Below are 57,671 nucleotides of genomic sequence, written 5' to 3' on the forward strand. Positions count from 1 at the left end.
ACAGAGATCAAATATGCAGGATTGGCTGGAAATCAAAATTTATAGATGAGGACCCAAAAATATTTCCAGATACAGAAGTACTTGTCATTGGAATGGGAAGTTTGGGTAGACCAGCCTATCGGTATTTTGAACAAACCAAAAAGATGAAAACCCTTGGCTTGGATTATAACCAGGAACAAGTAGAGACATTAAAACAACAAAATTACCAGATCTTCTATGGTGATGCGGCAAGCAGTGAATTATGGAGTAGCATTGATGCGAAATCCATTCAGTTGGTCCTTCTGGCCATGAGTGACTTTAGTGCCAATCTGATCTGCCTTCATGAAATTTTAAAATTAAAAAACAGAAAATTTAAAATTTGTGCCATTAGTCATTACGAAGATGAGACGAGTACTTTTAAGACACTTGGTGTAGATTATGTGTACCAATACAAGGAAAATATTGGTGCAGATTTTGCGGAGCAATCCATGCTTTCAATCTCTGTTTAATCAATCATTGTCAAATGGACTTCATTGCAAGTAAAAATGGTTTATTAACCAAGTCTTTCTTTAAATTTCGTACCAAATCAAAGTAAAAATCAGCTCTGTACAAATTTATTTCAAGGAGTTATGTCTTGTTTCTTCATATGACTCTCCATACGAATCATAAAGACAAATCAGGGTTTAAAGAAAATATTAAGAGATCAGATTAAAATGCGGAGAGTCAGGGATTCGAACCCTGGATACCCTTTTGGAGTATACACACTTTCCAGGCGTGCTCCTTCGACCACTCGGACAACTCTCCAACAATAAAGGTCTGATTTATAATACATTAAATAAATCTAACCTACGCCGGATCGCAAAGTTAAAGCTTTTTGGAAAATTCAGGATATGGTATTTAGATTAAAAGTAGTCCTTGCGTTTTGTGAAGTGATCTGACCAATTTCTTCTATAGGCATGGAAAGGATTTCTGAAATCTGCATCGCTACAAATTTTAAATAGGATGGTTCGTTGCGTTTGCCTCTAAAAGGGACAGGACTCAGATAAGGGGCATCTGTTTCTAAGACCAAATAATGAGGCCCAACAGATGAAATAATTTCTGGTAGTGTCGATTTTTTGTAAGTGACCACACCACCTATACCGAGTTTAAATCCTGCATGACAAACCCTTTTTGCTTGCTCAAGTGTACCACTAAAACAATGAAATACCCCCGATAGTGTCCCGTCTTGCAACTCTTCAATTAATTGCAGCGATTCTTCAGTAGCCTCTCTGGAATGTATGCTCACAGGTAGTCTCAATGCTTTACTCCATTCTAATTGAATCTTAAAACTATCCAATTGATCAGAAAATGAAGTTTTGTTCCAATATAAATCCAATCCAATTTCTCCGATACCAATCCAATTTCCTTGCGATAAATAATTGTAGATTGTGTCAAGTTCTGAACGAAAATTTTCTGAAACAGAACAAGGATGTAAGCCCATCATTGGAAAGCAATAATCCGGGTATGATGAGGCCAATGAAATCAAGTCATTTACGGAAGTTAAATCTATATTGGGCATCAGTAGAGCAGAAATATTTTCTTGCTTTGCCCTATGGATCATTTCAGATTGGTCTTCCTTAAAATCATCCAAATAGATGTGCGTGTGTGTATCAATTAAAACCATTGAATTAAAATTAAACCAATTACAAATGTCCGAGATATTCCTGTAAAATCAACACTGCACTTACACGATCCACCAAACTTTTATCTCTCCTTTTCATTTGAGGCAATCCACTTTGCCAGATCCTTTTTCTGGCTTCCACTGAGCTGAATGATTCGTCCTGAAAGTCAATATTCAATGATGGAAATTTATCTTTTATTCGGATGGCAAAATTTTTAATGACTTGGCTTAAAGCTGTATCCTGACCATCTGTATGAACAGGTAATCCAAATACAATCATTTCAACCTCTTCATTTAAAATATAGTTGCTTAGGTATTCGAAAAGTAGTTCTGTGGGTAAAGAAATTAAAGGATTCACGATGATTTGAAGAGGATCTGTCACTGCAAGACCACACCTCTTCTTTCCATAATCCACGCAGACAATTCGTGCCAAAACCTCTTCTAAATTTTACACAAAGCTACGATAAAATCAAAGCTAAAAAAAGAACCCCCTTGGATCATTATCCAAGAGGGGTCCCATCCCAAAAACAGTAAACTCTTTAGAACAAAACGAATTTAGCCTTATTGAATTACAACCATTCTCCGTGTAGCGGAATATCCATCTGCATCGAGTTGATAGAACAAGACGCCGGTAACTCCAAGCTGCGCGTGGTTGATCTGCATGCTGTTATAACCTTTAATAGCCTGCATACTGGTCTTCCAGATGATTTTGCTATTAAGATCATACACTGTCAATGTGGCATGACTTGCGCGAGGCATTTCAAAACCAATGACGGTCAGATCAGAGAATGGATTGGGTTGATTCTGATACAGGACGAAACCTGGTTGTTCTGTGACAACCGCTCCGTTTCTGAATCCCAATCTTATATTCATTTCCTCCAGGTTGAGTCCATATGCTTCAGCTGGAGTAATGGATGAATTAATTTGAATATGTGAGGACAATTTACCAGTCGAAAGAGCTCTGAATTTCACCGCAAACAAGTCTCCGGGATTTTCAATGGCCGTGCCCCGAATACTGTTTAAACTCATGGTTATAAATCCAGAGTTGGCTTTGTTGATACCAAAATTCTCTTTGCTCAAAAACTCAGAATAAGTAATGACATCACTGTATTCTAAAACAGTTGGATCAAACTGGATGGTAAACTGCATTCCCAAATATGGTTTGGCTGCAGCAAACTGAATGGGTACGGTCAGCTCATCTCCTGCAATAAATGACTTCTCGTTGGTGATGGCGCTCATACTTTCTCTAGTTCTTGATTTTGAAGCAACCCCATTGGCTACCACAGATCCATTCAGGTCTCCAATTTTGATGGCCTGAAAGTTGGCTGACATATCGCGATCAAAAGAATTGATTTCAAAATGCTTTGGATAATTTTCGTAAAGCACTGCATCTTCTTTCTCCTCAAAAGTATAGGACTTATCCACAAATACCCAAGAGGTATTTTTTGCAAACTGAGTCGTTTGACCAAGGATTAGTTTCCGAAGCTCAATGATGTCAGTAGTTGTAATGGTCTTGCTATCATTGACATCTGCAGCAATAATCAGATATGGATCCGAGAGATTCTCCAGTCCTAGAATATGCTTTTGAATTCTTACGATGTCCGCAGTGGAAATACCATTGCCATGATCGTCATTTTTGTAAGGTCTTACGGTGTATTTTGCCCCATTTAAATCCATGGACATAAAAGCGTAACGTCCGGATTCATTCGTTTTAATGGCAGATGCTGAGCTACCTTCCAGATTCACTTCCACAGATTTCACGGGTTCATGTCCATTGGAGGTTGTTGCAGCAATTAATCCGGTTACATTACCTGTCAAGTTTCTACGACAAGCACGGTTATTGTCCTGCACATCGATGAAAGTTCTGCAATAAGCTTGTTCTCCCGTGGTGACGTCGGTTACCCACATCAACACAGTTCTCTGTCCTATGCTGTCACAACCATAACATATAGATTTGTCTGTGGTGTCACTTGAGAAGGAGAAAGTCACGCGATTACCACATGGGTGATAGCTTCCTCTGTCAAGATCACTGGCCCAGACACAGATCATGGCAGTGTCTATTGCTCCATCACCATCCAGATCCATTGGCATCAAATCAATGGCAACTCCATTCAAACAATATGGTGTTGGCTGTTTACAGTTGACAATGCTAAAATCGCGGAATCTGGTCGTTTTATTACCACACTTGTCCTCAAAGACATATTTAATGGTGTGATGCCCTAATTTATATCGACCGGAGGCATTGATCTCAGATCCCACTCCATTATTCACGATATCATACTTCCCATTTCTGTCGAAATCGATGTGGTATTCCCAAAACAATTCACTTGGAGGGGTGCAATCATCATCACCCGTCACCACCAGAACCACAGGTCCATTCAAGCAGCTGTCAAACGTACAGAAGGTTGTGTCCGTAAAACTACCAAACATATCAGGAGCTTCCAAATTGTGGACCTTTATGACCTGTATGTACTCTTTCTGATCAAATTCGTATTGGTGTGTTGAAGAATTATAGTAAAACTGACACCAATCGATGGCTTTCCACTTTCTCAGTATTTTATAACAGGCATCTGCTCCGTTCACAATCCTAAAAACTTCATCTTTCATGCTAAATGCAACCAAGTCGCATTTATCTTCATAAATAGCCCTTGGTCTTCCGGTTACATCAGCAGATAAGGTATTTGGATCCAGGCAACCTGTCAAAGTGGTATCCGCTGGCCAAACAATGTGAGAATCTAATTTGAACGGACAGTAATTGTGGAAATAAATATATTGGCTGCAAGTATCTCTACCATTTCGATCACTTACCTCCCAATATCTCACGATATATCCAGTGTTGCATTGAGTGCGGTTGTCATCATGCCATGTTCTGATTGTTAAATCACAATTATCATGTGCAAATCCATCGTGTATTTTAAACACGGTATCTTGATTGTAGCAATTTTTGACATATCGAATCGTGCGTGTATTGTATAAATAAGCAGAATCTGTCTGTATAACACCAAATACGGTCAGGTCATTGATACTAAAATGATAGTCGCAGGCTACTGTCAGATCCACAGGAGGTCTGCAAATTGGTCTGAGTTTATCTTGCACTTCTACTTGAACCATGCAATCATTTGTATTGCCCCATTTGTCTTTTGCTCTGAAAACTACAGTAATGATTTGACCAACATCTTCACAACAGAACTCCACATAAGGTCTGAATGGATCCGGCAAGTTGTCGCCATCGCATGGCCCGTCATTCATTCTTCTGACAAGGAATGAATCAATGTGACAATCATCATAAGATCCATCGTCAAAAGTTTTGGCATACACATGTGCACGACCATCCAGAGAAAGTGCAACGACTGTTTCGCGATCACAAATAACAACCGGAGCTGTTTTATCTCTGACCGTAACATCCACAATACAAGAGTCAACATTGTAGCATTCATCATAAGCCCTATATACCACACGGTGATACCCAACTGGCAATTTTATGGAGCCGCCATTTTGATTGGTAAGAATACCTCCAGGATAAACTATATCTACTCTTACAGGTCCACCACAACTGTCAAATACGATGGCTGGTGGCATATAAACGGTGCCTTCACAGCGGTAATTGCCATCTGTTGTTGCCTCAATTGGATATGGACAATGAATATAAGGAGCTTCATCATCTACGATTTCAATAAGCTGAATACAAACTCTTGATATTTCGCGACTACACCACCACTCGCGGATGGTCCACATTCTCATGATTTTGGTTACACATCCTACTTTACCAAGATTGATGTCTTCATAAATGGTAGCAACATTGCAATAAATATCAGAGGGTGGCCACAATGGAACAGTTGCAAATGTCAAAGGACTTTTGGATATGGTGTCTCTGTACGTAGGTACACCTGTATAGGTAGGGCTGGGATGGCCTCTTTGATCCAATGGAATCCGGTTGTATCTGATATCCTTGCATTTGATTGGATTCAGATTTGCTTTGGTCCAGTCGGCAGGACAGGTTACTTTGGTGGTATCGAATCTTCTAAGCAAGGTAGTATCATTACAAATGCCAGATTCATTACCATACAAATCTCTTGCTTTGTAACGTCTGACCATCTGTTTGATATACAGAGGATCGCAAGGAAGTGGTGTAATGATTTCATCCACGAGAATCAATGTATCCCAACCACATGCATCATAATGCGCAGGCTTGAGCTGAGAAGCAAAAAAACATGGAATGGTATCCCTACCACAATGAATCACTGGTGCTAACTTGTCCTCCACCAGGATGTCACCCCAACACCGGTTGCGACTGATGTTGTCGTAAATTTCAACTTTCAGTTTTTGTCCAGCCTGGGCACCGGTAACAATGTCCCTGGGATTGAGTGGCTGATTGTGTTTGTTATAAATGGTGACGGTAAATTGCCCTCCCGGACAACTGGATAAGGTGTCGTTCAATATCATAGCCGGGGTAACCCTCGCCTGACAATATTGATCCAAAGACACTTGTGTAAGCCCATTGCATGCCAACGAACACTGCGCCGATAATTCTATAATAGAAGTGGCGAGTGTAAAAAAGATTAAAACTGCCAAAGATAAAAGCCGTTTACTTTGGAAGGATAAGCTTGAGTTGGAAATGGGAGATGTAAAAATCGTTTTCTCCATGAGATCCTCTATTTAATGATTAAAAAAAAATTATTTTAGTGCAGGGTATAAGACATCACTGTCAAATACTCTCCAGAATATTCAATTCAGAATATTTTTTTTCAAAGACGAAAAGTGAAAAACCTCAAAGGTCAATCGAAAAGACTTCTTTGAAAAAGCCCTAAAATCATTCGTTGGTTAAATGCTAAATTGCGCAGTTTGCGCTAAAGAGAGGATCTGTTATAAACTGGGTTGGGTTGTAATCACCACAAAGGTAATATACATATTTAAATTTCCTACTATTTATTTGCAATTTTTTTCCAATCACATATAAATAGCCGAAAACTTTAATACGTCACAAAGGTATATCATTTATGTCATACCCTTAAATACCCATAAATAAGTATTTTATTATATTAAATATATAATAAATGTGTATTTTATTAATTATTAATTATTTATATATTATTATTACCGATAAACTTATCGCAAACTCCAGTAAAATCCATATATATAAATAGCCATAATATATAATAACGTTGCAATCTCAATGTCTTTGAATAAGGAATTCCAATCAAAAATTACATCCTATTCCACCGTAACGCAACTCCAGTAAAACTTGAATTAGATCAAGATTTTCCGTAGCCGAAGATCCCAAAGGCCTCATTCAGAGGCCTATTTAGACCTGTCGAAATTCTTTCATCTATTTGCTTTTGCTTCTAATCAGCTTTCCTTGTTTCTGCAAATTGCCTGAACTAAATTTATAAATCAACATGCCCTGATGGTCACCCAAATGCTCCGAAGTTAGACACCAATAGTTCAAACCTTTCTCCAAGGTCTTCCAGCTTTGATGAATCAATTTTCCTTGAAGGTCCATCAATTCGAGTTTGCATTCCATTCCGATGTTTGATTCGCACTGGATACAAAATTGGTCCTGAAATGGATTGGGATTTACTTTCCAATTTTTCCAGAAAGGCTCTGCCATTTCTGATGGAGTGATTCGCAAATACAATGGATAAGCCATCGTATTTCCTCCATAAACTTCATTGGCTCTGTAATCGGTATTCCTGATCAATTCTTTCAATGAACCGTTCCTAAAAACCTCCCATATGATCCGAATCACTTTTTGATTCTCCTGAATTCGGATTGGAAAGAGCCCATTGTAACTTATACTCAATTCTCCGTCATGAATATGATATTGCTGGGGATCCATTTCTACGCCTTCCACTTTCTCCGTCATATCCAATACTTTTACCGGAAATCCAATTAACGGATCAAACTTCAAAGAAAACTGATATCCCTCAATGGTCATATCATCATTGACTACAAAATCCGAAATATTGCGCATTCCTGAAACCAGAATATGATCGCCTGTCCGAAACTCATGATGTCTGATACGACCCGTGGTTATTCTTTCCTGATAACCCGATGCTGAGCTGACATCTCCAGTTTTGATTGAAACAAAATCTATTAATTTACTTTCATCGATACGAGGAATATTAAGTAGTTCTTCAAAATTTTCAAACAAAGGAAAACGAGGATCTTCGAATTGATAATTTTTAGACAGAAATCTCCATGATGTATTTCCAGGAACTTCGTTTGCTGCACCAGTGATCAATTTTCTCAACCAGGTAATATCTCGAACGCTGACCTTGCCATCTCTATCCACATCAGCTGCAATCCATTGCAACGGATTCTCAAATTCCGAAATTCCAAGAATGTGTTTTTGAATATAAATAATATCCTGAGTAGAAATTCCGTCTACCCATTTCCCTGCCTCGTAAACGGGATATAGCTTAACTTCATCACCCAATTGGAAATGATTAAAATGAAATCTTCCATCTTTCTCAGTTTTAAAAATACTTTTTCCGTACAAATCCCTAAATTCGACATTCTCCATGGGAGATTCCTTTGAATCCTTCACGATTCCAGTAACATATATGGTTGAATCCCGCCGGAAGTTGGTGCAAAACATCATCGGATCATCTACATTCACCAAACCCAGACAACTTGCAGAGTTATCAGATTCATCCACCACAAAAACAGTGAACCTCCAGATAGAATCCGGAAATTGAGTGTGTTGACTACAACTAATGTACCTGATGGTATCAGCATAATTACCTGGGGTAAAAGTAATTCTGATGTCTTCATTTCGGGTACAATTATCTGAAAAGCTCAACAATAGATCTCGTGCTATTATAACCGCACTATCATTTATTTGAATATTCCGATCGATCAATCTGCAATTCACCTGCGGTGAAATTTTATCCACCAACTCAATAAATACAGTGTCTCTCGTCATATTTCCACAGTCATCTGTCGCTGTAAATATTACCCGAGTGACACCAAGTGGATAAGTGTCGCTTGCATTTGCTCCATTGTTGTTGTAATCATTTACGATGTCTACGTTTTCATGACAACTAAGAACAGACACAAGATCCAAAGATAAAAATGGGTTGCAGGTATCTGCTGTTGAACAATATAGAGTATCTCTGGGTCCCAATAAACGAATCGGCCCAAAATTGGTCAAGGTAAGAATTTGAGTATCTCTGGCAATCATTCCCAGACAAGAAGTAGCTGTCCACATCCGCAACATTCTTTGACATGAATCCGGAGGTGTGGTCAACATGCTATCCCTCCAACTGAATTGCACTGTTTGACAACTATCCAGAGGAATAAAAGGTCTGGATTGAATGCTGTCTGGATGATTGGGATGACAGGCACGCAAGCTGGTGTCCCTTGCCCAAATTATTCCTGCAGGATTAAAAACATAGTTATTTACGATAGTAAGCCTTTGTCTGCAACTTGAATCTACCGAACCATTCTGAAATTCAATTCTCCATTTGCGCAAAATAATTCCTGACTTACATGCCCCTAAAGTACCTGAATCAGAATAAGTAATTCCATTGGTAACGGTATCAATACAGGCACCTGAAAGAGAAGGTTCGCCAGCAATAGCCAGGTCAAATCGATCCTGTGTGCATGATAGGGTTATATCGGGTGGACAGACAATATTTACGACGTTCTTATTTTGAATTTCGATATTGATCATACAAAAATTGGCATTGCCAGCCTTATCTGTCACTTTGATCACAATAAATTCTTTCAAACCTGCATCTTCACAACAAAATCGGATAAATGGTCCAAAACTAGTATCGGCCGGGAATCCGCATCTGTTGGTCATGCGTCTGATAAATACGGAGTCAATTTCACAATTGTCATAAAAATATCCAATTGATCGAAAATAATCTGCACTCAATGTTGACTGGCCAGATCCATCCAATGCAATAATTAATCCCGGAGGGCAAATCAAAGTTGGCGCTATTTTATCCAAAACAGTCACGGTTGCAAAGCAAGTATCCGTTAATCCACAACCATCAATGGCAATATATCCTATATCATGAATACCTTCAGACAATTCGACAATATCCCCTGGCTTCCTCAAATAGGTATCATCAATCCTTACATAGTATCTCAAATCTGCCGGAGAACTGCAGGCGTCCGTTGCCAAAAAATTAGGTACTTTCCAATACCCAACACAATTAATTGTGCCCGCATACAAGGTAAGATTTGGTGGACAAACCACGATGGGTGCGGTAGTATCCGCAATGGTGATCAGTTGCGTGTCAATTCGGTTCATTCGGGTACACCAATCCATGGCTACCCATCTGCGATGGATTTTGAACATTCCTCCACAAACACGAGCGGTATCATCCAAGTAGGATGCAAACAAATCACAGAAAGAATTGATTGGTTGATTAAAAATAGTTGGTTCTCCCAAGATAGCTGGACCAAAATATGGACAATATACAATGGTATCATTGGGGAAAATAACATCAGACAAAGAAGCCTTTTGAAAATAAACTTGCTTTGAACAAGTGGTAGAATTCCCGGATTTGTCCACTACAGTGTAATTAACAGAACTTACTCCTGCAAACAATGGATCGCAAAACCATTTATTAAAAATAAAACCAACCTTAACCACTGCTCCGGTATCACAATTATCCAAAACGGAAATCAGGTTTTTATAATTCACCAAGTACGGATCCACGGTACATGGAAATGTATCATTTTGGCAATCGAGAACCGGAGCCAATTTATCCTCTATCCTCAATTCGGACCAACAGCTCATTCCGGTTGTTGTGTCGATCACTGTAGCAGTCCTGTATTTACCCAAGTCCAAACAACTAAGTGTGTTTAAACCAGTTTCGTTTACATAAACTTTGAACTGAGCATAACTCGGTAACTTTACCGTTAATAACATGCCCGGAGTCAGGACGGAATTACCTTGTTGATCCAGTGAAATTTGTACCCATCCATGACAACTCAGTGTCATTCCAGAACCATTGTTTTTGTCTTCCATTGGAAAATGATCCAGTTGGATTGAAGGCCAATCCATAGGGCTGGCCTTCAAGTGGAAAAAACACTGGAGCACCAATAATAACACCACTGCCAGTTTGGTACTGATGCACTTGCAGTTGATCCATTTTGGGATGGGATTCTTGGATATTGCTAAATTGATCATTGTTCAATATTTTATTAGAATAGAAAACTAAACTCTTATAATTTAATGGCTTTAACGGTTGCAGAATGGGTTCCGGATTTGAATTGCAAATAATAAATTCCACTTGTCTGCAATTTATCCATCTGGATCATCAAATATTGCATGATCTCTTGCTTCAGAAACTTTTGATAATGTACTTTTTTTCCTAGCATATCAAAAATTTCAACTTCAATGTCATTCTTTTCTTGTGATTGAATGTTTACATATATATGATTTACAAATGGGATTGGACCCCAATCAACAATTTTAAAATTTGATTCAGACAGATCAGGTTTGAAATCTTGATCATTTAATTGTATTTGACTTTGTAATCCATTTGCGAAATATACCTCGGAAACAAAATTGTCTACCAATTCAGGATATTCCTGACAAAATATTTTCAGTCCATTGGAACCTACTGTAAAAAGAAGATCTCCTCTCTTAATCATAATTGGCCGATTGAAATGAGCGGAAACACGCAATTCGGATTCGCTGTATTCCATAAAATGCTCCCGCCAATCATTTTCGAAAACGGATTGACCCATATCAAGTAATAAGTTACAACCAGAAGTAGAAACCAATCCCATTTGAAAGCCTTCAAGGAATCCTTCATCCATCGCTCTGAAATAAAAATCATTCCCTCTTCGGGTAACCATTACCCTAAATCTTTCAAAATTATTGTAGAGGTTATTTTGTCCAAAGGTTTGATTTACATCACCCAGTTTGATTGCCACCCAATCCAGTATTTCGTCTTTTGAAAGAGAAGGAATCTGATATTTGGAGTGATCTTTAAATTCTTTCCATGGATTTTTCGCATCAACGAATTGATAATGCAAGGGCAATCCGACAAATGAATTTTGATGAGGGAATTGCGAAATACTACCTAATATAAGCTTTCGAATCATCGAAATGTCTGCAGCAGAAATATGGCCATTCTGATCTACATCTGCCGCTATTAAATCATAAGGTGATTCTATTTTTTCAATTCCCAAAATGTGCTTTTGAATTTTAATAATATCAGAAGTACTAATACCCTCCAAAATATGGTCAGAAGACGATAGATTCAATTCAATCACACCGGATAATTGAATGTCTTTAAAAGCATATTCGCCTTTTGCATTGGTCATTGATACCATCAAGTGATTTCCTGAATTCAATTCCAATTTAACTTCTGCCGCATTAAATCCATAATGACTGGATGCCAAGCCAACAATAGAATGATTCTTAATTATGTTCTTAGGACAGAGTGAATCTTTGTCTGTGATAAGAAGATAAGTTTGCGCAAAGGCATAATTGCCACACTCATCCCACACATAAATGGGAAATTCGTTCAATTCTAAAGAATCACAGTTAAAAGTCCGAATGGTATCCTGCGGGTTCTCAGAATACGAAAATCTTAAATTGCCCGATGATGTACAGTTGTCCTCACTTTTGTTATTGAACGTATGGGCATGCACCATAATCATTGGGCCATTTGCCATTTGGATTAAATTTGAACTTACACCATACAACAGGTTTGGTGTTGGCGCCTTTCCATCCTTTACCTGTACTTTGACAGGTTTTTTGGAGATATTGTGACAAGAATCCTTTGCAATCAAATACAAAACATGTTGTCCCATGTCAAGAAAGAGCGATGGATCATTTCCCAGTCCACTTGAATCCAGCTTACCATCTGCTCCAAAATCCCAGCTAAATGACAATTCGATGGCAGAATTAGAACCACAATCCATGGCCCCAAATTGCGGAAGCTGGAAAAATGAACCGCTGCAAGCGATCGTATATGAATATAAAATGGTGTCGTTAAAATTTGAAATGACCGGTGGAATGGTATCCAATATTTTAATCACTTGAACTTTGCTATAATAGCCATTGGATGGAATATTTGGATTGGGTCGCAATGCAGGGTTGTAAATACACCAATTGATGACCTCCCATTTACGTAGAATTTTACCACAAACACCTCCCTGAGAAAAGCTAAAAAAATCATCTGACTTTCGGACTTGAATCTGATCGCACTCATTCTCAAAAATTCGGGGCTCACCAGAGTCAATGGAATCTTTGTTGATTCTGCATGTATAAATGGTGGTATCTACTGGCCATTTTAATTGTGAAGTATCTGTTCCGTCAAAATGTGAATTAATAAGCACTGTAATTACTTGCTTACAAGAATCCTTTAAGCCCATCTCATCAGTTGCAACAAAGGTCTTTACGATCGAACCAGCACCGCAACCATTCAACGATCTGAGGATGGAGGAATCCAAACGATGCATACCACAATTGTCTTCTATATAAGGTCGCTCTTTATTAAAAAGACTATCAACATCAAACCCACAGAGAACGGTCCGATTTGGAGGACAGACAATGGTAGGAGCCAATTTGTCACCCACCCAAATTCTCACCATACAATCTCCAAAATGGCCTTGATGAACACTGTCATGGACCACCCCATCTCCCGGATAGACATCGTAAACCCTCAAAATAGCCATGATCGTGTCTCCCAAATCCATGCAGCACATCTGAACTTGATCATCAAATTGGTAATTCGGATTGTCGGGTGTCGTACAACTATAACCGACCGGTGGATCCATTCTTTTAATTTTGAAAAAAACATGCCCGCAATCATCGTATGATCCTCCGTCTAAACTTCTGGCAGGAATAAATCCAAAACCTGTATTGTCCAGATGAATCACCATTTCCGGCCTGCAAATGACTTCTGGAGGGTTGGAATCAAAGACGGTCAATGTCATGGTATCACGATCCACGACCCTACAATTATCTGTCATTTCATAAATGATCTTGAATACGCCTGTGGGAAAACTCAATACTCCTCCATTTGACATGATTGTTCCCAATGGGGTAATTGTACGGACTGAAAACAAAGGCAAACAGTTTGTATTAAAATTGGCAGGTGCCAAATCCACCAAGGTATCGCAGATTCCATCGCGAATAATTTGGACGGTAAGATCTGGTGGAGCGGTGACTGTTATAGCCATAGATCCCTCTACAAAATGTGCACTGCAACCATTTGGGGAAGCTAAAATTGGGGAAGGAAGTAAAAAGAAAGCTCCCAAAATGGTTGCCAGGGATGAAAAGAAATAATTAGACCTAGGTCTGACTAAAGAGTTTATGGTGCACATATACCAATTTTTGCTAAATTCAATAATATGTTATAAGCTTGATTTACAAGCTATTGATAACTTTTTACAAAGCCTTTAGAAGCCATTTCCAGAAAAATGAAATGGATTTGGCATCTAAAATTGAAAATTAGCTGTTGGTGGGATGGGTTTCTCTAGTAAAATACTTTACTATTTCGTATCACAAAATTATGTAATATATATTATACTGCAAAACAATAATATAAAAATTATATTATATTTTTTTTTAATGTATATATATCATTTTTTTATGATCTGATTTTGAGCGAAATAACGGAGTGTTATCCAAGGTGTAATATTCAATAAAAAAAGCCCCTCCTGATCTGCATTGCTGCTTTTTCAAGAGAGGCCATCCCAAAAACCGATTTATCTCATCCGCAAGAATGCTCCTCCCATTTCTGAGAGGAGCGCCTTGCTTACTGATCGTTTCTTGTTTTAATTCCCGGTGTCCTTTCGATTACTCGATGATCACCATTCTTTTCGTTGCTGTGTGGTTGGCTGCATCCAACTGGTAGTACAATACGCCTGTTGCATTCAGATCGCCTTTGCTGATCTGGTAACTGTTCAGACCTTTCTGGCCTTTCAGGTTGTACACTCTGACTACCTTGCCGGTTACATCATATACGCTCAGAGTCACTGCGCCTGCTTCCGGTAAGCGGTAGCTTACGACAGTCTCTTTTGAGAATGGGTTTGGCTCGTTCTGATACAATTCGAAGATGCCGCTTTCAACAACTCCCTTCGTTGTACGTACGCCCATTCTCACTTCCTTGCTCTGATCCATTGCATCGTAGGCTGCTGCTTTGGTCACATCGCTGGTGATCGCAAACAAGCTGCTCACCTGTGCGCTTCTCACTGCTTTGAATACAAGGGTAAACAATTCTCCATCCTTTCCAACGGTCTCTCCTTTGTTGGAGTTCCAGCTGGTGGTGATGATGCCTTCATTTACTCTCATCGTTCCAAAGTTTGCCTCTGTTACATTCAATGCTCCAGCCTCGATTCCTTCGAATACAAGTGCATTTCTGTCATACTTCAAGGTGAACTGGTATCCTGCGATCTGATTGAAGTCGCTTGATTTGAAGCCTATTCTGTAGCTTTCTCCTGCTACAAGACTCTTTTCGTCCACTTCGATGTTCAACACTCCGTTGGTACGGCTGCTCACTGCGCTCGCATTGCTTGCTCTGGCATCTCCTGTCACATCTCCCATCTTAATGGCTACAAATGGTGCTGCCACTTCTTCTGGTGATGTTGTCTGTGTGAAGCTCACATTTGCTACCCTTGGCGCATCGTATGGTGTCAACGGGTTGTTGAATACATGCGTGCCAGGTACAAATGTCCAGGACTGTACTTTGCTGAACTCATTGATATTGCCAAGGATCAATTTGCGCAATTCAGAGATATCCGCTGTTGTGATGCTCTTGCTTGCATTTACGTCCGCTGCGATCAATTTGTATGGGCTGTTTATCGTCTGTTGACCCAAGATATGTTTCTGAATCGCTATGATATCCTGTGTAGTGATTCCATTGGCATGGTCATCATTTCTTACAGGGCTTACCATATACGTTTTGCTCAGATCCAATTCTCTGAATGCGTATGGGCTTCCTACGGTCTGCTTCATCATGTTGCCGTTGTTGTACAAGCTCATGTCCACTGGGTTGGCTTCCTCACCGCCTGCTGTCTTAAGCTCTCCGGTAATTCTTCCTACTGATCCGGTGTTTGGACATATGTCCTGATTGTCTTGTACGATTACCACTGTCTTGCAGTAGTCACGGTTGCCTTCCTCGTCTTCTACCCACATCTCAACTTCGATTCTCAATTCATCATTCGCTCCTGCATTCACAAAGTCATCGCAGCATACGGTGATGGATGTCGCGTTTACATCTCCATTGAAGTAGAACAACAGGTCTTCCTGTGCTGTACAGTTGTCAAAGCTTCCGTGATCAAGGTCTTTCGCCCAGATATCGATGCAGCCGCTGGCCGGCATCGGTACGGTGATGATTCCTGTCAAACAGTATGGTGTCGGTGCTTTGCAATCTTTGATTTCAAACAATGTCTCGCAGGTTCCTACATTGCCGCAGCCATCTTCTACAAACCAGTTGATTCTGTGGATACCGATTGGATAGGTACCACTCGCATCAAACGGATTGCGTGGATTGTCTGCAAATGGATTGTGGCTATACTCCACGGTATCTCCTGCATTGAACTGTCTTTCTGTAAGTGTTCCTACGCGGAAATCCCATCCTGCATGTACTCCTACTCTGTCATTGTATGCATCGATTTTGTATTCCCAGAACAACCAGTCTTCTGGTGTACAGTTGTCGGTGGCATCTGCGGTAAGGCTGATGTGACCTACACATACGCCTAAGGTTGGGTGGATGCTCGCTGGCTCACATGGGCCTACATTGCAGGTTACCACTGGCTTGTCCTGATCTCTTACTTTGATCACTTGCAATCTCTCCCATCTTCCGAATTCTGTGCTGATGAATGGATCGTACTGACACCAGTCGATGATGGTCCAGGTACGCAATACTTTCATACATGCATCCGGCTCTATGGTAAATACATCGTCATCGTATTCGATGGAGATCAATGCGCAATTGTCATCGGCGTTGTTGATCACTTGTGGACGGCCCAATTGTGGATTGTCCGGACTCAGGTCTGCTCCACATCCGTTGATGGTCACTGGTGTCTGCGTACATACGCCGTTTGGCCAGATCACATCGCTAAAGCGTGGATCGTTGCAAGTCAGATCATCAATGTAGAATGGATCGCAGTCTACTACCCAGATCGTCTGGATGGCTGTTACGTTGATGTTGTTTGGTCCGGTTGCACTCACGATTCTCTGAATGATTCCCTGACCGCATTCTCTCAAGTCATTGACTGTGATGTTTGGATTCGCTCCACAGGAACTCAATACGTATCCGTCAAAGCCCCAGGTCAATTCATACTTGTTGTCCCAATGTGCTGTATCGAAATACTGCCAGTAGTACTCGCATGCCTGATTTGGTGCTGGTTTTGGTACCTGATTGGAAGGTACAAAACCTGGATATCCGGTATAGTCATTTCTTTCGCAGTATTTGTAGCACACCAAATCCTGGGTCACTACTTTCTTGCGATCGGTCAGATCAGTCACTACTCTACCAAAGGTAGCATCATTTGGATCTGTCAATTTTGCAATATCAAACCAGAACCAGCAGCTTACCACGATGTTTGGTGGTGCTACTACCGTCGGTACTGCTTTGTTCTGTACTTCTACCTCTACCATACAGTCGCTGAAGCGGCCGTGCAATGGTTGGGCAGTACTTGTCATCCTCACTGGAGTCACTGGACCTGGACCCGGGTCAACGTCAAATACCCTCAACACTACCATCACACGGGTACCTACATCCGCACAGCAGAAATAGCTGCAGTCGTCAAAGTACACCTGGTTTCCGGTCAATGTCAGGTTGTCGTCTCCGTTGATTCCGTTGCAGGCAACTGTGTTGTTGGAGTTCGAACCGTTGTTCGTGCCCAACAACTCTGCCATTCTGATCATCTTGAAGAATACATGTGGCTGACAGTTGTCATAGGATCCTTCATCCAGATCCTGTGCGCATATTCTGATCACGTTTTCGCCAGGGCTCTGATTGCCATTCAAGCTCACTGTAGTGGCTGTGCGGCATATCGGCTGTGGTGGTACGCGGTCTACTACGTTGATGACTACATGCTTTCTGGTGATGTTGCCACAGCAGTCTTCTGCCACGATCCATGCACTCTGAATTCCTTCCGGCATGCCAATAACTACGTATCCGCTTGTCTCGTTGCCAAGGATGGTTCCTCTTTCAACTTCAACGGTGTAGTGTATTTCATTTGAACAGTTGTCGATCAACCAGGCTGGTGGAACTTCCCAACGGCCGAAGCAGCTGTAGCTCTCCATATTTACTCTGGCTGAATCAGGATACAGTACCTGCGGACCTTCTGCATCCGCTACTTTGATCACCTGGCTGTGTCCGCCAACTAAGCTCGTACACCAGTCCATCACGGTCCATTTTCTCAACAATTTGTAACATCCTACAGGACCTGCATCACAAGTTGGACTTGTTCTCAGATCAAATACGATGTCTTCATACGTCACTGACAGGTTATGGCAGTTCGTGCCGCCCGGACGGCCTGTTCCTATCCACATAATATGTGTATCAGGACCCCAGCACAATGGGTTGTTTGGCTGCCACAAACGGTGTTGTGGATAATACACCGGATCCGGATTTGGATGGCCGAAGTATTTGCTGTTTACATCATCGATACAGTTCCATCCCAATACTCTTGGAATTCTTCTGTTTGGATAGATATCGAGTTGTTGCGGTCTGGCCAACCAGTATACGCTGTCCAGTATGTAACCATCCAAACATACCGGATTGTCCAGCATGTGAGGTACGATGTTCTTGTTTCTGTCTATTTTCTCATCGCAATTCAGCATTGGCTGATCGATGTTGTCCCAATTCGGAGGTGTTGTCACTGCCAACAAATCTCCAAGGGATACCAAAATATTTTGTACGCATACAGATCTGTTGCCATAAGAATCTTCTGCGGTCCAGGTACGTCTGATTGAATAAGCATATCCTACTGCGCAACTTCCTTTGGTGGTTACGTCTCTGTAGCTCAAGCTTACTCCACCGCAATTCTCATACACGGATGGTATGCCTGTATTGGCTGGAACTGGTTCTACATCACATGGTATCGTATCGTTTGGCGGACAGGTCAACACTGGTGGAAGTTTGTCTTCTACTGTCAACATTCCCCAACAGGTATTTCCGGTACGCGGATCGGTCACAGTCACCTGAAGTTGTCTTCCGATGTCCTGACGACCTACCTGAGATCCTGCAATGGTTGGTCTTCTGTCCACAATGGCTTTGGTGATCCAGTCTCTGATGACCACGGTGTAATTGTCATAACATCCATAAGGACCTCCTTCCAATACCATGTCCGGATTGATGGTGGCCCAGCAGCTGTCGTCCAGACTGATCTGTACCAAATCATTGCATGCCAAGGCACGGGTTGGGTTGGAATATTCATTGACGCATACATCAAATATACATTCCGATCTGTTGCCGGCGCCATCTGTGGCACTGTAACAAAGCTGAGTACATCCGATCGGGAAGAAACAACCCGGTCCGTAAGGAGCTCCACAATCCTGTGAAACTGGAACCATGTTGGATCCACCACCGAATGCATAACCGATTACACCAATCCAGTTAGAACCTCCAAATCCAAAAGAGCTGTTGATAAATGGAGCAGCAAACTCACCCCCTGTATAGGTGGCACCATTCAATGGAGTGGTGATCTGGGCATTACCCATTTGAGCTGCAGTACAACCATTAAACAAAGAAGCGTTGGTTCCCGGTGTACCAGGAGCGTGAATATAGATACCGCGGGTCTCACCTGGCATCATGGTCAAACAACCTGCTTTGAAAGAATCCACTCTAAAGAATGGAGCCACACATAAGCGGGTCGTATCATAAACTACACCTGTAATTAAATCAAAACTATCGATAATCGTGGTAAACTGAGCACCAAACTGTGGTGTGCGGGTAGCGCACAAAGTCCATGCGTTTGGTGTACCTTGTACCGGTGCGTGAGGACCAGGAGTTGAGCGATACCATATTCTGTGAGGAACATTGGCAAATGCACGCTCTCCCAACAATTGAAGATTCAAAGTCATACCAGAGGTGTTGACCAGGTCAAACATCACACCCCAGCTGTTGGCACCACCTGTGATGGACCAATAGGAAGCCGGAGGCAAACATACGGTCGTGATGCTACGAGGTCCAAACATACCACCCGCTACAGGGCAATTGTCGATGGCCATAAATGGAGGGGCATCCCAGGAAACTTCACAAATTCCGGGACCTGCATTCAAAGTTACCAAATTGCCTTTTGGACAGGCAGGTATAAAAGTAGGAGGCTCTGTATCCGCAATCAATACTTGCTGATAAGAGGTATCAAATGCACCACATCCGGTGGATACTCTCCAAAGAACATGTTTTAATCCAGGAGTTGTAAAAACCAAACCAGCTCCCGTACATGGAGTAAAAGTATTGTTGATACAACTCAATGAAGCTGCACTTGGTGGTCCTGCAAGAATCAAATAAGACAAAGCAGGTGCAGGAGCTGCTGGAGCTACGTTGCAACCCGAAGTGGCTAAATTGCTCACACCATCAAATACAGGGGCCAAGCCAGCAGGAACTGTGGCGGGCACCAATGTGGTGAATGTAGGACAAGCCAAAGGTGCGGGGCTACAAGTACCCGGAGCCAGTCCAAGGGTTGTAGTACCCGTATAATTGGGCAATGTATTGGGCAAAGCGAAGGTCAATCCCCAGGAATTCATCTGGCCTGTTTCACCACCCCAGCCATTCTGGAATACCAAAGACCAGCTTCCTCCTATATTGGTACCAGCTGGATTGAAATCATGCAAACTGCAGGCTGTGTTAACAGAAGTAGATCCACATAGGTTACCAGCACCTAAATGTGTAGCTCCGCCAACAGGACCAGAGCGAATTTTGAATGTACCGTTGATTGTTCCAGCTGTTGCAGGATAAATCGTTGATGCGGTATCGCAAAGCCTAACGTTGATGGAGTTAGACGCGGACCCAGTTCCAATTGGGTTCAATAAATGAACATAACTGTCATTGGGTCTTCTTAAAGTTAAGTTAAAGTCTCCACCCCAGTTATTGAGCGAAAAATTAAGATTGACACCGGTCAATCTATAATTGCTAGGAGCAGATCCTCCAGTCAGTGTGGGTACCACCATTCTGAACTGGCTGGTCCAACCACTGAGTTTGGTACCGGCAGAACAACCTACCTGACCAAAAGCCGGTGGAAGTGAACATCCTCCAATCTGGTTGATGTTTGGAGCGGTGACATCACCGCAAACATCCTGATTGGAGATGCTTGAAAATGTTAGTTCTTGTGCCGACAATACCCCTTGGGAAAAGAGTACCAAAAGCATGCAAACTAAAAGTTTAGGTAAAACTTGGAAATTTTTCATGAAATTGAGTTTTAGAAAATTTTGGTTTATTTTTAAAAAGCAATCTTAGACCAAAGCCGCCGACTTAACTTAAGGGTAAAAGCAAGAATGCGGGCTTCAGACAGTGATTACTGTCGAAGAATTCCAATAAGGGATTGATATTCCTGGGTATTTAGAACTCTTCTGATCGATTCATCTAAATTGATTGCATTTCCAGACCTCACCACTAAATTGTTGTAATAATTCATGTCCATGCTGCTAAGCAATACAGCATAGGTATCCATGTTTGGATCCGGGCGGTTGGAAATTGCATCCAGTACTCTTTTATACAGTTGTACAGTGATGTACTCCTGAGAATTAGGGCCTGCTTGTTTTGCCTGTGGATAAAGAGCATCAAAAGCTTGAGTTAGTACAGTAACTGACTGATCGGCAGTCTTAAGTGGCGGGATGTTGTAAGCCTGTTGAGCACTCAGTCCTGTGAATAAGAAGAAACAGAACAACAACGGAATTACAAGAATCCTTTTACCACTGAAAATCGGGTAGAATGTAAGATTCCTTTTTTTCATGAGATTTGATTTTAGTTAAATATTTAATAAAAAAATAATTTCCACAATTGAATATAAGTTAATTCCAATGTGGCACATATTGCAACATACGCAACCTTAACGACAGATTGATCAAAATCCATCAAACTAGTTTAATCCCTTCTAACATTGTTATTTAGCCAATGTTAAAATGAATTTTACAAAATTATAGACTGATTTTCCAAAGGATTTGCTTCGCCTGAGAAGAATCGAGTCACGAGTTTGGTTACAATGTGCACTACATGCCCATTTCAGGCCAAAGGTATTTAGATTTTCAAATTCGCTGCCAACATATTTTAAATATTTTTATTATTAATTTATATAGTTCTATATTTCAATCCTTTAATATATTTTTTAATCTGAAAAGGGAACTTGTTTTTACTTATAATCCCTCTTTAAAAAGCAAATAATTAAACCGACATTTGAACAATATTACGCCAGCTGAGGGAAAACTTGCTTTAAGTCAGAAAATGCCCTAAAAATACCTTTGCAAAATCCAAAATGTGCTCATTTCGACAAAGGTCAGTTTCAGTCAACCCACTTCCCTAAATACAACTCAAAATTATAAACGGTCAAAGAATTCATCCAATATTGTAAAAATGGAAGAAAAGGTTGTTCGAATCCAGAAATATCCGTTTCCCGACCAAAATTGGTTTGATCATCTTTCAATAATAAGTTTGGATCAAGTTTGAAATCCATTGAACATTTAAAACCATCCTTCCATTCAGGTTTGACCGACCCAAGCTTGACAACACAGCTTCTTTTAAGCAAAGTATTGCTTCTCAGATAGAGATTTGGAAACCCTACACATCCTTTCTAATTTATTAAACAAATGAAAATGACCATTCAATCATTGGATTGCAAACAAAACCAAGAACAAGGGTTTAGATTTTAATTTGATATTTCGAACGATGGAATTATAAAAAAAAAAATTCATTTATTCTTCTTTTTTTTCATTTCTAAACCTACGGCCAATTTATCAAATAATTGAGCTTTTTCAAGCTTATGAAGCATTCAAAATAGGTTTTCCAAGCATTTAAAAAAATCAACAAAAATCATTGCTAAAAATTATTTTCAAAACAAATGTCAGAACGTTTTTGTAAAAAAAAACAGATTAATAAATCCAAGTTGAGGTAGCATTCAAATTTAATTATCTTTCACTCAATTTCACTCCGGTCCAAAAAAATTTTCAAAAATTAACATTCCCACTTTTTGTCGCTCACGACTGAACGATCCAAGCTAAAAGCTTGGTAGAGTGCGACAGCGCTCTAAGTGAAGGAGCCGCGAAAGCGGAGTATCAAAAACGCAGCCTTTTCTAAGGCGGCATCTTTCTAGGCTATAATAATCCTTATTTGGTTCATTTTGCAAAGTTCACTGTTGGGACAGATTTTGGGCGCTGTATATTGCCGCTCTATAATTTAATTTCACTATGATAGTTTGTTTGATGGGTGTATCAAATTAATTTCAGTTAAAGGAGCGACAATATAAGGCGCTATTTCCAAAATCTGTCCTTCTTGGGCCGCTGACGAAAAGGCTCTTAAGATTAATCAATATTTAGATTGAAATATCAGTAAGAATGATGGTTTTCAAGCATTTCAACGCGGCCTAGGACTCCGTAGTGATTGAGCGATCCACGACTTTAGGAGTGGTCGAGTGCGACAGCACGAGAAGCGAAAGAACGCGTTAGCGCTTGTGGGAAGCTAAACAAAAGAACAGCCCATCGAGGCGGCGCACTCCAAGCCGTCCTTTGAGGGACGGTTCCCTCCTTTTGGAGTGACTTTGTGTCACTCCAATGTTCCCCGTATGGGGAACACCAGTCAGTCACATAGCGAAAGAGCTGCAGTTGGGTGAGTGAGGTGATCGTAGCGAAGTATCCTGCCATGCAGGATACCATCGTACGACAGTGCGATGGCGAAGTGAACCGCGAAAGCGGATAATTGAAACAGCGAACTATCTTTGTTTTATCCCTTGCGCCTTGCCCCCAATTTATTGGCGGGGGCTCCTTCACTTTTTGAGCTGTTGCTCAAAACTGCTTCGCAGATCGTTCAGTCGTCTTTTGACGACCAAAAGAAAGTAACATGCATATAGTTTGAAAAACATAAAATATTTTTTAAATTACAATAGTTGTTATGGAGGTTCAATTTTAAAATATCGTTACAAAATTTGTATACACTTGTAAATCAATGGTCATATTTTCAAATTACATTTATATCGGACAGGTGTGATTCAATTTATAAATCATAAACATCATTCACCTAATCATTAAACGGCATAGAATACAATGCTCCTTCGATGGATAGTTTTTATTTATTCTCTATTCCTTTTCTACTCTGGAGTATTCTATTTTTAATGAAAATGAAAGCGATGTTTGGACAATTATTCAAGATTTACACAAAACAAAACAAACAAATCAAACACATCAAGCCTGGATCCCTATAAATTCTAATCAAGAGAAACTTCTTCTAAGATAAAAGTCAACTCTAACATCCAATTTGAGCACACTGAATTTCAGAAGTATGGTTTTACAAAATAAGACAACAAGTCATTTTTTAATTATCTTTGCCTCTCCAATTGAAACCTTATATATGTTAAGATTTTACTATATATTCATTTTATTCTTGGTGGCCTGTCAAACTGACAAGTCTAATCTATCCGGAGAAAATCCGTCCGAAAACAGTGGATCACTTTATACACTATTAAATCCGGAGGTAACAGGTGTCAAATTTACCAATCTTTTACAAGAGGACAACAATTATAACTATCTCAATTTTGAAGCCATATATAACGGAGCAGGAGTTGGTGTGCTCGATGTCAATAATGATGGTCTTCAGGATCTCTTTTTTAGCTCAAATCAAGGTGCAAATAAATTGTTCTTGAACAAAGGAAATTTTGAATTTACTGATATCTCAAATGAAGCCGGAATTGAAGGAGGAAAAGAATTTAAAGCCGGCGTTACTATTGCAGATGTCAATGGAGATGGATATGATGACATTTACGTATCCTGTCATCTCTACGATTCTGTGCACTTAAGACGAAATAAACTATATATCAATAATCAGAACAACACATTCACTGAAAAGGCTAAAGAATTTGGAATCGATGATGAAGGGTATAGTATCAATGCAACATTTTTTGATTACGATCTGGATGGTGACTTGGATTTATTTGTAGTCAATCAACCTCCCAATCAATCAGAAATCCGGAATAACATTCGAGAAATTAATTACGACTACAGCTCAAAACTATATGAGAATAAAAATGGGATTTTTGAAGACATTACAAAAAAAGCTGGGGTATTCTCCATTGGATACAGTCTATCAGCTGTCATTGCCGATGTCTCAAATGATGGTTGGCCTGATATCTATGTCACCAATGATTATACCATGCCTGATTTTGCTTACATCAACAACAAGGATAAAACATTTGTGGACATTACCCATCAATCTTTTAATCACTTGAGTACTTTCAGCATGGGCTGTGATATTGGCGACATCAACAATGATGGGTGGCTCGATATCATCGTTGCGGATATGGTGGCAGAAGATCATTATCGCAACAAGGCTAATATGGCTGGTATGAATCCAAAGCTGTTTTGGGAATTGGTAAATAGTGGCTTGCACCACCAATACATGTTTAATACCCTCCATTTAAACAGAGGGAATGGTTTGTTTAGCGATATTGCACAATTGGCAGGTATCTCAAAAACAGATTGGAGTTGGTCCGCACTTTTTGCAGATTATAACAACGATGGATTGCAAGATTTATACATCACCAATGGTTTAAAGAGGGATGTCCGCAATCGCGATTTCGATCTGTTCAGAATTGATTATTTTAAAAATCGGAACAACCCCTCGTATAAAGGTGAAAAATTTGACAATGCAACTGATTTGCTAGACAGAGCTCCGTCTGTAAAACTTGCCAATTATATGTACCAGAATACTGGCGATTACCATTTTAAAAACGTCAGCGGTAAATGGGACTTGGCTCAGCCCAGTTTTTCTCAAGGTGCTGCCTATGCTGATCTCGACAATGATGGAGATTTGGATCTGGTCGTGAATAATATGGATGAAAATGCATTTTTGTATCGCAACAATTCAAATCCAAAAACAAATCACTATCTGCGCATTCATTGTGTTGGTCCTGAAAAAAACAGAAAAAGTTTTGGTGCAAGAGCGATTGTATATTACGGCGAAGAATTTCAAATCAGGGAATTATCCAATTCAAGGGGCTATTTATCCTGTTCGGAACCTGTGTTGCACTTTGGTGTGGGCGGAGTTAAAAAAATTGATTCGCTCATTGTCCGCTGGCCTGGTGGAAGCAGCTTAAAAATGGAAAATGTAAAAGTCAATCAGGAAATCACTGTGGATATTAAACAAGCCCAAATTAAAATGGAACACCAAATTTTAGGATTTCCAGTACACCAATATACGGCTGATGAAGAAAACATACTTCCCAAGGAAGCTTCTCATTTTGAAAACGAATTTGACGATTACAGAAAGGAAATTTTGATACCGCACAAGATGTCAACTTTGGGTCCTTGTCTTGTTGTGGCTGATATCAATCAAGACGGTTTGCAAGATTTTTATCTTGGCGGATCTACCGGTAAAGGAGGAAAATTATTTGTTCAAAACAATACCGGCGGTTTTGAAATCCTGCAGGGTCCTTGGAATAAATACAAAGACTTGGAAGATGGAGATGCTGCTTTTGAAGATATAGACAAAGATGGTGATCTGGACTTAATCATTGGAACCGGTAGCAATGAATATCCTGAAGGATCACAAAAATATAAAACGAGGTTATATATCAATAAAGGCAATGGAAAGTTTGAAGACAGAAGCGATTTATTTCCACCAACCCATATCAGCGTAGGCTTGGTCAAGGTATTTGATATGGATGGAGATGGCGACATGGATGTATTCCTTGGAGGCAGACAGGTGCCCGGAAAATATGGAATGTCCGCACCCAGCAAAATTCTGATCAATGATTCCGGGAAATTTAAAGATGAGACCTTAGAAAGATGTCCGCAGCTCAATGAAAATTTTGGAATGGTAAGTTGTGGTGTTTATACTGATTTGAACAGAGATGGGCATCAAGATCTTGTAGTTGCTGGTGAATGGATGAAGATCACCATATTGATCAATGATGGCAAAGGTAATTTTAAGGACAAAAGCGAAGAATGGGGAACGGATTCCAGCTATGGTTGGTGGAGCAGTCTGGTAGCTGTTGATATTGATAAGGATGGTGATCCGGATTTATTGGCAGGTAATGCGGGTACCAATTTAAAATTTAAAGCATCTCCTGAGAAGCCATTCTCGGTTTATCTGGATGACTTTGATGAAAACGGAACCTGGGATACTTATCTGGCCAAATACGACAGTGATGGTAAATTATATCCCATTCGCGGAAGACAATGCAGCAGTGAGCAGATGCCCTATATCAAAGATAAATTTAAAAATTATGAGAGCTTTGCCAAAGCAACGGTTCAGGAAATCCTCGAAGGCAAATTGGAAAAGAGTTTGCACAAATTTGTCAATGGTTTCGAAAGCGGAATATTCCGAAATGAAAATAAAACTGCATTAAAATTTGAAGCATTCCCCATGGAATGTCAATTTTCTCCCATTCATGATTTTGCGGTTTATGATTTTAACAAAGATGGAAAACTTGATTTCACCTATGCAGGAAATTATTATAACCGTGAAATTGAAACCATCCGGTCTGATGCCGGTATCGGAGGCATTTGTCTGGGTACTTCACAGAATTCATTTTCATCGGTTCATTCTTCCAAATGTGGATTTTTCCTATCGGGGGATACCAGGAAAATGAAATTAATTCGGATAAACGGAGCAGATTATCTGATCACCAGTGTAAACAATGGACCTGTCCGATTAAATAGAATTTTGTAAGGACTGCACATCCTGATTTACTCCAAGTTTTGGTACAATATGATCGGATGGAATTCATCCAATCATGGAGCAAAATCAAATAAGTAGCTCAGAATAAACTTGGCCCAGCATCCAAATCAATATCAGATACAATCCAATAGATCAGTATTTATTTTTCAATTCGGATCGATGGAATGATCATTTTTACTTTAACTTGAAGTAGTCAATATATTCATCCCTTTTCACAGGAATGGCTTTCCGGATGTGCAAATAAATAAAAAGATTTGTTTTTGGTGGCACAAAACCAGAACCCCATTCTTTATATGCCATTTCATAGGGAATGTATAAGTACGCAACGTCTCCGCATTTCATGGCACTTATTGCTTTATCCAGTCCTTCAATGGTTGCATGGGTACCGGTTATAATATAATCGGCAACACTGGCTGAGTATGAACTGGCCAACAATGATTTATCTTCAAACAATACTGTTTGATCGAACAAGGTGTATTTGCCTTTACCAATGGCTGGACCTTCTCCATGCTTCAGATAGTAAATAACGATTCCGGAATCCAGGTTTGTTTTATCCGGATGCGATTCATACTTTTTAGAATCGATAAATTCTTTTAAATTGGCAATTGTGCTGTCTCTAAACGATTTTCTTCTTGCCTGAATGATTGGTTCCACATTGAGCAAGCTATCCATAAAGAGTTCGCTCGAACCTGGAATTCCTACTTTTACCACTTTCATGACCATGGTAAAGTGGTCTATGTTAAATTTGGCATATTTGTTTTTTTCAAAACTATCAATTTTTTGTAAAATCATGACACTATCTCCCAGGGACATTTCTGACAAAACATCCTGCACCAAATTGTCAGGACGGATGTCTTCAGGATGGTAAAGTGTAAAAGGCATTACTCTTTCCTTAAAATCACTGCTCAATTCCAAACTATCACCGATCCATTTTTGAAGAGAACAAAAGGCTACATCACCATTCTTCATTTTCACTCCATTTCCCTTGGCCAAAAGAGTGTATTTATTGCCATGCCGGGTGGTTTTTTCACCTAGACCATTGCAAGAAATGAATGCGAACAGTACCCAATAGGCAAAAAAAACTGCTTTAAATAATTGGTTTTTTTTCATAATTTTTTATTTAATTGAGTCTGGTTGATCTGAAAATTAAGCCGCAAAATTACATTTTTTTAATGGTCGGACAGACAATAAAGCAAGGGTTATTGGTATGCATCCCACATTGATGGTTACTTTCCAGATAACTCATTCACAGCTAATCCTGAAAAAATTGTTTTCCCGATATTAAACAACGAGTCTTGCAGCCTGTTATCTTTGCGAGTGAGCAAATCAAGCATTTATTTTTCATTCAAAAAGCCAGACAATGCCATTTACATTACCTAATTTACCATATCCGGTACAATCTCTTGAACCATATATTGATCAGAGGACGATGGAAATCCACCACGGAAAACATCACGCCGCATACACCAATAATTTAAACGCTGCAATTCAAGGGACTGCAATGGAAAATATGGGCATTGAAGATCTACTAAAAGGAATGGATATGTCCAATATGCCTCTAAGAAACAATGGTGGCGGTTACTACAACCATTGTTTGTTTTGGGAAATCATGGCACCAGCCAATGGCAGTAAGCCTTCTGCAGGATTGGATTCTGCCATTCAATCCAGCTTTGGAAGTTTTGAGACCTTCAAGGAGAAGTTTAATCAGGCTGCCATGACCCGGTTTGGATCAGGATGGGCCTGGCTTTGCGTCCATCCAGGAGGACGTCTCGAAATTTGTTCTACTCCTAATCAAGATAATCCAATCATGCCAGGGACAGGATGTGGTGGAACCCCTATATTGGGAGTAGATGTCTGGGAGCATGCCTACTATCTTCTCTACCAAAACAGGAGGGCTGATTATCTCAATGGTTTTTTTGAGGTGATCAATTGGGACGAGGTTTCCCGTAAATTTGAAAATTCGAAGTAAGTCGATAACGACCCCCTTCAAGATGTAATGATCGGGCTCCAGATGAAAAAGCTTGAGTTATGTATTGGTCATCTGTCTGATCTGGAACTAGCCCGTCAATACGACATTGCACAAATTGAATTGTGCGCAGGTCTTGAATTAGGAGGTTTAACTCCTGATTTTGATTTTGTGGGGATGTGCAGGGAAAATTTCAAAGGAGAAATAGCCGTATTAATCAGGCCCCGACCCGGGAATTTCCATTATAACCAGGAAGAAAAAAAACTGATGCTCATTCAGGTCAAAACAATAATTTCCCTGAATATTGACTGTCTTGTGGTTGCTGCATTAAATGATCAATCCGAGCTAGACCTGGATTTTATGAGACGCCTTATTGATGAAAGTCTTGGAACAAGGATTTGTTTTCACAAGGCCATAGATTCCGTGGCTGAACCATTTAAAGCGCTCGATGAGCTGTTGAGTTTACAGGTAGATAGGGTTCTAAGTGCCGGAGGCAAAAAAAGAGCGGTGGATGGTTTAGAACAATTGCTTGCTTTTCAAGAATACTGTGGAGATAAAATTGAAATTATTGCAGGAGGTAAAATCCGATCCAATGATTTGGAGCAAATGATTAAAAACTCCACGATAAAAACTTTTCACTCCTCCCTCTCTATGGAAAATCCCGTTGAAGATAAACACTATGGTACCTATCTAAAGGTAGATGAAAAAGAACTACTCAAATGTACCCGGATTATAAATAGGTTTAATGATACTAATTGAAGCATAGAATGTACGAAATGCAATGCATTGCATTTTTTAAAAAGCTTCGAAGACAGCAGCTATACCCTGACCCCCTCCTACGCAAGCGGTCGCTATTCCAAATTTCTTGTTTTGGCTTTTAAGTTCTCTAATGAGGGTCATGCTCAATCTTGCACCACTGCAACCCAAAGGATGACCCAAGGCAATGGCTCCGCCATTGACATTAACCATGTCCGGATCTAATTGGGCTTCCCGGATCACCGCCAAAGCCTGGGCTGCAAAGGCTTCATTTAATTCGACCAATTCAATCTGATTCAGGTTTAGTCCTGCGTATTGCAGTGCTTTTGGAATGGCGGTACATGGACCTATTCCCATATAGAGAGGATCCACCCCAGCCAGCGAACAACTCATCATTCGTGCAAGGGGTTTAATCCCCAAACTTTTCACAAGGCTGTCTGACATAACAACCACAAATGCAGCACCATCTGTAGTTTGAGAGGAATTTCCAGCAGTAACAGATCCATTTTGAGCAAATACCGGCTTCAATGTACTTAATACTTCCAGGTTTGTGTCAGGTCTGATGCCTTCATCTGTATCTGCGGAAAAAGAAATTTCCTTCCTCTTCCCATTCTGAAGAAGCACATCATGCACTTCAACTGGGAATATCTCGTCTTTAAAGCGACCTGTTGTCAATGCTTTATTGGCCAATTGATGAGACCTTACAGAAAATTGATCCTGATCCAGCCTGCTCACCTTATACTTTTTTGCGACAGCCTCAGCGGTTAATCCCATACCAATCAGATATTCAGGATGCGAATCTGCTACAGTATAATTTAAAGCCAATTTATAACCCTCCATTGGGATTTGGCTCATGTTCTCTACGCCACCCGCAATATAACAATGTCCCATTCCGGCTCTTATTTTTGCGGTGGCAATGGATATGGTTTCCAGACCTGAAGCACAATACCTGTTTATGGTCATACCAGGTACACTTTGTCCCAATGCCCTTAGTGCTATTTGTCTTCCAATCTGTAGGCCCTGTTCACCCTCTGGATTGGCACAACCAACGAGTAGGTCATCGACCATCTCAGCCTGAAGTCCCTGGGTCTTAGCCACCAATTGACGAATGATATCCACTGCAAGGTCATCCGATCTAAAGTTCTTAAAACTACCTTTTTTGGCTTTTGCAAAAATGGACCTTCCATAAGAAACGATATAGGCCTCTTCCATAGATAGATTGAATTTTAAAACAACTGCATGACGAATAAAGATAAAAAGTTGAGTCCAGCTTGACTTCAGATTATTTGGATTGGTTGAGCTTGCTGAGGACCAGGGCTGAGACATCAAAAGAGAGATCAACAAACAACATAGATACAGAGCTGTCAAAAATCATACTGAAAGCCCCTTCCAATGCTACCTCATCAATGGCTTTGTCAATTTTTGACAAAAGTGGACTTAATAAATCGGTCTTGCGTTTTTCAAGAGATTCTCTTGCACTTTGCTGGTATTTTCCAATCGCGTCCTGCTCAACTTCCAACTCACTTTCCATTTGCTTTTGTTTAACAGGCGTGAGATTACCTGATGCGACCTCCTTGCGATACAACTCTAGATTGGATTGAAATTTGATCACCATTTTTTCACCTGTTTCCGACAAGGCCTTTTCATAATTGGCCAGTTCAATGGAAATGTCCTTTGTCTCTTTCAGACTGTCCAATAAAGTTCTGGAATTTAAATGACCAATCTTTTGACTCCAGACCAAAGAAGTACTCATCAGCAAGCAGAACATGCAGAGCACGCGCAATACACTATTTGGATTGACCATAAACTATAACCAATCAGCTATTGGAATCAGAGGGTTTGCTGCGCTCTGCCTCACGCATGCCTTCTTTAATTTCCGTATTAATCGCATTTTTGGCATTGTTAAATTCTCTGATGCCTGCACCAAGTCCTTTCATTAACTCCGGAATTTTTTTGCCACCAAACAACAACAAAACCACAAAAACCACTGCAACGATTTCCCAACCGCCAAGATTACCAATAAATAATAGATTCATGACTATTAAATTTAATTTTGCAAAGTTACTATTTCTTTAAACCAATTTCTCTTAATCTTTCATCCAAATAATCACCAGCGGTAATTGGATCATAATGCAATGGATTTTCATTTGACACACAATTTGGCAAACAACTCAAATCCATAGAGCTTCTGGGATGAAGGAAAAAGGGAATGGAGAGTCTGGGTACATGCCACTGTTCTTTGGGTGGATTAACCACCCGATGTGTCGTAGATTTTAATACATTGTTGGTTAATCTTTGTAGCATATCTCCGACATTCACAACAATTTCATCCTCACCAGGCATGGCTTCAATCCATTCACCGTTCATGGTCAATACCTGAAGTCCGCCAGCACTGGCTCCCACCAATAGGGTAATCAAGTTGATGTCTTCGTGTTGTTCGGACCGAATGGCTGTTTCAGGTTCCTGAATAATGGGAGGATAATGAATTGCTCTGAGGATACTGTTGCCATTCCAAATTTTAGAATGAAAGTAATCAAAAGTCAAGTCCAAATGCAGGGCTATTGCCTCCAGTAAAATCGACCCAGAATCTTCAAAAGAGCGGAAAAGCTGATTTCCTATCTCAGTAAATTGAGGTAAAGCATCTGTCATCACATTATCAGGATATTCAGATTTAATGCTGTCATCGCCCCTGACTGTTTGGCCAATCTGGTAAAATTCCTTTAAATCAGCTACCCTGGAATGTTTTGCGTGCTCCTTACCAAAGGAAGTATATCCCCTCTGACCAGCCAATCCTGGAATTTCGTATTTCAATTTAACTTCCAGAGGTAAACTAAAAAACTCCCTGGCACATGTATAAAATCTGGAAACGAGATCTTTATCAATTCCATGATTCTTAATACAAACAAAACCTATTTCCCGAAAGGCTTGTCCAATCCCATCAACAAATTTTTGTTTATCCAATGGATTGGATGATTTAAACAGATGCAAGTCCAAAACCGGAATGAAAGATGCCATTGCTATGGAAATTGGTTAATGAATGTAATTATCTTGGTGAAAATCCTCAAACTCACCTCATTAGAATAAAAATAGGGTTTTGAAGTTTAATAATTGGCTAAATATTTTGAGGGGACCCTATCGAATAAACTTTCGTATCAATGGTTTTGGGATGGACTAGTCATCAAATAATGCAACACACCATTTCTCTATTCAATTATACATTCTAATTAAATATATTTATAGATCATTACAAATCAATTATTTGATTATTAATGTTGGATTAAATAGGAATTAGTCTATTTTTGTTGTCTTCATTCCAAACCATATGTAGACCAAAAATGAAGCAAATCAAAAATTTTATATCTGGGCACTATGTTGATTCCTTGGATGGGAAGAATTTTGATTTATTGAATCCTGCGACTGGACATAAGATAGGCAAAATTGCCAGGAGTTCGGCAGAAGATGTAGAAAAAGCAGTCGAGGCGTCTGCAGCCGCTTTTCCAAGCTGGTCTCAGACAAAACCGGAAGAAAGGTTTAGAATACTTCAACGGATATCAGACCTAATCATTGAAAAGAATGAGGAATTAGCCATTGCAGAAACCAACGACACCGGTAAACCTCTCAGTCTTTCAAGCAATATCGAAATCCCAAGGGCAGCGAGCAATTTTAGATTTTTTGCCACTGCTGCCATGCAGTTTTCCTCGGAAAGTCACGCCATGCCAGGAAGCATCAACTATACCCTCAGACAGCCCATCGGAATTGTTGGATGCATTTCTCCCTGGAATTTGCCGCTCTATTTATTTAGTTGGAAGATAGCCCCGGCTTTGGCAGCGGGCAATTGCGTTGTAGCAAAACCTTCGGAACTAAGTCCAAGCACTGCTTTTATGTTGGGTGAGATTTGTAAAGAAGCCGGATTGCCGGATGGCGTGCTCAATATTCTACACGGCTTGGGGCCTGAGGTGGGTGAATCAATCGTGAGACATCCATCCATTAAGGCAATTAGTTTTACAGGAGGAACAAATACCGGGAAGCTCATCAGCAAGATCGCCGGACCCATGTTCAAGAAAATAAGTCTTGAACTCGGTGGAAAAAATCCTTGTTTGGTTTTCAACGATTGTGATTACTCCAAAACACTCAGTGAGGTGTCCAGATTATCCTTTTCCAACCAGGGCCAAATTTGTCTTTGTGGGTCCAGGATTCTGGTACAATCCGGCATTTATGAAAAATTTAAAATTGATTTGGTTAAAAAAGCTGAGAGTCTTAGGATTGGAGATCCTTTGGAAGATGGAGTCCAGTTTGGTTCAGTGATTTCTGAGGAGCACATGAACAAAGTTCTCAAATACATCCATCTTGCCAAAGAGGAAGGAGGTAATTGTCTAACAGGCGGCAAGCGCTATATACCAGAGGGACGTTGTAAAGAGGGTTTTTTTGTTTTGCCCACCATTTTTGAGGGCCTTGGTCCAGATTGTAAGACAAATCAGGAAGAAATATTTGGACCGGTGATTACCCTGCAAAAGTTTGAAACTGAACATGAGGCCCTGGAGCTCGCCAATGCCAGTGAATATGGATTGGCATCGACTCTATGGACAAGCGATTTGAGTAGAGCGCATCGGCTGGCTTCGCATTTGAATACCGGAATTGTATGGATCAATTGCTGGTTAAACAGAGATTTGCGCACACCCTTTGGAGGCATGAATCAAAGTGGTGTTGGGCGGGAAGGCGGATGGGAGGCCATGAAGTTTTTCACAGAACCAAAAAATATCTGTATCCAATACGGATGAAACCTGGCTGTGATGCCCATAGATAAATTGGTCGAAATACACCTTAATTGTGCTTTATTTCGTCTAAATTTGCGGCAGCAATGAGAATTTTACATCACTTTGGTAGTTATGTCATTTGGTTGGGTCAGGTTTGGAAAAAACCTGAAAACTTACGAATGTATTGGAAAGAGACTTTGCGACAAATGGAAGTCATTGGTATAGGGTCAATCATCATCGTAGGGTTAATTGCTATTTTTATTGGTGCGGTAACAGCTGTGCAGTTTTCTTATCAAATGGAAGGTACGCTGATACCCAGGTTTTACATTGGTTATATTGTGAGAGATATGACCATTATTGAACTAGCTCCTACATTTTCCTGCATGGTCCTTGCGGGTAAAGTCGGATCAAGCCTTGCATCGGAGCTTGGAGGAATGCGTCAAAAAGAACACATCGATGCCATGGAAATTATGGGCGTAAATACCGCCGCATTTTTAATTCAACCGAAAATTATAGCCGCTGTTACAGTGATTCCGATGTTGGTTTGTTTGGCTGCAGGGATCAGCATTGTCGGTGGATATCTGGCGAGTGTACCCATGGGATTGTTTAGCAATGAAGAATATATTCAGGGTCTCAGATCATTTTTTGAACCCTATAATGTAACCGTTATGTTTGTAAAATCGGTCGTATTTTCCTTTTTATTAACGACTGTATCTTGTTATCAGGGATATTTTGTAAAAGGAGGAAGTATCGAATTGGGACATGCAAGTACACAGGCTGTTGTGTTTTCAAATATATTAATTTTACTTTCGGATTATTTAATAGCCATGTTAATGACCTCATGATCCGGGCTGAAAATATATTCAAAAGCTTTGGCGATCATCAGGTGCTCAATGATGTAAATTGTCTGTTTGAACGCGGAAAAACGAATTTGATCATTGGCCGATCCGGTGCAGGTAAGACAGTGTTGTTAAAAATTCTAATTGGTCTTATCGAACCATCTTCAGGACGGGTGTATTATGACCAAGTAGAGTTTTATTCCTTGTCGAAACAAGAGAAAAGAGAACTCAGAATGCAGATTGGAATGCTATTTCAGGGTTCTGCCCTGTTTGATTCGATGACTGTGGAAGAAAACATACGATTTCCCATGGATATGTTTACCAAACAGACTTCGAAAGAAAAAGAAAAGAGGGTCAATTATTGTTTAGAAAGAGTCAATCTTGAAGGGCAAAATAAGAAATACCCTTCTGAGTTATCCGGAGGAATGCAAAAAAGAGTTGGAATCGCACGAGCCATTGTTTTGAATCCAAAATATCTTTTTTGCGATGAACCCAATAGTGGACTGGATCCAAAGACATCGATTGTCATTGATGAACTTATTTCAGACATAACACATGATTTAAATACAATTACTATTATCAACACACATGACATGAATAGTGTAATGCAAATTGGCGAAAAGATCTTTTTTATTCATGATGGAGAGCTGCACTGGACCGGTACCAGTGCTGAAGTACTCAACAATCAGGATGAGGAATTACAAGGATTTATTTTTGCATCACCATTCTTGCAAAGGCTTAGGGCGAACATGTAATCAAATAAATTCTGTCCAAATAATATCTTTCACAAATCAGAACTGAATAAAAAATGAGTAAGTGGCGCAACAAATGGATCTGGTCTGCTGCAATAGTTATTGCAATGCTTTTAGTTGCGGTGTTTTACAAAACCAAAACCAGGCCCAAGGGGATTGAAGTAACTATTGAGCAGGTATTCAAAAGAACTCTCACAGAAACGGTTTCCGCCAGTGGTAAAATATATCCTGAAAAAGAAATTAAAATCTCATCTGATGTTTCAGGAGAGATCACTGAACTTTTTGTAGAGGAAGGTGATTCTGTGACCATGGGTCAAATCCTTGCAAGAATTAATCCGGATGTCTATGAGTCAGCAGTTGAACGCACTACCGCAGGAGTAAATGTAGCCAGGTCTCAGGCAAAAGCCACCATGGTCAATATTAAAGCAGCCCAAGCTCAAAGGGACCAAATAAGATCTCAATTACAGAATGCAAATAATATTTTAGAGCGCAGCAAAAAATTATACCAGCAAGGCGTGATTTCCAAAGCAGAATTGGAAACTGCAGAGACCAATTCCCAAAATCTTGAATCCAATTTGCGTTCTGCAGAAGCCAATGTAGAGGCTATGATCAGGCAGTCAGAGGGCTCAGGTTATGGTGTGAAAGATGCGGAAGCAATGTTGAAAGAACAAAAAACAAATTTGGGAAGAACCATTCTAAAAGCTCCTGTCAGCGGTATTGTATCCCAGCTAAGTGTAGAAAGAGGAGAAAGAGTCGTAGGGACGGTCCAAATGTCAGGCACAGAAATGATGCGCATTGCAGATCTCAGTGTCATGGAGGTTCAAATTGAAGTCAGCGAGAATGACATCGTAAGAATTGAAAAAGGAAATCAAGCCGATATTGAAGTGGATGCCTGGAAAAATAAAAATTTTACTGGTTATGTCACAGAAATTTCGAATAGCGCCACCAATTTAGGAGCAGTGCAATTGACAAATGATCAGGTGGCCAAATTTATAGTAAAAGTTAGAATTGACAGCAGTTCCTACAGAGATTTATTAAAAGAAAAAGGCTCATCACCATTCAAACCCGGAATGTCCGCAACTGTTGAGATAAAAACCTTTACTGTAGAAAATGCGCTGTCGGTACCTATTCAATCCGTAAGAGCCTTCAATCCGGATGAGGAGAATCAGAAAACTGAAAAGAAGATTTCAGAAGTCGATACCAAAGGAATTCCCAATGACCCAAGCCAACAGACTATAGAATTAAACAAAAGTAAATATTTAGAGGCAGTCTTTGTCAAGTCCGGAGATACAGTGATCAGAAAGCAAGTAACAACAGGAATCCAAGATCAAAATTATATAGAAATCAAGCAAGGACTGATGGAAAAGGAAGAAGTGATTAGCGGTCCTTACTCAGCCATTAGCCGAGATTTAAAAAATGGAAGCAGAATTCGCCTCAAAAAGGAATAGACTTCAATTATAAATAAAGAATGTCATTGAAAAAATCTTTCCTCCTTGTATTCTTGCTTTTTGTCACGGACGCGGAAATCATGGCACAAAACATCTGGCCGGTATTAAGCCAGGTAAGTTATCAAAAAATAAAGGATGAAAATCTGGGCTTTGAAGTGGACTACCCAATTTTTGGAAGTGAGTTAAAAGCGCTAAATGGTAAATGGGTGCAGCTTAAAGGATATATCATACCTACAGATGGTTACAAAAGCCATAAGGAGTTTGTATTCTCCGCTTATCCCTATAAAAACTGCTATTTCTGTGGAGGAGCCGGACCCGAAACAGTGATCGAAGTAGAATCTGTAAAAGGTATCCAATTTAGCTCCGAAAAAATTGAAATTAGGGGCAAATTAAAATTGAACGCCACAGATCTTAACCGGCTGATGTTTATCCTAACAGATGCTGAATTGATTGACCCTTAGAAATTCTTTTATTGTTGAAAATCAGGAAATTAATTGAAACTGGCGGATATTGACCCAAAATAATGTTAAAATATAAACAGCCTCCTTTGAAGAGGCTATAAAAGTGTATATTTGCGACCGCAATTAGATTTTTATTCAAAAATGAGTATTGAAAAGCAAGAATTTATATCAAAAGTTAAAATAGCACTCAGAACGCTTAAAGAATATCAGGTTCCTGACCATAGAAAAGCTTTGATTCAAATCATTAATTCATTTGGACCTTTTATAGGAATCTGGGCATTCGTTTACGTGCTTTGGGATTACAGCATTATCGCCAGTTTGTTATTGTGTGTGTTGAATTCGTTTTTTCTGGTGAGAATATTTATCATCCAACACGATTGTGGTCATCAAACCTTTGTCAGTTCTAAAAATGCAAGGCACATCATTGGGTATATTTGCAGTTTGATGAGTTCGGTGCCCTACTTTTATTGGGCAAAATCACATCATTTCCACCACCAGAACAATGGCATGCTAGAAGTGAGGGACATTGGTGATATTGACACGCTCACTGTAGAAGAATTTTCCAAGTTATCGAAATTTAATCAATTCAAATACAAAGTGTACAGGTCACCACTTGTGATGTTTTTATTGGGTCCGATCTACTACATTTTTATACACAACAGGCTACCATTGGTCCAACTTAAAGAATTCAAAAAATACAATTTAAGCTTATATCTCAACAACCTTGTTCATGCTGCTTTTATTGTTTTGCTTTGTGTTTTACTTGAATGGCAAAAAGTATTGTTCATTCATTTTATTACTCTTTCTCTTTTTTCCATTATTGCCATCTGGTTTTTTTATATCCAACACCAGCACGAAGAAGGTTACAAGGAATGGAAAAATAGATGGGAGTTTATGTATGCAGCAATAAAAGGAAGCACTTATTATAAATTGCCGGGTATCATAAACTGGTTGACAGGCAATATTGCCATTCATCACATCCATCATCTAAATCCATCGATTCCCAACTATCATTTGAAAAAATGCCTTGACAGAATTCCATGGTTTACAAGCTTTACCACCCAGCTTGGATTTATTGAAAGTCTTAAATTGGCTTCCCATAAATTATGGGATGAAAATCAAAAAAGAATGATCAGTTTTAGGGAATACAATCAAATGGTTAGACTGGGGTTGGTCAAGATTTAATTTACCACAACTCTACCTATTCTTTTAAATGATTGGTATTATCTTTGCGCACTGTGTCTGACAAACAGCCACTTGCTCCTTATTTTCTCATAGACCCTTTGGCAAAAAACCTGCTGAAGGTTCTGACAGAAAATCAGAAAAATATCCGAATCACCGGCATGGTAGGTTCACGGGACAGTATTTTGTTTGTTTCACTAATGCAGACTTACCAAAAAAAACTTTTGGTTATATGCAATACAAAGGAGGAGGCTCAATTTCTAGTCGATGATCTAAGGGCATTTTGCCAGCAAAAGGAAGTTTACTTTTTTCCAGATTCCTTCAAAAAACCTGGCGTTTTTGATCACATAGATCTTTTTCAGATCCAAGAAAGAATTGACACCATCTCTGCTTTGCCATCAGTCCAAGCTAAAATCATCGTCAGCTATCCAGAGTCATTGTTTGAAAAAATTGCAAAGCCAGAAGAATTTCACCGCAAAAGTCTCCGCTTTAAAAAAGGAGAACAGACCGATGTGGATCTGGTGATTGAGCAACTGGTGAAATATGGATTTAAAAGAGTTGACTTTGTGTATGAACCTGGACAGTTCTCTATCCGAGGAGGGATCATGGACATTTTTTCTTTTTCGAGCGAATACCCTTACAGAATAGAGCTGACTGATATTGATATTGAAAGCATTCGCACTTTTGACACCCAATCTCAACTTTCTCTTAAGAACATTGGAGAATTCAGCATAGTCCCCAATGTCAATTTAGAGTTTGAAAATATCCGAAAATTCAATCTGGGAGAATTGTTGACAGATGACACGCTTGTTTTTTTTCAAGACCCGCTTTTCCTTCAGGATCAATTGCAAAAATGCTTTGAAGAAGCTGAAAAATTTGCCAATAAAATGATCCATTATGATGATGAAGAGAAAAATGAGATTATTCAACAAAGGGCTTTTGTATATCCCGGAGATCTCTTAGAAAGCCTCCATTCCCTCTCCAAAATATATTACCAAGAAGTTCCTCAAACTTTGGCAGATGTCGTTACAATCCATGCAGAATGCAAACCACAACCAAGTATTCATAAGAATTTTAATTTGTTGATTGAGCTGATAAAGGATCTGAATGAAAAAAAATTCCAGGTATATATATGCACCAACACCTCACAACAAATTGAAAGATTTTATAAAATATTTGAAGATCTAAAAGCTCAAATTGAATTTACGCCGGTATTGATTTCTATCAGAGAAGGATTCATCGATGATGAAATGAAACTGGTTTGTTTTACGGATCACCAGATCTTTTCAAGATATCATGCAAGCAAAACCAGAAAGAAATTTTCTGGTGATCAAGCCTCAAGCATTAAATTACTCAGAGAGTTGCAATCCGGTGATTTTGTTTCCCATCTTGATCACGGAATAGGAAGGTTTGCGGGACTTGAAAAAATTAATGTAAATGGTCAATTGCAAGAGGCGGTACGACTGATTTACAAGAACAATGATATTCTATATGTAAGCATCCATTCACTCCATAAGATCAGTAAATATGTAGGTCAAGAAGGGACAGAACCCAGCTTGCACAAACTGGGATCAGATCAATGGAAGCAACTCAAACAGAAAACCAAACAGAAAGTAAAAGACATTGCCCGAGAATTGATCAAACTCTATGCGGCCAGAAAAGCTGCAAAGGGCTATGCCTTTTCACCAGACAATTATTTACAAACAGAACTAGAAGCTTCTTTCATTTATGAGGATACTCCGGATCAGGGTAAAGCGACGATTGATGTAAAAAATGACATGGAAAAACCACATCCTATGGACCGATTGATATGCGGCGATGTGGGATTTGGTAAAACTGAAGTGGCGATCAGAGCTGCTTTTAAATGCGTACAAGATGGTAAGCAAGTTGCAGTACTGGTCCCAACTACGATTCTTGCGCTCCAGCATTTTCGAACCTTTAAAGAGCGGTTCAAAGAATTTCCATTGGATGTGGATTATATTTCAAGATTCAGAACCGCCAAAGAAAAGACAGCCATTTTTAAAAAGTTAAAATCAGGTCAGCTGGACATCATCATAGGTACCCATAGCCTACTGAGTAAATCCACAGAATTTAAAGACTTAGGATTACTGATTATCGATGAAGAACAAAAATTTGGTGTGGCATCCAAAGAAAAGCTGAGAAAGTTCAAGGTCAATGTTGATACTTTGACGTTAACCGCCACGCCCATTCCCAGAACCTTGCAATTCTCACTTATGGCTGCCAGGGATCTGAGTGTGATCAATACTCCCCCACCCAATCGACAGCCCATCCATACAGAGCGCAGGGTTTTCAGTGATGATTTAGTCCGCGATGCCATTATGAATGAAGTCTACCGCGGTGGACAAGTCTTTTTTGTACACAACAGGGTCAAAAATTTAAATGAAATCAAAGAAATGATCCAACAATTGTGTCCTGATGTCAGCGTCGCGGTAGCACACGGACAGATGGAAGCAGAAAACCTGGAAAAAATACTGGTCGAATTTATTGATCACGAATATGATGTTTTGGTCAGTACCAACATCATTGAGACAGGTTTGGATATACCCAATGCCAATACCATTATTATCAACAATGCCCATCAATTTGGTTTAAGTGACCTGCATCAGTTGAGGGGTCGTGTGGGAAGATCCAACCGGAAGGCCTATTGCTATTTGTTTGCCCCACCATCCTCTGCCTTGAGCACAGAAGCGAGAAAACGTTTGAAAACGCTGGAAGAGTTTTCAGATTTGGGAAGTGGATTTCAAATATCGATGCGCGATTTGGACATTAGGGGAGCAGGTAATTTACTTGGAGGGGAGCAAAGCGGTTTTATCACAGACATAGGATATGAAACGTATCAGAGAATATTGGAAGAAGCCATGGATGAACTGAAAGAAGATGAATATGGAGATTTGTTTCAGGAAGAATTGAAAAGTAAAAAGGAATATGTCAAGGATACCATTATTGACAGTGATACAGAAATGTTTATTCCGGACGATTATGTGAGTCAAACCCAAGAAAGATTGTCCCTGTACCAACAATTGGACAAGCTAATGGGAGAGGATGAAATCAAACAATTTACCGCGATGCTGACCGATCGGTTTGGCCCGGTACCAAAGTCGGTGGACGAGTTGTTTGAAGGTCTGAGGACCCGATGGATTGCCCGACAAATGGGGATCGAAAGAGTTGTTCTAAAGAGGAAAAAGCTGCAGGCCTATTTTATTTCCAATCCTCAATCCAGTTTTTATGAAAGTCCTTATTTTCAAAGTCTGGTGAAATCCATGGGCATTCCCGAAATATCATGTCAATTTAGTTTAAAACAATCTCATCAGAATTTGATCCTTGTGGCTGAAAACGTCAGAACCCTAAGGCAAGCTCAAAATTTGCTGTTGGGACTGCATAAAATAGTTTTGGATCATTAAGGCAAATTGGTACTTTTTGGGTACCCTAAACCTACAGTTCATATTTTTGTTTACTATCTATAATTTAAAAATATGGAAACCATCCAATCCAAACCAGCGATTTTGCTTTATACTGAGCAGACTCCCAATCCTGAGTCCCTGAAATTTGTGAGCAACAGAATTCTGTATAAGGGCATCGCAGAATTCAAGGATCCCGATGCGGCTAAAGGCTGGTCTGTGTTGGCTGAAGCCTTGTTTGGCCTGGAATATGTCAAATCCGTTTATATCTCAAATAATTTTGTGACCATTACTAAAAAACCCGGAGAAGAGTGGCATGAGATTATGATTCCGGCAAAAGAATTTATCAGAAGCTTTATTGTAGAAAATGCGGATAAAGATTTCGTTTCTCCTGATTTTGAACAACACAAAAGGGAGATTGAAAAACAGAACTCAGGAGCTGATTACAATGAAGAAGACCAAAATACGGTGACAAGGATCAAAGAAATCATCGAGCAATATGTCAAACCGGCCGTAGAAATGGACGGTGGAAATATTGAGTTTAAGTCCTATCAGGATGGGGTGGTGACAGTCTATATGCAGGGTTCCTGCAGTGGATGTCCTTCGAGCACTGTTACTTTAAAAGCTGGTATTGAAGGTCTGATGAAGAGAATGCTTCCTTCCGTCAGGGAGGTGGTGGCTGAAGCACAATGAGCTTACAATTTTAATGGAAAACCATTTTATACAAGGTGGATTTAATTGGGCAGATCTCACCGTTCCAAACGCGGATGAACTTAGAAATTTTTATTCAACTGTAATCGGCTATAGTCATACCGCCATTGAGATGGGTGGATATGAAGATTATTGTATGAACAGCCCGGTTGATGGATTGACCAAAACAGGAATATGTCATGCCAAAGGTGTAAATGGCAATTTGCCACCGGTTTGGTTGATCTATTTTAATGTAAAAAATCTTGAAGAGAGTTTAGAGCAAGTCATCGCTCTGGGTGGTAAAATTATTTCTCCTGCAAGATCCTACGGCCCCGGAGCAAGTTATGCCGTCATCCAGGATCCCGGAGGGGCTTATTGTGCCTTATACCAACCCAGTTAAATCACAACTTCAATTCGCGGCCCGAATAGAATTCCAAAACGGCTATTTTAAAGATTAGATCGTATTTTGAGATCGTCTGGTTAAACTGCGTGATTTGTCGGTTGCTCTGTGACTGACCCAATTCGAAAAGGCTTGCGCTACCCAACTCAAATCTCTTCTGGGTCATGTTAAAAGATTGGTTTGCCAGATCTGCTGAAACTCTTGCTGCCTCAAAATCTTTCGAAGCAGCCATGGCAGCGGTGTAAGCCTGTGTGATGTCTTGTCTCAACTTTTCTGTCTGTAATTCAAGTTGGATTTGATTTCTTTGGGTTTCCAATTTGGATCTCTTCACATTGGTCCAATTGCGCATTTTGTTAAAAATTGGAATGTTCAATCCAAGACCAAAACTGTAGCCTAAGAATTGATCAAATTGCTTGCTAAAAGGGATTACTTCCGTGCTGGTCACCCTAGGATTTAACTGTTGGAAAACAACAGATTTTCCATCAATTAATATGCCGGGAATGGTTATGGTTTCAAATTCAAAAGTTTTGGGAAGAGCAGCGGCATCAGAATACCTTGAACCAATACTAACACTTCCGAAAACCGATGGATAAAAAACGGATCGTGCAATTCTCTCTCCGGTTTTTGCTGCTTCCAGCCTCATACGGGCGGACTTTATCATCGGAAGTCTTTCACTGGATGTCTGAATTAATTCTTCCATGTCTAAACTTTCAACAGTCCACCATTTGTCCTGATTTGTTTCTATTTTTTCCAATACCATTGGCGCATCTGCAGGTAATCGCATGCTTTGTTTCAAACTTAGAAAGGCCAATTGAAGTGCGTTGTCTGCCTGCACCAGGGTCTGCTGGACCATGGCAATCTGAGATCTTGCTTCCAACACATCGGCCTCTGGTCTTGCACCTGCTTCAAATAATATATTGACCTGATTCAAAGTGTTTTGGCGAATTTTCAAATTTTCGAGGGCAAGTTGTTTTCTTTCTTCCGCCAATAAAACATTGAGAAATTGGCTTGCCACAAGGAGAGCCAAATCGTTTTCAGCTTGTTTGTAGTCTTCGGTACCCGCCACCAGATTCTGCCTGGATTGCTTAATGCTGTGCTTAATTAAAAATCCTTGAAACAAAGCAATGCTGCTGTTTAAACCGCCGCTTCCAAAAAGGATGTCCTGATTGATCAGTAAGTTGGTGGTAGGATCAATGTTACGACCTACACTGACACCTGTATTCAAATTGGCATTTAAATCCGGAGCCCTAAGCCATTTGCTTTCGGTCAAATTCAATTTGTTGTTTTCAACGGTCAGTCTTGACAGACGTAAATTCAGATTTTCCTTTAAAGCCAGAGAAATACATTTTTGGAGGCTCCAGGATTCCTGGGCAGGAAGCTGAAAAAGCCAAACTGTTAAAATTAATGTCCAAAATATGCTTGACATGAGATATCCTTTAAGGTCGTAAAAATAGGCAATTTTATCATTGGTCTTTCATGAGTCTGACCCATGATCCACATATTAAGAGGAACAACGTTTTAATTCTAATCCCCCATACAATCCCAACAAATGAATTTAAGAGATTTAAAACCATGTAAAATCACACCAGTGAAAAATTCCTTCTTGATCGCATTGACAACCATTTTGTTTGTGCCGGAAAGCCACGCGCAGAAAACGGAGCACTTTGAAATTCCTGATACTATTTTAAAAAAAGATGGAAAAGAAATTCTGGTTTATATCAAGGAGTTGGATTCCTATGATGTGAGATTCATTTTTAGAGGAGATAGTACGCATCAGCTATTTATGCTTCATGCGCTGGAAGTAGCGGAAATCAGAACCAAACTAGGCAAGTTTTATTTGCAGAAAAGGCCTGAAGTATTGATAGAACAATCCATCCATACTGATACAATACAAACCGAATGGATAAAAGTCGGACATGTTGATGGTAACTGGTTTACCGGAAAGCTTGTATCAGAAGATTCGATCAGACTTTGTCTTTCAGCAGAAAACTACGATACCCTCTGTTTTCCAAAGGTAAAACTCGATCAAATGATTCGAATTGATTCAGGCATGTGGAAAAGTCAGAAAATTTACAAAATAGATGCATTTGAATCACAATATTTCATTTTGCATTTCAAAAATTCTGAGCCCAACAAGAGAGTTCAATACAGAAATATTTTGGGATTGAATCATTTCATTCTTGCTGAATTATGGCCAAGTCTGTATGTACAATTGGGCCTGGCTCCATTCTCCCAATTTAATCCTCAATTCATTCAACCCTTATTGTTTCAGCTTCAATACAGACCTCCCATCCAATTTGACAAAATGAAATGGGGTTTTGAAGCCATCTATTTTACCTCCGATTTCCTGGATCCTACCACAAACCCCGGCAGAATCCTATACCTTTTGAGGATTCGAACAAAAGGCAGACTGGCAAATCTAAGCGTGGGAGGCGGTGTACAATCCACCATTGATCACAAAAAAGGAAATTACGCAATCAGTACTGCAGGGGAATGGAGAATCAGAGAAAATTGGTGCATCATGGCAGAGGGATTGATGCCCAGTGTACGGCAAAAATCAATCTACTGTACTTTTGGTTTGAGATATTCCGTTGGTCATTCTTCCTTTGAAATGGGGCTTGTAAATACTCCATTTCTGCGATCAAAAGATGAATCTAACTTAAGCCCCTGGCTTGGATGCCGGATTGCTCTTCCCTGATATCAATTGCAAAGGATATACAGGGTATCTTTCGAAAATAGCCAATGCCTCAAAAACAAAAGGTGCAGACTTCACCGCACCTTTTGTACTAAGCACTCATTATACTATGAAAACCTTTAAAACCAATATTATGGGCCAATTTCCAGAATCCATCAGTTCTTGCCAAACATACTATGTGTTTGAACCTAACAAGGACTTCTGTCTCCTCAAGCCCGGGTTGTGTTGATGGAAGAAATATTTGAAATGAACGGTGGCGATAAGTTCTCAAATCCTTGTTTCTGTGGATAAAAGAATCAAGCAACCGTCAAATTCATTTCAGGTAATGTACTTCTGAACCGACTCTTTCGTGGCAAATGCAAAAATACAACCCATCTTTTATAGATAATTATGATATTTTTCTATATTTGCATAGATATTATCTATATTATGAATATTCAACAATTGGAATACATTCTTGCTTTGGATCGACACCGGAATTTCGTCAAAGCTGCGTCGGAGTGCAATATCTCCCAACCAACCCTTAGTATGATGATCAAAAAGTTGGAAGATGAGTTGAATGTAGTACTTTTTGAGCGTCACCGAAGCGGAGTCATACCTACAAAAGAGGGCATTGAAATTCTACAACATGCATCCTTGGTTGTCCAGGGTCTCACAAATTTGAAGTTGTGTGCCGATGAACTGGCTGAAGAAATTAGCGGAGAGCTTAGGATTGGCATTATTCCAACCCTGGCTCCCTATTTACTACCATTATTTCTAAAAGAATTCTCAGAACACTCTCCGAAACTAAAGATTCAGCTAAAAGAAATGACGACCCGTGAAATAACACAGTCCTTGAAAGAAGGAATGCTAGATTTAGGATTACTGGCAACGCCCCTCAAAGATCCTGATCTTAAAGAAATTCATTTGTTCTTAGAAGAATTTTATGTCTATGCCTCAGAGAACGAAAATCTTCCCAAAAAAAAATACCTCTTACCCGATGATATTGATCCGAATCATTTATGGTTACTGGAAGAAGGTCATTGCCTGAGGAACCAGATTTTCAATCTGTGTGAATTAAAGAAAAGTGTAGATTCCAAGCAAAAGCTCAATTATGAAGCTGGAAGCATTGAGACCTTGATTCACCTGGTGGATAGAAATCACGGCATTACAATCATTCCTTACCTTGCCTCAGTCCATTTAAGTGGGGCTCAGAAAAAAAATCTGAGGGAGTTTGCAATACCCAAACCCGCACGTGAAATTTCCATTGTCATTCGAAAATCATATCCAAGAAAAAAAATTCTCATACACTTAAAAAGAGAAATTCTCCAAGCATTGGAATCAGATCAAAAGATGAAAGATTTAATCTGTAAAAATAAAGTACCCGACCAAAGCCTTGACTGCAAAAATGATTGTTTTACACAAGCTGACATCAACAAATTAAATATCCAATGAGTCAACAAATCCATCAAATTATTTCAAAATTGAAATTAGTTTGATTTAATCCAATGTTTTAAAATCTGAAAAAGTTGGAGCAATCTGTCTTTAAGATCCGGAGAGATAGTAGTGGATAAAATCAAATAGAGGAATCCCAGACAAACAACAATGCCATTCAAAATAATTTGTACCCAGCCAAAGAGAGGATTTTGAATTAGAAAAAGGAATAAAACCATTGCTGCAATAAATCCGATCAATTTTACAAAATCCAAAGTGAAGGGATTTAGTCTAAAAATTTTCCAAATCAGGATTGATTTGAGTGCATTGTACAAACCCACGGATATAAATGTTCCGGCGGCTGCTCCTTTCATTCCAAAAATTGGTATCAGCCAATAATTCAAAGCTATATTGGAGATTGCGAGTAGAAGCAATAAAATACTTTCAATGCGGTAGTATTTGGAATAATTGATGATATGGTGATTGATTCCGGTGGCTGCATCCATCATTCGCGCCAGCAATAAAAAAAACAAGACCCAATACAATTTTAAAATTTGATCGGTATTCGGCATGATTCCTGCCAGTTGCTCAAAAGAAAACCATAAAATTAAACTCAAAGATATGGTAGGAATCAGCATTAGAATAACCGATCTTGAGTAAAGATTCTTCAGGCGAGAAAGATCCTGGGTTTTTGCGGCCAGCGAAACTGAGGGATTCAACAAGTCCACCAGGGACTGGGCAGGAATAAATACTGCATTCGACATAAACAAAGCCAAAACAAATAAGCCAGCAGAATTCGCCCCCATGAAAGCAGCCACCATCAATGCATCTATTCTAAGTGCCATAATGGCTGATACACCGCTCACCACATTAAAGGCAGCAAAACTCAAAATTGGCTTTAACTGTTTTATTTTACCCAAGTTTAAGCTGATTTTAAACATTTGGGGGTTCATCCTGTAAATAGAAACCAACAATATGGCAGAGATGACAACATAATAGCCAATCACTAGCGCAATAAAGCTGACATGGTCCAATTTGTCATGCACCACCAATAAAAATAAAACAGGTAAGATAAGCTTAAAGGAATTGACCAGCAAAGCGGGAAAGGCAATGCGTTGATGGTTGACAGAACAAGTTTGAATCAGATCGTAAAAAACAAAAACAAGGGTAAGTGGAAAAAGCCAAAACAAGTAATTTGAGATGGCAGGATCTGCATTGGGTAGCCACACCAACCAATGGTCCTTTAGAAAAAAGAAAGTCAATCCAAAAAGAATTGCGCCCATAAAATAACCCAGCAATACCAGAGAAAATACATTGGATCCTCCTTTTCCATCCTGACTATCGTAGGGAAAATACCTGATCAACACCGCTCCAAAACCCAGGGTAATAAAGGGAGTAAAAAGAGAGGCAGTATTGGTCAGGAATCCATAAATACCATACAATTCAAGATCTCTGGGATATACCCACAAAGTCGAAAAAAGACCCACCATTACCCCCAAGTAGTATAAAACAGTGTATCCCAGACTTTCATTCAGTGGTTTGCGATCGGACATTAAGACAAAGAAATGAAATATTTCACTATCATTCTCTCCTTAGTCTTCAGCATCAACTTGGTCTGCTCTCCATAGCCTTCAGCTAATCAGAAAAATTTCATTTAACTTGCGGTTTAAATTATTCGTTATCGTACCTCTTCAGTTGCGTCATCGCTCAGACAAAGAAATGGAAAATATTTTGTCTGTTATTCAGTCAGGAAATCTATCAGGTCCGGGATTATGGCATCGGAAATGTGAACAGCGCTTTGCTGAAATGTTGGTAAATCGAAAAGCGATATTGACCCACTCTTGCACAGCAGCGCTCGAAATGTGTGCCTTACTTTTGGACATCCAAAGAGGTGATGAGGTGATCGTTCCTTCTTACACCTTTGTTTCCACTGCCAATGCGTTTGCCCTTCGCGGTGCTACCATCAGGTTTGCAGATTCCATGAAGGACCATCCCAATATTCATATGGATTCAGTTTTGCCCTTGATCAATGAGAGAACCCGTGCCATCGTGCCTGTACATTATGGAGGAATGGCCGTCGATTTGGATCCTATTCTTGAATTGGCCCGCCAGAAGAACATCATTCTGGTGGAAGATGCCGCACACGCAATTGATTCAAAATACAAAGGACAGGCCCTTGGTACTTTCGGACAAATGGCTTGTTTCTCCTTTCACGATACAAAGCCCATTGGTTGTGGGGAAGGAGGTATGCTTTGTATAAATAATTCCGAACTGATTGAATCTGCTCTGCTGATTTATGAAAAGGGAACCAACCGACAAGAATTTCTGGCGGGAAGAAGTAAAGACTATCAATGGAAATCGCTCGGCTCCTCGTATTGTGCCACGGAATTACAGGCCGCAGTTTTGATGGCGCAATTGGAGGATTCAGAACGAATTTTCAAGATGAGACAAAATGTTTGGGATCGATATATGGTCAATTTGCAAAACAACTTAAAATATGCATGTCTGCCCAAATTGTGTCAATGGGGATCTTACAATACTTCTGTTTTCTATATTCTATTTGATACATTGAAAAGAAGAGAAGAGGTCAGAAATGTCTTGGCTAAAAATGAAATACAATCAGCAGGTCATTATTTATGTCTTCACCGTAGTCCTTTTATGGGTCCACACAATAAGGATTTATGTCCAAATGCTGAATCCATTGAGAAAAGATTGCTGAGGTTGCCTATTTACTCTACTTTGGATTTGCAAATGGTGGATAGAATTTGTGAGGTGTTATTGGAAATCACATCTGTCTAAAATAATTTTTAGAAATTAACTTTTCCACTTTTTGTCGCGCAAAAAGTGGACAAAAACGCAGCCTTTTCTAAGGCGGCATCTTTCTTGGTTCTATTGATCTTTATTTGGTTCATTTTGCAAAGTTCACTGTTGGGACAGATTTTGGGCGCTGTATATTGCCGCTCCATAATGTCACTTCACTATGAAGTGTCTTGTCCTGAAATAGGTTTACACTAAAAAGTAAAAAATGGACAGAAAAATCAATCATAAGCCAGGAAGGTACTACAGTATTGAAGAAAGGCACAAAATCATCCAGGAGTATATTTCTAGACAATGTACAAAAGCTGAGATTTGGGAGAAGTACACAGGCCAAAAACAAGAGCATGGTAACTTATTAAAGTGGATGAGACAATTGGGTTACAATACAGAAAATACAATCAAAAGGCCTAATATTGTATCAAATTTTCATGATATGCCACATAAAAAGAAAAAAGTGGATAGTTCTGATTTAGTAGATGAGCAATTATTTGAAAATCTTCAATTGAAAAAGAGAATTGTAGAATTGGAAAGACAATTAAAAGATGCAGAACTTAAAGCGATTGCTTTTTCAACAATGGTTGATATTGCCGAAAAGGAATTTAAAATTCCAATTAGAAAAAAGCTCAATACCAAACCATCGAAACCATGAAGAATAATTTTGGACACATAGGATTAGCCAAGCTATGTGGATGGTTTGGGATTACTAGACAGGCTTATTATCAAAACAATTGGGAAGGAATTTCAAGTACTTTGGAAGAAGAGATTATCATAAAACAAATTAAATCCATTAGAAATAAGCATAGAAAAATAGGGACCAGAAAACTATATGAAATGATTCAACCATTTTTTTTGGACCAATAAATCTTATGGTTTCACAAATTTCTCGATTTGCCAATTCTTATCTTGTGCCAAATACACAAAATAAACTCCAGGTGGAAAGTCAGCCATCTCTATTTTATGATCCGCAGGAAAGCTATTCTTTTGAAAAATCAACTGACCAAAATGGTTGTACATTTTGATATAAATATTTGACTGATTCAATATTTTTTCAGCATCAAATAAAACTTGATTGCCTTGGTTTGTGAGGAGAAAATTAAAATTGGAATTTGGATTATTGGTACTTGGGACCACATTAAATGTTTCATTGTTGGATGAAATGGTCCATCGCTCAGGATCGATCTGTACCGAATCCACCACCCAATCAAAAGATATGCGGTATTGATTGACATTTTCGGTCTGCTCTAAAACCACAATGCTATCCTTTCCTTGACCAAAAAGACGGACGGGTAAGGGGATTTTGAAAAATCCATTGCTTGGATGCGAAGTGGTTTGTTCAAGGGTAATAATAACTCCCATTCCTTTCAAATCCATCCATCTCAAATAATAGGATGGATGTCCTTCTTTCCTGTACCAAGCATCAAAATAGTCATTTAAATCTCTGTTGCTCTGCACTTCGAAATGGTGTTGCAAATCAGCCGTTGATGCATATCCATAAGCGAGATTGGGATCATTCAAATAGTTTCTGATGGCCTGAAAAAAAACTTCGTCACCCAATATCCATCTCAATTGATGCAACACCATCGCCGCTTTTGCATAGGTCAATCGATTGTTAAAAATCCTGGAAACATCTGAGGTATTGTCCACCCTAAGTGTCCCTCCCGGTTCGCTGGTAACCCTTGCCATTCTTTGATTTAAAAATACCGGCCACCATTCCGGGCGAAGATATTGATAACACAAGCCACTCAAATAAGTCGCAAATCCCTCATTAAGCCAGATGTCTTCCCAACTGGCACAGGTTACTTTATTGCCAAACCATTGATGTGCCAATTCGTGAGCTACCAATTCATAAGGAAAAGAAATCATAAAACTCATGGTCTGATGCTCGATTCCACCACTCCAGCCAAACTGTGCCTGACCATATTGTTCTTTGGCAAATGGATAGTCACCAAAAAGTCTGTTGAACAATTGCATTACTTCTAAAACATCATGTGCCTGAGACCTAATCTCAGGAAGCGCTTCGGGATAGACATAATTTTGAATTTCCAAAGAATCTCCAGATTCCAAAATCACAAAATCAGAAAAACTCTGGTAATTGGTGATGGCGATTCCTACCAAATAAGCGGTAATGGGATACCGGTGTCGCCAATGGAAAGTTGCCGAACTATCATTTGATTGTCGATTGACAAGAAGGCCATTTGAAACAGCGCTGTAGGATTTTGGACATTGAATATGAACATCCAAAGAATCCAGTTTGTCTGTCAGGTCCTGCTTACAAGGCCACCAGGTTCTAGCCCCATAAGGTTCGGACAGGGTCCACAATACCGGTGTGTCCATGTGAACGCCATTTGTAAAAGATCCAAATCCAGTTTGATCAGGACTCCCTGAATATTTTATTTGGATGCTGTCCAAATGAATAATGTCTAATCCATCTAATAAATGAATGGACAAACTAAATGAATCGAGCCAGCGAAAAGAAGCAATCTGGTTTCTAAAATGAATCGCTTCAATGTTTAGTTTTTGTGAAAAGTCCAATACCAAGGAGTCAATGGAAGCAACGGTTGGCGTAAAGTGCAATGTTGCTTTGGCATCTAAAAAAATAACTGCAGGATCTATCGAGAATTCCAGTCTGGCGTAAATCAAATCATAGTCGGCTGTTAAAGGATTGGGTGTAAAGTTCATTAGGGAGCGGTAATGTTCAGATTCCACTTGGATCAAAAGTTCTTCAGGTTTGCAGTCGTGCAATGTTGGTTGTGATACTAACTGAAGCGGATGGATGATACCATAGATTAAAAAAAGAAATCCAAAAAAAACTCTCATGATTCAAAATGCATTGGTCGAATGAACAAAGATAATAAAAAAAAACGAGGTCTATCTCCTGGCACGAAATGTCCATCCTGACTGAAATCACCACAGCGTATTCTTACGGATCGTTTCCATAAAATCGTAAAGACCTTTGAGTCCCAGGGTGCCTTGTGTGGTATAGTCCAGTACTTTAAAGGTGCGGCCATCTGACAATGCGATGATCAAGGTGATGGCTTTGTCAGCGGTGTTGTCTCCAAACTTCATTTCCAATTTAGGTAGCTGAAGATATTTGATTCTTAGTTGAAGATTTCTAAATAAATCAGGATCGCACATTGCCTTGTAAAATCCAGGATCCAAGGCCGTATTTTTAATGTTTTGGAGGATCATGTTACCAACAGAGTCCACCTTTAAGATATAATCCGGACATCCACCGAACTGACAATACGAGTGAATTTGTACGTATTTAAAACCTGAAAGATTTGGCTTTGAAGCGTATTCAATGAGTCGGTCAAACCTGTAAATCAGCGTGTCCTTGCGCAAGAAGCCAAGAGAATAATAGGTATTGAAATTCTTTGGAACCTTAGTCTCAATTCCATCTTTCGTCCTGGTTATTTGTTCGGTAGCGTATTGCTTGTAAATAATCAGCGGGCCATCCTGACTGTCCTCAATGAAAGGAACTGCAAGGTCCCCTGTTGTCTTGGCGGGAGCTACATCCAAAATCTGATAGACATCTGGTTCTTCCTGAGCCATTACCAGAAAAGCTTTGTTCTCTTTTCGCCGGTACATTTGAACAAATAAATCAAAAAGTCCATCATCATTAAAATCAGCAACGTGCCAAGGTGAATATTCAATCGAATCCAGGTAGAGCTGGTTGTCACTGTTTTTGACTTTAACACCCAAATTCCATCCTTTCATTTCAGGAAAGCTCTTGTCGATAAAAGACTTCACCTCAGACTCCAGGGTAAATTCTTCATAGGGTTGCGCATAAGCAAGCAACACAGAAAAGGAGCAGAAAACAAATGCAAAATATTTCATCAATTCCAATGGCAAAACTTTACCTCACCAGCGAGAAAATTCCTTTAAACTGGCGGCGCTGATTGTTTTTGTAAAATACTTCCAGAAAATAAATGTAGGAGTCCATTGGTGCAGGATTACCATTGTCATTTCCATCCCAGGTCGCAGCAGGATTGGTGGAAGAAAAAATCTTTTTTCCCCAGCGGTTGTATATTTCAAAATTAACTCTATCCACATTGTTGATGTGGTTGCCCATTGAATCCACTCTATAAACCGGGTTAAAATCCTTATTGATCGGTTCATCAGATGCAGGATAAAATACATTTGGAAAATCCACGCATGGTTCTTCCTCCACCATGTACATAAATTCGATGCTGTCCTGGCAATAGATGGTGCGCACAGTAACCGGATCGTGTGGTACCTGAATTGTAATCTGTCTGCTGGACCTGCCTGGTTCTTCAATGTTGGGATACCACAAATAGCTGGTGTATTTGTTCTCGCGGTCAAGATCTGCATACAATACCGGCATTTCAGCCTGAATGCCAATAAAGTCTCCTACACAACCCTTTACAACTGAAGTTCCAGTTTTATAATCAAAATAACTGCATACGCGATCAAAGTCGTAGTCGATGGTTTTCATGGGAACACCAGCGGTGGAATTGGTTGTGAAACCGGGTACAGCACTGCTGCTTACTCCGGCGAAAGTATCCTGCGAAAAAGTGTTGATGGCATAGCTGCTTCTACCGTCCAGAAACTGATCCCGGTAGATACAAGTCGTGTCATTGAGTTTAAAATCAATGCCCAACTTTGCATGAAAATATCTTCTGTTCAAATCCACATTTCCAGCCAATACAAAAAACGATTCATCTCTTGAAAAAGCAAAATCAAAACAAACTGGAAAGAGATCGGTATTTCTTCGGACGAGGGAATTGCTATTGACTGTATTGAATCCTGAGCCCAGATTGACCAAATGAAATCCACTGAAACCAGCTAAATTGGTGCGCAGATAATTGACCACCAAATTGGATCCCACAAATTTCATCCTTGGATTAAAGGTCGGATCAAACGTCAAAAGGTCTCTGCTAAACCTGACCAATCTCAAGGAATCATCCAAAGATAAAATGACGATTCCATGATCAACCCCATCTTTTTTGTAACGTCCTCCAAAAATAAAATTATTGTTGGTGTTGGGATGGAAAGCATCCAGATGATAAAAACAGGAATCCAATTGGTAACTAAAATGAATGGTAGCATTTTGATCCATGGAAACAACCAGACGATCATCGATGGTCAAGTTGAAAGAAGTATCAGAAGTTGGAATGACTCCGTGAATGATGTGATTGCTATCCAGAACTGCCGAATTTTGAATGGAAAAGAAAGGATCCATGAAAAAAATATAACCAGAATAGTTGGGTTCTTCAGCAGCTGCATTCACAGTAAAAACAATCCTGTTTTGATTTTGCAAATAGCGAATGATGGGATTTTTGTAATGCTTCATTCCCGGAATGGAAAACAAGGAAGGAATGCTTAGACTCAAACCGGATGCATCGGTTTGAGCCAGGCGAATCATTTCATTTCCCGAGTTGTCTTTTAATATTTGTGCCAGCAATATGGTATTTGAAACTTCCGAAAACTTGCTGGTGTACAATTGCGACATGGTATGATTTTGCAACTTGTAATAATTATGGTCTATCATTTTTCCGCAGTGGTCAAATTTGGCCAGCACCAATCCAGAATCTGCAGAATGTCCCATGATGGTCCAACCTTCCTGATTGGGTATGGGATAAACATTGATGTCTCTTAATTTCATGCTTTCAGATTCATCCCAAAACTGAAGAGGTTGTGCCTGTGTTCTCAATCCCGCCATCCAACAGATGGCAATTCCCATCCAAAGAGTATTCAAAAATCTTGTATCGACCGTTATCCGCATAATTCAACTTATTACACAAAAGTAAGAACAAAGCGCGTAACCAAGGGTTGAAAGTATGGCAATTTACCACGATTGCATACATATTATATATATTTTTACTATTTAAACTATTTATTATATGAAGTTTATAAATATAATTTTATTAATATATTTTATAGTTATTAAGCTGGACCTGGCTTTTGGACAATCCGGTGAACATGTACGACTTCTGAGCCATGTACGGATTCCAGAAAATTCAAGTAGCATTTGGGGTTATACCACCGCAGAAGGAACTGAGCTTGCCTTGCTTGGAACGTCTGAGGGCGTTCGGATTTACGACATCAGCGATCCTATTGTCCCTGAGGAGAAGATATTTATTAAAAACAACAGCTGCAGTTGGCGGGAATTAAAAACCTCTGGAAGTTTTGCCTATGTAGGTTCGGAATGTGACGATGGTCTGCTCATCATTGATTTAAGTCGACCCGATTCCATCAGCCATCGCAATGTCTTTAAACTTGCAAACAGCAAAGGAGATAGCTTTGATATATTGACTTCGCACACCTTGTACGCCGATGAAAAAGGATATATCTATCTCAGCGGAGCCAGGGGAATTGGTGCTGGTTTTGCCATCCTCGATCCAACTTTGGATCCCTGGAATCCTGTCGTTTTATACCATTATGAAGATCATTATATGCACGAAGTACATGTACAAAATGATATCTTATATGGAGCAGAATTGTACAATGGAGCATTCAGTATTTGGGATATAGCTGATCGGACTGCACCCAGAAAATTATCCAGTCAGCGAACTGCTTTTGGCTTTACACATTCGGTGTGGCTTGAAAAAGACCGAAAGATACTTTATACAGCAGATGAAGTCAGGGGTGCGGTGGTCGAA

37 protein-coding genes and 1 tRNA gene (2 of these 38 only partly in view) are annotated in these 57,671 nt (G+C 39.7%); 19 read left to right on the forward strand and 19 right to left on the reverse strand.

The features are described 5' to 3' along the window. Window positions 1–488, forward strand: the final stretch of a protein-coding gene (locus IPM48_01275) for a cation:proton antiporter (GenBank protein MBK9270203.1). 1,114 nt of this gene lie to the left of the window's left edge; the window shows 488 of its 1,602 coding nt (coding positions 1,115–1,602); the start codon falls outside the window, past its left edge; the stop codon is at window positions 486–488. A gap of 207 nt (window positions 489–695) precedes the next feature. Here IPM48_01275 and IPM48_01280 read toward each other — a convergent pair. The 9 genes from IPM48_01280 to IPM48_01320 form a co-directional block, all read right to left on the reverse strand. Then, window positions 696–783 (reverse strand) — tRNA-Ser (locus tag IPM48_01280). Window positions 784–862: 79 nt separating this feature from the next. Next, entirely contained in the window at window positions 863–1,642 is a 780-nt protein-coding gene (locus IPM48_01285; protein ID MBK9270204.1) for a TatD family hydrolase, read from the reverse strand. Between the two features lie 19 nt (window positions 1,643–1,661). Further along, window positions 1,662–2,072, reverse strand: coding sequence for a Holliday junction resolvase RuvX (ruvX, locus tag IPM48_01290; protein MBK9270205.1), 411 nt, complete (start codon window positions 2,070–2,072; stop codon window positions 1,662–1,664). A gap of 128 nt (window positions 2,073–2,200) precedes the next feature. Beyond that, on the reverse strand, window positions 2,201–6,283 hold the full coding sequence (locus tag IPM48_01295) for an HYR domain-containing protein (protein MBK9270206.1): 4,083 nt from the start codon (window positions 6,281–6,283) through the stop codon (window positions 2,201–2,203). A 682-nt stretch (window positions 6,284–6,965) separates the two neighbouring features. Then, entirely contained in the window at window positions 6,966–10,787 is a 3,822-nt protein-coding gene (locus tag IPM48_01300) for a hypothetical protein (protein ID MBK9270207.1), read from the reverse strand. 35 nt (window positions 10,788–10,822) lie between these two features. Next, a complete protein-coding gene (locus tag IPM48_01305) occupies window positions 10,823–13,942 on the reverse strand; it encodes a T9SS type A sorting domain-containing protein (GenBank protein ID MBK9270208.1) in 3,120 nt (1,039 codons plus the stop codon). Window positions 13,943–14,417: 475 nt separating this feature from the next. Beyond that, window positions 14,418–20,981: an HYR domain-containing protein gene (locus IPM48_01310; GenBank protein MBK9270209.1), complete on the reverse strand. Its 6,564-nt coding sequence runs from the start codon at window positions 20,979–20,981 to the stop codon at window positions 14,418–14,420. Between the two features lie 107 nt (window positions 20,982–21,088). Continuing rightward, entirely contained in the window at window positions 21,089–21,526 is a 438-nt protein-coding gene (locus tag IPM48_01315) for a hypothetical protein (GenBank protein MBK9270210.1), read from the reverse strand. 546 nt (window positions 21,527–22,072) lie between these two features. Continuing rightward, on the reverse strand, window positions 22,073–22,243 hold the full coding sequence (locus tag IPM48_01320) for a hypothetical protein (protein ID MBK9270211.1): 171 nt from the start codon (window positions 22,241–22,243) through the stop codon (window positions 22,073–22,075). 1,886 nt (window positions 22,244–24,129) lie between these two features. On the opposite strand from IPM48_01320, the gene IPM48_01325 reads away from it, so the two are divergent. Continuing rightward, window positions 24,130–27,447, forward strand: coding sequence for a VCBS repeat-containing protein (locus IPM48_01325; GenBank protein ID MBK9270212.1), 3,318 nt, complete (start codon window positions 24,130–24,132; stop codon window positions 27,445–27,447). A gap of 183 nt (window positions 27,448–27,630) precedes the next feature. Here IPM48_01325 and IPM48_01330 read toward each other — a convergent pair whose 3' ends face one another. Beyond that, window positions 27,631–28,566 carry an FKBP-type peptidyl-prolyl cis-trans isomerase gene (locus IPM48_01330; protein MBK9270213.1) on the reverse strand — a complete coding sequence of 312 codons (936 nt, stop codon included), beginning with the start codon at window positions 28,564–28,566 and terminating at the stop codon, window positions 27,631–27,633. Window positions 28,567–28,816: 250 nt separating this feature from the next. On the opposite strand from IPM48_01330, the gene IPM48_01335 reads away from it, so the two are divergent. Continuing rightward, on the forward strand, window positions 28,817–29,425 hold the full coding sequence (locus IPM48_01335) for a superoxide dismutase (protein ID MBK9270214.1): 609 nt from the start codon (window positions 28,817–28,819) through the stop codon (window positions 29,423–29,425). A 42-nt stretch (window positions 29,426–29,467) separates the two neighbouring features. After that, window positions 29,468–30,181 (forward strand): hypothetical protein, encoded by a 714-nt coding sequence (locus tag IPM48_01340; GenBank protein MBK9270215.1) that lies wholly within the window; start codon window positions 29,468–29,470, stop codon window positions 30,179–30,181. A 36-nt stretch (window positions 30,182–30,217) separates the two neighbouring features. Here IPM48_01340 and IPM48_01345 read toward each other — a convergent pair whose 3' ends face one another. From IPM48_01345 to IPM48_01360, 4 genes are all read right to left on the reverse strand, one after another. Beyond that, the gene (locus tag IPM48_01345) at window positions 30,218–31,390 is read right to left on the reverse strand and encodes a thiolase family protein (protein MBK9270216.1); all 1,173 of its coding nucleotides are present in this window, start codon (window positions 31,388–31,390) and stop codon (window positions 30,218–30,220) included. 70 nt (window positions 31,391–31,460) lie between these two features. Next, window positions 31,461–31,982, reverse strand: a complete 522-nt coding sequence (locus IPM48_01350) for an OmpH family outer membrane protein (protein MBK9270217.1) — start codon at window positions 31,980–31,982, stop codon at window positions 31,461–31,463. A 13-nt stretch (window positions 31,983–31,995) separates the two neighbouring features. Next, window positions 31,996–32,214 carry a twin-arginine translocase TatA/TatE family subunit gene (locus tag IPM48_01355; protein MBK9270218.1) on the reverse strand — a complete coding sequence of 73 codons (219 nt, stop codon included), beginning with the start codon at window positions 32,212–32,214 and terminating at the stop codon, window positions 31,996–31,998. A gap of 28 nt (window positions 32,215–32,242) precedes the next feature. Continuing rightward, entirely contained in the window at window positions 32,243–33,193 is a 951-nt protein-coding gene (locus tag IPM48_01360; GenBank protein ID MBK9270219.1) for an isopenicillin N synthase family oxygenase, read from the reverse strand. Window positions 33,194–33,513: 320 nt separating this feature from the next. On the opposite strand from IPM48_01360, the gene IPM48_01365 reads away from it, so the two are divergent. The 9 genes from IPM48_01365 (at window position 33,514) to IPM48_01405 (ending at window position 44,123) form a co-directional block, all read left to right on the forward strand. Then, window positions 33,514–34,956 carry an aldehyde dehydrogenase gene (locus IPM48_01365; protein MBK9270220.1) on the forward strand — a complete coding sequence of 481 codons (1,443 nt, stop codon included), beginning with the start codon at window positions 33,514–33,516 and terminating at the stop codon, window positions 34,954–34,956. Window positions 34,957–35,036: 80 nt separating this feature from the next. Beyond that, window positions 35,037–35,777, forward strand: a complete 741-nt coding sequence (locus IPM48_01370; GenBank protein MBK9270221.1) for an ABC transporter permease — start codon at window positions 35,037–35,039, stop codon at window positions 35,775–35,777. Continuing rightward, window positions 35,774–36,526 (forward strand): ATP-binding cassette domain-containing protein, encoded by a 753-nt coding sequence (locus IPM48_01375; protein MBK9270222.1) that lies wholly within the window; start codon window positions 35,774–35,776, stop codon window positions 36,524–36,526. Before IPM48_01370 ends, IPM48_01375 begins: the two co-directional genes overlap by 4 nt. Before the next feature lie 53 nt (window positions 36,527–36,579). Continuing rightward, window positions 36,580–37,971 carry an efflux RND transporter periplasmic adaptor subunit gene (locus IPM48_01380; protein MBK9270223.1) on the forward strand — a complete coding sequence of 464 codons (1,392 nt, stop codon included), beginning with the start codon at window positions 36,580–36,582 and terminating at the stop codon, window positions 37,969–37,971. A gap of 20 nt (window positions 37,972–37,991) precedes the next feature. After that, window positions 37,992–38,432 carry a hypothetical protein gene (locus IPM48_01385; GenBank protein MBK9270224.1) on the forward strand — a complete coding sequence of 147 codons (441 nt, stop codon included), beginning with the start codon at window positions 37,992–37,994 and terminating at the stop codon, window positions 38,430–38,432. Between the two features lie 141 nt (window positions 38,433–38,573). Then, window positions 38,574–39,617, forward strand: coding sequence for a fatty acid desaturase (locus IPM48_01390; protein ID MBK9270225.1), 1,044 nt, complete (start codon window positions 38,574–38,576; stop codon window positions 39,615–39,617). Between the two features lie 158 nt (window positions 39,618–39,775). Next, window positions 39,776–43,036 (forward strand): transcription-repair coupling factor, encoded by a 3,261-nt coding sequence (mfd, locus tag IPM48_01395; protein MBK9270226.1) that lies wholly within the window; start codon window positions 39,776–39,778, stop codon window positions 43,034–43,036. Between the two features lie 72 nt (window positions 43,037–43,108). Continuing rightward, window positions 43,109–43,726: a NifU family protein gene (locus tag IPM48_01400; GenBank protein ID MBK9270227.1), complete on the forward strand. Its 618-nt coding sequence runs from the start codon at window positions 43,109–43,111 to the stop codon at window positions 43,724–43,726. 13 nt (window positions 43,727–43,739) lie between these two features. Beyond that, window positions 43,740–44,123, forward strand: coding sequence for a VOC family protein (locus tag IPM48_01405; protein MBK9270228.1), 384 nt, complete (start codon window positions 43,740–43,742; stop codon window positions 44,121–44,123). A gap of 1 nt (window position 44,124) precedes the next feature. Here IPM48_01405 and IPM48_01410 read toward each other — a convergent pair whose 3' ends face one another. Next, on the reverse strand, window positions 44,125–45,549 hold the full coding sequence (locus tag IPM48_01410) for a TolC family protein (GenBank protein ID MBK9270229.1): 1,425 nt from the start codon (window positions 45,547–45,549) through the stop codon (window positions 44,125–44,127). Between the two features lie 123 nt (window positions 45,550–45,672). Between IPM48_01410 and IPM48_01415 the strand changes: the two genes are divergently transcribed. Together IPM48_01415 and IPM48_01420 are read left to right on the forward strand one after the other, a co-directional pair. Then, the gene (locus tag IPM48_01415; GenBank protein MBK9270230.1) at window positions 45,673–46,821 is read left to right on the forward strand and encodes a hypothetical protein; all 1,149 of its coding nucleotides are present in this window, start codon (window positions 45,673–45,675) and stop codon (window positions 46,819–46,821) included. 426 nt (window positions 46,822–47,247) lie between these two features. Next, window positions 47,248–48,252, forward strand: a complete 1,005-nt coding sequence (locus IPM48_01420) for a LysR family transcriptional regulator (GenBank protein ID MBK9270231.1) — start codon at window positions 47,248–47,250, stop codon at window positions 48,250–48,252. Window positions 48,253–48,287: 35 nt separating this feature from the next. Here IPM48_01420 and IPM48_01425 read toward each other — a convergent pair whose 3' ends face one another. After that, window positions 48,288–49,784, reverse strand: coding sequence for a polysaccharide biosynthesis C-terminal domain-containing protein (locus IPM48_01425; GenBank protein ID MBK9270232.1), 1,497 nt, complete (start codon window positions 49,782–49,784; stop codon window positions 48,288–48,290). 106 nt (window positions 49,785–49,890) lie between these two features. Between IPM48_01425 and rffA the strand changes: the two genes are divergently transcribed. From rffA to IPM48_01440, 3 genes are all read left to right on the forward strand, one after another. Further along, on the forward strand, window positions 49,891–51,030 hold the full coding sequence (gene rffA, locus IPM48_01430; GenBank protein MBK9270233.1) for a dTDP-4-amino-4,6-dideoxygalactose transaminase: 1,140 nt from the start codon (window positions 49,891–49,893) through the stop codon (window positions 51,028–51,030). Between the two features lie 226 nt (window positions 51,031–51,256). Further along, complete coding sequence (locus IPM48_01435) at window positions 51,257–51,697, forward strand: hypothetical protein (GenBank protein MBK9270234.1); 441 nt, start codon at window positions 51,257–51,259, stop codon at window positions 51,695–51,697. Then, entirely contained in the window at window positions 51,694–51,909 is a 216-nt protein-coding gene (locus tag IPM48_01440; protein ID MBK9270235.1) for a hypothetical protein, read from the forward strand. Before IPM48_01435 ends, IPM48_01440 begins: the two co-directional genes overlap by 4 nt. Before the next feature lie 3 nt (window positions 51,910–51,912). Here IPM48_01440 and IPM48_01445 read toward each other — a convergent pair whose 3' ends face one another. The 3 genes from IPM48_01445 to IPM48_01455 form a co-directional block, all read right to left on the reverse strand. Further along, complete coding sequence (locus tag IPM48_01445; GenBank protein MBK9270236.1) at window positions 51,913–53,865, reverse strand: T9SS type A sorting domain-containing protein; 1,953 nt, start codon at window positions 53,863–53,865, stop codon at window positions 51,913–51,915. A gap of 87 nt (window positions 53,866–53,952) precedes the next feature. Continuing rightward, entirely contained in the window at window positions 53,953–54,885 is a 933-nt protein-coding gene (locus tag IPM48_01450) for a hypothetical protein (protein ID MBK9270237.1), read from the reverse strand. 19 nt (window positions 54,886–54,904) lie between these two features. Further along, a complete protein-coding gene (locus tag IPM48_01455) occupies window positions 54,905–56,752 on the reverse strand; it encodes a gliding motility-associated C-terminal domain-containing protein (GenBank protein MBK9270238.1) in 1,848 nt (615 codons plus the stop codon). A gap of 160 nt (window positions 56,753–56,912) precedes the next feature. On the opposite strand from IPM48_01455, the gene IPM48_01460 reads away from it, so the two are divergent. Next, on the forward strand, window positions 56,913–57,671 hold the 5' portion of the coding sequence (locus IPM48_01460; GenBank protein ID MBK9270239.1) for a choice-of-anchor B family protein. The gene runs 1,632 nt beyond the window's last position; 759 of the gene's 2,391 nt are visible here — the first part of the coding sequence; it begins with the start codon at window positions 56,913–56,915; its stop codon lies beyond the right edge, outside the window.

Source organism: Saprospiraceae bacterium, from assembly GCA_016715965.1.
Classification (GTDB): domain Bacteria; phylum Bacteroidota; class Bacteroidia; order Chitinophagales; family Saprospiraceae; genus Vicinibacter.

Excerpts from the sequence above, each read along its gene's own strand:
- IPM48_01355 (MBK9270218.1), bottom strand. The coding sequence starts at position 32,214 with ATGAATCTATTATTTATTGGTAATCTTGGCGGTTGGGAAATCGTTGCA.
- IPM48_01440 (MBK9270235.1), top strand. The coding sequence starts at position 51,694 with ATGAAGAATAATTTTGGACACATAGGATTAGCCAAGCTATGTGGATGG.
- IPM48_01295 (MBK9270206.1), bottom strand. The coding sequence starts at position 6,283 with ATGGAGAAAACGATTTTTACATCTCCCATTTCCAACTCAAGCTTATCC.
- IPM48_01305 (MBK9270208.1), bottom strand. The coding sequence starts at position 13,942 with ATGTGCACCATAAACTCTTTAGTCAGACCTAGGTCTAATTATTTCTTT.
- IPM48_01380 (MBK9270223.1), top strand. The coding sequence starts at position 36,580 with ATGAGTAAGTGGCGCAACAAATGGATCTGGTCTGCTGCAATAGTTATT.
- IPM48_01455 (MBK9270238.1), bottom strand. The coding sequence starts at position 56,752 with ATGGGAATTGCCATCTGTTGGATGGCGGGATTGAGAACACAGGCACAA.
- IPM48_01435 (MBK9270234.1), top strand. The coding sequence starts at position 51,257 with ATGGACAGAAAAATCAATCATAAGCCAGGAAGGTACTACAGTATTGAA.
- IPM48_01420 (MBK9270231.1), top strand. The coding sequence starts at position 47,248 with ATGAATATTCAACAATTGGAATACATTCTTGCTTTGGATCGACACCGG.
- IPM48_01410 (MBK9270229.1), bottom strand. The coding sequence starts at position 45,549 with ATGTCAAGCATATTTTGGACATTAATTTTAACAGTTTGGCTTTTTCAG.
- IPM48_01390 (MBK9270225.1), top strand. The coding sequence starts at position 38,574 with ATGAGTATTGAAAAGCAAGAATTTATATCAAAAGTTAAAATAGCACTC.
- IPM48_01330 (MBK9270213.1), bottom strand. The coding sequence starts at position 28,566 with ATGAAAAAAAACCAATTATTTAAAGCAGTTTTTTTTGCCTATTGGGTA.
- IPM48_01450 (MBK9270237.1), bottom strand. The coding sequence starts at position 54,885 with ATGAAATATTTTGCATTTGTTTTCTGCTCCTTTTCTGTGTTGCTTGCT.
- IPM48_01315 (MBK9270210.1), bottom strand. The coding sequence starts at position 21,526 with ATGAAAAAAAGGAATCTTACATTCTACCCGATTTTCAGTGGTAAAAGG.
- IPM48_01445 (MBK9270236.1), bottom strand. The coding sequence starts at position 53,865 with ATGAGAGTTTTTTTTGGATTTCTTTTTTTAATCTATGGTATCATCCAT.
- IPM48_01370 (MBK9270221.1), top strand. The coding sequence starts at position 35,037 with ATGAGAATTTTACATCACTTTGGTAGTTATGTCATTTGGTTGGGTCAG.
- IPM48_01300 (MBK9270207.1), bottom strand. The coding sequence starts at position 10,787 with ATGATCAATTTAGCAATATCCAAGAATCCCATCCCAAAATGGATCAAC.
- IPM48_01325 (MBK9270212.1), top strand. The coding sequence starts at position 24,130 with ATGTTAAGATTTTACTATATATTCATTTTATTCTTGGTGGCCTGTCAA.
- IPM48_01320 (MBK9270211.1), bottom strand. The coding sequence starts at position 22,243 with ATGGATTTCAAACTTGATCCAAACTTATTATTGAAAGATGATCAAACC.
- IPM48_01365 (MBK9270220.1), top strand. The coding sequence starts at position 33,514 with ATGAAGCAAATCAAAAATTTTATATCTGGGCACTATGTTGATTCCTTG.
- IPM48_01285 (MBK9270204.1), bottom strand. The coding sequence starts at position 1,642 with ATGGTTTTAATTGATACACACACGCACATCTATTTGGATGATTTTAAG.
- mfd (MBK9270226.1), top strand. The coding sequence starts at position 39,776 with ATGGTAGGTTCACGGGACAGTATTTTGTTTGTTTCACTAATGCAGACT.
- IPM48_01335 (MBK9270214.1), top strand. The coding sequence starts at position 28,817 with ATGCCATTTACATTACCTAATTTACCATATCCGGTACAATCTCTTGAA.
- IPM48_01350 (MBK9270217.1), bottom strand. The coding sequence starts at position 31,982 with ATGGTCAATCCAAATAGTGTATTGCGCGTGCTCTGCATGTTCTGCTTG.
- IPM48_01375 (MBK9270222.1), top strand. The coding sequence starts at position 35,774 with ATGATCCGGGCTGAAAATATATTCAAAAGCTTTGGCGATCATCAGGTG.
- IPM48_01360 (MBK9270219.1), bottom strand. The coding sequence starts at position 33,193 with ATGGCATCTTTCATTCCGGTTTTGGACTTGCATCTGTTTAAATCATCC.
- IPM48_01400 (MBK9270227.1), top strand. The coding sequence starts at position 43,109 with ATGGAAACCATCCAATCCAAACCAGCGATTTTGCTTTATACTGAGCAG.
- IPM48_01345 (MBK9270216.1), bottom strand. The coding sequence starts at position 31,390 with ATGGAAGAGGCCTATATCGTTTCTTATGGAAGGTCCATTTTTGCAAAA.
- IPM48_01340 (MBK9270215.1), top strand. The coding sequence starts at position 29,468 with ATGAAAAAGCTTGAGTTATGTATTGGTCATCTGTCTGATCTGGAACTA.
- IPM48_01415 (MBK9270230.1), top strand. The coding sequence starts at position 45,673 with ATGAATTTAAGAGATTTAAAACCATGTAAAATCACACCAGTGAAAAAT.
- IPM48_01385 (MBK9270224.1), top strand. The coding sequence starts at position 37,992 with ATGTCATTGAAAAAATCTTTCCTCCTTGTATTCTTGCTTTTTGTCACG.
- IPM48_01425 (MBK9270232.1), bottom strand. The coding sequence starts at position 49,784 with ATGTCCGATCGCAAACCACTGAATGAAAGTCTGGGATACACTGTTTTA.
- IPM48_01405 (MBK9270228.1), top strand. The coding sequence starts at position 43,740 with ATGGAAAACCATTTTATACAAGGTGGATTTAATTGGGCAGATCTCACC.
- IPM48_01310 (MBK9270209.1), bottom strand. The coding sequence starts at position 20,981 with ATGAAAAATTTCCAAGTTTTACCTAAACTTTTAGTTTGCATGCTTTTG.